This is a genomic window from Streptomyces sp. NPDC001714 (assembly GCF_042892755.1).
Taxonomy (GTDB): domain Bacteria; phylum Actinomycetota; class Actinomycetes; order Streptomycetales; family Streptomycetaceae; genus Streptomyces.
In genome coordinates, this window is the sequence record NZ_JBIAUL010000009.1 from 235,720 (window position 1) to 293,390 (window position 57,671).

Here is a 57,671-nt window from a genome sequence, read left to right on the forward strand (position 1 = left end):
CTCCCAGGTCCTCGCCCACAGCGACCGCCTCGCCGAGGCCTCCGAGACCCTCGCCCGCGAGATCCACGTCACCGGCGACGCCCGGGTACGGCTCCGGATGCTCTCCGAACAGTTCATGTGGGACGCCTTCCGCGCCGACGAACCCGACCACCCCTCCCGCTCCCGCCGCCTGACCCGGCTCGCCGACCGCCTGCACGGCCGCGACCTCACCGAGCGGTACGTCATCGGCCTGCGCACCTGGGACGCCATCCAGCGCGGCGAACCCGCCGAGGTCGCCCTCCACCACGCCGAACGCGCCCTCGCCGGCGGCCTCGGCTGGGCCGAACCCGACCGCGGCTTCGAGGTCCCGGTCCTGGTCTCCCTCGCGTTCATGTACGCCGACCGGCCGGACCGCACGGAGGAACTCTTCGCCGACGGGATCGCCGACTACGAACGCCAGGGCTGGCGCGGCGCCCACCTCTCCTTCGCCTACACCCTCCTCGGCTACGTCCGCTACCGGCGCGGCCGCCTCGCCGAGGCCGAGGACCTCGCCCGCTCGGGCCTGCGCCTCGCCGAGCGCGTCGGCCCCGGCACCCCGGCCCACTGGTACGCCCTCGGCATCCTGATCCAGACCCTGCTGGCCCGCGGCCGCACCGAGGAGGCCACCCGGCTCGCCGAGGACCACGCCTTCCGGGAGCCCTTCCCGGCGGCCGTGGTCTTCCCCGACGCCCAGACGGTCTACGGCGAACTGCTCCTCGCCCGCGGCCTCACGAAGGACGCGGCGGCCGAGCTCTCCGCGGCCGGCCGCCGCCTCGAACCACGCGGCATCCGCAACCCCTCGTGGTGCCCCTGGCAGCTCCATCTGGCCCGCGCCGAAGCCCACGACGCCCCGGAACGCGCCCTCGCCACGGCCCTGGACGCGGTGACCCGCGCCCGCCGCTTCGGCGCCCCGTCCGCGATCGGCCAGGCCCTGCGCACGGCGGCGGAGGTCTCGTCGGGCGAGGCCCGCCTGGGATACCTGCGCGAGTCGGTGGCGTACCTCGACCGCTCCCCGGCCGCCTACGAGCTCGCCTGCGCCCTGGTGACCCTCGGCACGGAACTCCACGACACCGGCCACCTCCGAAGGGGCCTCGAAACGGCCCAGCAGTGCGGAGCGGACGGCTTGGCAGCCGCCGCCCAAGCCGAACTGACGGCGACGGAAAGGGCGACTTTGTAGCAGGCGTCGGCAACGGCATCCCCGGGGCGTGGCAGGCGTCGGCAACGGCATCCCCGGGGCGTGGCGGGCGTCGGCAACGGCATACCCGGGACGGCGGCGGCTTCGCAGCGGCCGCCGCACCCCGCACCCCGCACTTGTCCCCGCCCCACCACCCCGGCCCCGTACCATGGACCGCATGTCGTTCCTCCGTCGCCGCAGCGCCACTCCCGCCGGCCCCGACTTCGACGTTCTGGCCATGGACCCGGGTGACTGGCCCGGCAACCTCGGTGCCGGGCTGCTGCCCGCCCCCGACGGCACCTGCCAGGGCGTCTTCCTGCGCTACGACCTCTTCGGCGGCCGCGGCCCAGCGATGATCATCGGCAACCTCCCCGAGGGCTCCCCGGCCCGCGAGGTGGAGGACGGCGAGATCCCCTTCGAGGTCGGCCAGCTCCTCCTCGCACTGGAGAACGACGAGGACGTCACCGTCGTCGGCACCGAGGACATGCCGGTGCTCCAGGGCGACAACCTGCTGATCGTGCGGCGGCTCAAGCTCTCCGAGAGCCGGATCTCCTGCGTCCAGTTCGACCGCAGCGACGGCGTCCTCGTGACCATCGCCGCCTGGGACCGCCCGATCACCGACGACCTGTACGCCCTGCTGAAGCCGCTCCCGGCGGAGCTTTTCCAGCAGGGCTGAGGCCGGCTACTTCCCGTGGCCGTGGTGCCGTCCGGCCTTCGCCGCCGGCACCACGTCCACGTCGGCCGCGCGGACGAACTCGATCCGGTGGCCGTACTGGATCTCGTAGTACAGGTCCTTGCCGACCACGACCCTGTGCGAGTCGGTGGTGAAGGTGACGGCGTAGTAGTACTCGCCCGGCACCTCGTCACCGGCCACGTACTTCTGGCCCGCCGGGATCGTGTACGGCAGCGGGGAGATCGACTGGGCCGGTACCCCGGAGGGGTACGCGGACGCCTCCGGGTAGGCACGGCCGTACACCGGGATGCTGGTCAGGCCCGCCTTCGGCGTGATCACCACCCCGGTTGCGCTCACCGCCGTCGGGGCGCTCGCCGGGTTCTTGAACCAGGCCTTCTGCCCGAGGTACCAGATCGCCGTCCAGTCCCCCCAGGTGTCCGCCACCGTGTACTGCTGGCCGGTGGAGGCGCGTGAGGAGAGGTCGTTCACGTCGGTCGTCGGCGTCGTGCCCATGCCGACGTCCTTGATCAGGGCCGAGTTCTCGTCGTGGTCGGAGTACAGCCGTACCTCGCCGGACCCGTGCGCGGCGCAGGGCTGGCCCTTGGTGACGCAGCCGGTGTACGTCGGCTGGTTCGTGGCGTAGTCCGGCAGGATCGTGACCACCCCGCCCGTCACCACCCGGTGCTTCTTGCCCGCCCTGGGCTTGAAGGGGTGGTCCAGCAGTTCGAAGTAGTGCCGCCAGTCCCAGTAGGGGCCGGGGTCGGTGTGCATCCCGGGGATCGAGGACGTGGTCGGGCCGGGCACGGTGTCGTGGCCCAGGATGTGCTGCCGGTCCAGCGGGACGCCGTACTGCTCGGAGAGGTACTTCACCAGCCGGGCCGAGGAGCGGTACATCGCCTCCGTGTACCAGGCGTCCGGCGAGGCGAGGAAGCCCTCGTGCTCGATGCCGATCGACTTCGCGTTGATGTACCAGTTGCCCGCGTGCCAGGCCACGTCCTTCGCCTTGACGTGCTGGGCGATCAGACCGTCGGTGGAGCGGATGGTGTAGTTCCAGGACACATAGGTCGGGTCCTGGACCAGCTTGATGGTGGTGTCCCAGGAGCCCTCGGTGTCATGGACGACGATGTACCTGATGCTCTGCGAGGCCGGCCGGTCGCCGAGGTCGTGGTTGCCGTAGTCGTTGTCCCCGAACTGCGCGTAGGGCGCCGGGATCCACTCGCACGACACCGTTGTCGGGCACTCCGTGTCGTCGTCCGCCGCCGTCGCGCGCAGGCCGGTCAGCTCCAGCTGCGCGGTGTCGGCCCGCAGCCCCGGCTGGGCGGCGAGGGCGACGAACTGTCCGGCGTCGGTGGTGCGCTCCTCGCCCGTGTGCAGGACGTCGAACACGTCGTTCGCGTACGCCGCCGCGGTCGCCGTGTCGTCGGCGCCGGAGAAGCGGGCGATCGCGCCGTACCAGTGCGCCGGATCGGCGCCGAGCGGCTGGTGCAGGTCCCGCTGGGCCGCCGCGAGCAGGGCGGCGCCGCCGGCCACGTTGGCCGCCGCGTCGGTGCGCAGTCGCTCGGCCGGGATCCCGGTCAGCGCGGCGGCCTTGGTCAGGGTCTTGAGGCGGGCCGGGAGCGCGGAGTTCCGCGGGACCTGCACGCTGGGACGGAGGGCCGGGCGGGCGCTGTCGCCGCGGGGGTCCTCGGTGCCGTCGGCGAAGTGCTCGGCGGCCGTCGCCAGCGCGGTGTGCGCGTCGGTGAGGTGCATCGGGCCGTAGCCGCCGGTCACGCTGGGCGCGCCGTCGTGCGTGTCCCAGCGGGACTGGAGGTAGGAGACCGCGAGCAGCACGCTCTGCGGCACGTGGTACTCGGTGGCGGCGGACGCGAACGCCCGCTGGAGCAGTCCGGCGGACGACTCGCTCGTGTCCGGGGGCGGTGCCGCGCCCAGCAGTGGCAGCAGCAGGGCCGTGGCGGCGACGGCCCCGGCCGTCCGGCGCGTGCGTCTGCCACTGCGCGGGGGTGCGGATTCGATGACGGATCCTCGCAATGCAGCCTCCTGGGGCGATGGGGCGCGACGGGGCGTGCGGGGCTGAGCGTGGCTCAGTGGTACCGGCTTGCCGACGATCCGTCAATCATGCCCAGAGAGGCCCGAATTCCCATGTCATGCGATGATCGTGGGAGTTTCGCGGTGGTGGCCCGCAGGCCTGCGGGGCGTCAGTGGCTTACACCAATGGGTGTCCCCGGCGCACCCCGGACATGCGAGGATCCGCGGTGCGCAGCTGCCCTGAGCGCACCGCGGATCCTCGTCCCCGTCAGCGAGTGCCGACCGCCGCACGCACGGCCCGGCGGGCCAGCTGGCAGTCGTCGTGCAGCCGCCGGAGCAGCAGCCGCTGTTCCTCGCCGGTCGGCGCGGCGCCCGGGTGGGCCGTACCCGGTGCCGCCGGGGTCGCGTCGTGCATCGAACGCTGCACGGCGGTCTCGTAGGTCCGGATCTCCCGGGTGAGGACCAGCATCAGGTTCACCAGGAAGGCGTCCCGGGACGCCGGCCCCGCCGACTGGGCGATCTGGCTGATCTGACGGCGTGCCACCGGGGCGTCACCGAGGACCGACCAGAGCGTGGCCAGGTCGTACCCCGGCAGATACCAGCCCGCGTGCTCCCAGTCCACCAGCACTGGACCGGCCGGGGACAACAGGATGTTCGAGAGCAGGGCGTCGCCGTGGCAGAACTGGCCCATCCCCTGGCGGCCCGCCGCGACCGCGATGCCGTGCAGCAGCTTCTGCAGGTCACCCATGTCCCGGTCGGTGAGCAGGCCCAGCTCGTGGTACCGGGCGATCCGGGCCGGGTAGTCGACCGGGGCGTCGAAGGTGCCCGCCGGGGGACGCCACGCGTTCAGCCGGCAGATCGCGCCCAGCGCGGCCCGGATGTCCGCCCGGGGCGGAGCCTCCACAGGGTGACGCTGGACCGCCGCCACCCGGCCGGGCATCCGCTCGATCACCAGTGTGCAGTTGTCCGGATCCGCCGCGATCAGCCTCGGCACCCGGATCGGCGGCCGGTGCCGGACGAACGAGCGGTATGCGGCTATTTCGTGGCGGGTCCGCTCCGCCCAGGCGGGGGAGTGGTCCAGTAGACACTTCGCCACGGCCGTGCTGCGCCCCGTCGTCCCGACGAGGATCACGGACCGCCCGGTGCGGCGCAGCACCTGCACCGGAGCGAACTCCGGACAGATCCGGTGCACCGACGCGATCGCGGTGCGCAGCTGCGCCCCCTGGGGGCCGGAGAGGTCGAGTCTCCCGCTGAGGGGCTGGGTGCCGAGACCCGCGGCGCGCCGCTGCCGGCCCACGACCGGTACGGCGGCCCCGGGACGCGCGGGGTCGAGATAGGGTCCGCTCCCCGCCGGGCGGGGGCGCAGCGACCGGGGCGGAGCGGACACGGAGGACGATGCTGCGTACATGGGCGATACAGATCCCTTCGTGTACCTGCGGTGCCTGCCTGAGAAGTCCTGTGAGGGGTTCTCGCGTCCAGCCCGTCCCGGCCGCCCGGGCACACCCTGGGGAGTGTGCCCGTCGAGCGGCGACCGGGTCGGGGTGGCGCGTTCCTACCTGACACCCGTTGCCCAGTGGCACACCATCTGGCGCACCCTGGCGAACCGTGGCGAATAGTCGCCCGGCAACCGGCACCGGGCTACTGTCAACTCAGCCGAGAACCTGGGGGCTTGACGTGACCGGAGAACCCAACACCCGCCTCTCGGACCTGTTCGGCCTGGCCGGCTGGTCCAAGGGCGAACTCGCGAGGCTGGTCAACCGGCAGGCGGCGGCCATGGGCCACCCCCAGCTGGCGACCGACACCTCCCGGGTGCGGCGGTGGATCGACACGGGAGAGATCCCGCGCGATCCGGTGCCGCGGGTGCTGGCGGCTCTGTTCACCGAGCGTCTCGGCCGTGTCGTGACCATCGAGGACCTCGGTCTGGTACGGCACGGGCGTACGGGAAAACGGCCGGACGACGGGAAAGTGGAACATCCCGACGGCATGCCGTGGGCGCCCGAACGAACCGCCGCGGTCCTCACCGAATTCACGGGAATGGACCTCATGCTCAACCGACGCGGCTTGGTGGGTGCGGGTGCCGCGCTCACCGCGGGATCCGTACTCAGCAGCGCCATGTACGAGTGGCTGCACACCGACCCCACACTCAAGGCCGACGCCCCCGTCCTCGACGATCCTCTGCACGCCGACCCCGCTGGGTTCGACCGCTACGAGGCCGCCCCCATCGGGTCCGAGGAGATCGAGGAACTGGAGCGCTCCGTCGAGGTGTTCCGTGCCTGGGACGCGGCCCGCGGCGGCGGGCTGCAGCGCAAGGCCGTGGTGGGGCAGCTCAACGAGGTGGGCGGCATGCTCGCCTACCGCCACCCCGAGCATCTCCAGCGGCGCCTGTGGGGCGTCGCCGCCAACCTCGCCGTCCTCGCGGGCTGGATGTCGCACGACGTCGGCCTGGAGCCCACGGCCCAGAAGTACTTCGTCATCGCCGCCCACGCGGCCCGTGAGGGCGGCGACCGGCCGCGTGCCGGGGAGGCGCTCTCCAGAGCGGCTCGCCAGATGGTGCACCTCGGCCGGCCCGACGACGCACTCGACCTGATGAAGCTCGCCAAGTCCGGCTCGGGCGACGAGGTGCTGCCGCGCACCCGGGCGATGCTCTACACCATCGAGGCCTGGGCACAGGCGTCCATGGGCAAGGGCCAGGCGATGCGCCGCACCCTCGGCCAGGCGGAGGACCTCTTCGTCTCCGACCGGGGCGACGTGCCGCCGCCGAGCTGGATGCAGATGTTCAGGGAAGAGGACCTGTACGGCATGCAGGCCCTCGCCTACCGCACGCTGGCCGAGCACGACCCGGCCGCGGCCGTGCACGCCCAGCACTACGCGGAGAAGGCCCTGGCCCTGCGGATCGACGGCCGCCAGCGGTCGAAGATCTTCGACTTCCTGTCCATGGCCTCCGCCTGCTTCATCGCGGACGACCCCGAACAGGCGGACCGCTACGCGCGACTGGCCCTGATGTCCATGGGGTCGAACTCCTCCCACCGCACCTGGGACCGGCTGCGCCAGATGTACCGGCTCACCGCCGAGTACGCCGGCTACCCGAGGATCCAGGAACTGCGGGAGGAGATCAAGCTGGCCCTGCCCAAGGCCAGGAGCAAGGGGAACCACAACAGCGCACAGGCATAAGGGGCCGGTGCGCTCGACACCAGCCGCCTGATCTCCATCCACTCATCCGTCGAGGCCACACCCGCCTCGGCTACTCACCCACCCTGGCGACGAGCACGCAGGCCTCGTCCGCGCGCCCGCTCTCGCCGAACTCCTCGACCACGGCCCTGACACAGTCCTGGGCGGTGCGCGCCGCCCCGAACCGGGGAGCAAGGCCGAGGAGCGCGCCCAGAGAGTCGGCTCCGCTGTGCCCCGGTACCACTCCGTCGGTGTGCAGCAGAAGCAGATCGCCTGGCTCCAGGGTCACTTCGGCCTGCCCGTAACCGGCTCCCGAGGTGACACCGAGCAGCACGCCGTCCGGCGCGCTGAGCGCACACCCCGTCCCGCCGCGGAACAGCAGCGGGGCGGGGTGTCCTGCCTGTGCCCAGGTCAGGTTGCGGGTGGCGGGCCGGTAGCGGCAGCAGACGGCGCTGCCCAGCGCGGGTTGCACGGTGGCGTCGAGTAACTGGTTGAGCAGGGACATGAGCTGCCCCGGCTGGGTGCCGGCCATCGCCATCCCGCGTACGGCGCCCAGCAGCATCGTCATGCCCGAGGCGACGGCGACGCCGTGCCCGGTGAGGTCGCCGACGCTCAGCAGGGTGTCGCCGTCGGACAGCTCCAGCGCGTCGTACCAGTCACCGCCCAGCAGGGATCCGGCCCCGGACGGCAGGTGGTGGGCGGCGACGTCGAGCGTGCCCGGCCCCCGGCGCGGCAGCCGCAGGGCCCCGCGCCCGGGCGGCAGCACGGCCTCCTGGAGTTCCACGGCGAGCCGGTGCTCGGTCTCGGCGCGACGGCGGTGCCGCTGCATCGTGTCCCGGGTCTCGCGCACCGTCCGCTGGCTGCGCCGCAGCTCGCTGACGTCCCGCAGCACGGCCCACATCGAGGCGGTGCTGCCGTCGCCGTCGAGCACGGGCTCGCCCATCATGTGGACGGTCCGCACGTTCCCGTCGGGCCGCAGGACGCGGAACTCTCCGTCGATCGGCTTGGCGTCGACCAGGCAGTCGGTGACCATCGCGGTCAGCCGGGGCCGGTCCTCGTCCAGCACCACGGCGGGCAGTTCGTCGAGGGTGAGCGCGGGCGCGGCCGGGTCGCGGCCGAGGATCTGGAAGAGCTCACCGGACCAACTCGCCTCGTCCGTCAGGAGGTTCCACTCCGCGCTGCCGACCCGGCTGAGCAGCGAGCCCGGGGCGGCCGCCGAGCGCGGGGCGGGCGCCGCCTCGACATCGGCCGGCAGGGGTGCCGGTCCGTCCCGCAGCTGCGCCAAGTGCTCGTCCAGATCGTTGAGTTGATGGAGTGCCAGGTCGTACAGGGCTCGCTGCCAGCGCTCCTCGGGGTCCGAACCCGCGCTCCGGGTGTCCCGGCGTACCGCGTCCACGTCGCCCTTGAGTCGCCGCGTCTGCGATATCAACGCCTCGACCGAGCCGCGCCCGGGCGGCTGGGCTGCGGGGCGGTCCGCGGAGACATGGGACGGCATGACGCACTCCGATGCGGGGACTGAACGGCCAGGGCGGACGGTGGGACCGGTTACGACTGTTGCACAGCCTGCGACGCCCTGTAAGGGATTTGGCAACACACGATACGGTGGTGCTTCTGGCATATGCCAGAGTCTCCATGGGCTGGTCGACCCCCATGAAGGGTGTAGGTGACCGGTGGCGCAAGTCGTAGTGGGGCTACGTGATTTGACGGGTTTGGCGAGGTCCTCGCGTCGCGCTCGGGCGGTTGTTCGACGCCCCTGTGTTCGCAGTGTCGCGGTCTCGGCCAACCGCGGCAACTCTGTCCGGATTTCGCGTCATGCAAGGGGCCTTCCCGGAGTCCTACAGGCATGGACATCACTTTCGAGCAACCCGCCCGCGCCCGGCTGATCACCGCCGAGGACGAGGAGGTCCCGGTGCCCGCCACGCTCCGGTACACCTCCGGTGATCCCCTGGCCGTCTTCGTCGACTTCCCGGCCGAGGTCACCCTCGGCGGCGAGGAGGTCACGTGGACCTTTGCCCGCTCGCTCCTCGACCAGGGGATCAGTGCCCCGGCCGGGCGCGGGGACGTCCACATCTGGCCCTGCGGTCCGGGCCGTACGGCCGTGGAGTTCCACTCGCCGCACGGTCTCGCCCTGCTCCAGTTCGACACCCAGGCGCTCTTCCGGTTCCTGCAGCGCACCCACGAGGTGGTGGCCCCGGGGCAGGAGGACGTCGAGGCGGTCGTGGAGCGGGGTCTGAGCACCCTGTTCGGGGGCGTGTGAGGCGCACGGGGCGCTACCGACCCGTACTTTGACTTTTGTTCACTCCCGCCTCACCGATCCGGCCCGGTGCCTGCCGACCGCCCCGTGCACCCTGGCGCGCGGTGTGCCGCACGGGCGCACCGGTGACGAGGACGGGGCGAATGACACCGATCAGCCGAAGAGGCTTCGTGGGACTGGGCGCTTCCGTGGCGGCGGGCATGACGGTGGGTGCCGCCGGCCCGCGGACCGCGGCCGCGGCCCGGAGCACGGCGACCGGCACGATCTCGGACGTCAGGCACGTGGTGATCCTCATGCAGGAGAACCGCAGCTTCGACCACTACTTCGGGCGCCTCAAGGGCGTCCGCGGCTTCGCGGACCGCAGCGGCATCACGCTCAGCGGCGGATATCCGGTCTTCAACCAGCCCAACGGCACGGGCCGCCAGTACCCGTGGAAGCTCAGCGCCACCCCCGACGCGGGCGGCAAGGACGGCGAGACCCTCGCCCAGTGCAACGGCGATCTCCCGCACTCCTGGTCCTCCCAGCACTCCGCCTGGAACAAGGGCCGCCTCGACAACTGGGTCGCGGGCGTCGGCAACGTGCGGTCCCTCGGCTACCTGGACCGCGCCGACATCCCCTTCCACTACGCGCTCGCCGACAACTACACGATCTGCGACGCCTACTTCTGTTCCACCCTCAGCGCCACCGGGCCCAACCGCACCTACCTGTGGAGCGGCAAGGTCGACTCCACCAGCTACGACGGCGGCGACGAGTCCGGCCTGACCTGGCAGAACTACGCCGAGGCCCTGCAGAGCGCCGGAGTGACCTGGAAGGTCTACCAGAACGCCCAGGACAACTACGGGGACAACGGCTGCGCGTACTTCAAGAACTTCGCGAACGCCAGAGCGGGCAACCCGCTCCACGACCGGGGCATGTCCTCCGTCCCCGCGGTGACCGGCTCCACCCCCGACGACATCGCCGCCGCCATCAAGGCCGACGTCGTCGCCGGCACCCTCCCACAGGTCTCCTGGGTGGTCGCCGACCAGGCCTTCTCCGAGCACCCCTACGCCCCGCCCGGCGACGGCGCGCACTTCGTCAGCCTGGTCTACCAGGCCCTCGCCGCCGACGCGGACGTCTTCGACTCCACCGTCCTGTTCCTCAACTACGACGAGAACGACGGCTACTTCGACCACGTCCCGCCCCCGGCCCCACCCGCCGGCACGGCCGGTGAGTTCCTGAACGGCGTGCCGTACGGCTTCGGCTTCCGGGTCCCGATGATCGTCATCTCGCCCTGGACCCGCGGCGGCTGGGTCTCCTCCGAGGTCTTCGAGCACACCTCGGTGCTGCGCTTCCTGGAGACCTGGACGGCGGCGCTCGGCAAGCCCGCGCACTGCCCCAACATCAGCGCCTGGCGGCGCGCCGTGAGCGGCGACCTGACCGGCGTCTTCGACTTCGCCAACCCGGTCCACGGCGCCGTGGACCTGCCCGCGACCAGTGTCATCGGCTACTCCACCTGCGGCCCGCTGCCCAACCCGGTGCCCACCACCAACGCCCTGCCCGCCCAGGAGACGGGCACCCGCCCGGCCCGCGCGCTGCCCTACCAGCCGAACGGCTACCTGGACCACCTGGAGTTCGGGACCAGCGGCACGATCCGCGCCTGGTTCACCGTGGCCAACCAGGGCACCCCGGCGACCCGGTCGGCGCACTTCTCCATCCACCCGAACGCCTACCGGGACACCACGCCCTGGCAGTACACGGTGGACGCCGGCTCCTCGGCCTCCGACTACTTCAACATCGGCACCGGGTACGGCGCCGGCAAGTACGACATCACCATGGCCGGCCCCAACCGCTTCCTGCGCCGCTTCCAGGGCGACGCCACCAAGGCCGGCAAGTCGGCCGAGGTGAGCACCCGTTACGCCGTGGAGTCCGGCAGCGGCAGGCTCGCCGTCTGGTTCAAGATGGCCAACACGGGCTCGTCGCCCGTGACGTTCACCATCACCGCGAACAACTACCGCACCGACGGTCCCTGGACGTACACGGTCGCGGCCGGTGCCTCGGCCGAGGACTACTTCAACGCCGTGGCGTACCAGAGCGGCTGGTACGACTTCACGATCACGGTGGACTCCGACGCGACCTGGTCGCGCCGGTTCACCGGCCATCTGGAGACGGGCGCCGCCTCCGTCAGCGGCTGAGGTCCGCGTACAGGTCCGGGCGCGGGGCGAGCTCGACGGCCGTACGGCCGCCGGTCTCCAGCGCCCGGACCCCGGCCTCGGCGACCACGGAGGCGGCGTAGCCGTCCCAGGCGCCCGGTCCGGTGACGCGGCCCTGCCGGGTGGCGTCCACCCAGGCCTGCACCTCGCGGTCGTAGGCGTCGGCGAACCGCACCAGGTAGTCCTGGGCGACCTCCTCGCGGGCGCCGCCGGCCGAGGTGACCAGCATGGTGTGGTCCTCGCCGATCCGGGCGCTGCCCTTCTCGCAGACGGCCTCGCAGCGCACCTGGTAGCCGAAGCCGCAGTTGACGAAGACCTCGACGTCGACGAGGGCGCCCCCGTCGGTCTCGAAGAGGACCAGCTGCGGGTCGAGCAGTCCCTCGGGGGCGCCCGCGGAGGGCCGCGGCCGCAGCACGGTGACCGCCGTCAGCTCCTGGCCGAGCAGCCAGCGGGCCGCGTCGATCTCGTGCGACACCGAGCTGTTGATCAGCATGGCGCTGGTGAAGCCGGGCGGCGAGGACACGTTGCGGTGGGTGCAGTGCAGCATCAGCGGCCGGCCCAGACTTTCGCCGTCCAGCAGCGACTTCAGGCGCCCGTACTCGGCGTCGTAACGGCGCATGAACCCGATCTGCGCCAGCCTGCGCCCGAGCCTCGCCTCGGCCTCCACCACCCGCAGCGCACCGGTGGAGTCCGGCACCATGGGCTTCTCGCACAGCACCGGGAGCCCGTGCTCGAAGGACGCGAGCAGGGGCTCCTCGTGCGCCGGGCCCGGAGAGGCGATCAGCACGGCGTCGACACCCGGCGCGGCGAGGGCGGCCAGCGGGTCCGCGTGCACGGTGACGCAGTCCAGACCGGCCACCGCCGCCTTGGCGCGGTCGAGGTCGGGGTCGGCCACCGCGGCCACCCGCGCGCCGCTGATCACCCGGTCCAGCCGTCGTATGTGGTCGGCTCCCATGTGTCCGGCACCCAGCACCGCGACGCCCAGCAACTCAGCCACGCCCACACACTCCCTCTCGGCCGACGATCACGGTCCAGAGCCTACGTCGGCCGGGTGAGGGGCTGGTCAGTAGCGCAGCACGCCGGCGATGCCGTTCTCGTCGTCCAGGGTGCCGTCCGGGACGAAGCGGACGTCGGCGCCGGTCTCCAGGCACTGCTCCACGATCTCGTCCACGATGTCGTCGCGGGCGTCGAGGTCACCGCTCGCGGCCGGGACCAGGTGGTCGCCGTCGTCGCGGACCGTGGTGCGGTAGTTCTCCTCGACGGCGAGCAGCCGGACACGGCCCTCGCGGGCGTTCTGCCAGACCTCGTCGACACCGGCCGCGAACGCCTTGTGACCGCGCGCGGACTCGAGATCCCGGATCACCGACGCGGTGCTCCGGCGGTTCTCCGCCTGGAGGAGCGGAGCGATCGCCTGCCACACGGCCTCCGGGCCGGCGTGCGAGAGACCGCCGTGCTGCACGGGGATGCTGTGCCTGGCGACGTTGCCGAGCTCCTCCCACAGGGAGAGGGCGGCCTGCTCGCCGGTGACGTACAGCGGCCGTGGCTCCTCCCGCAGCAGCGCGGCCATCGCGGTGTTGGCGTCCCGCAGGAAGTGCTTGGTGTCCTCGTCACGGAAGGTGCTGGGCGTGTCGCCGATCTGCTCCTGGCGCTCGGCGTCGAAGTTCGGCTGGGGCCGGTTCAGCGGGAAACCGCCGGACCGGCTCTCGGTGACCCGGTCGATGCCGCCGTCCCACAGCGTGACGCGGTCGGCCGAGAGCGACAGCACCCAGAACGGCCGCTCGGCGGCGTGTGCCGAGACCAGGTTGCGGGTCAGGAAGGTGTCCGAGAGCACCACACGCTCGGGCACACTGCGGGCCAGCGACCACACTTGGTGCTCACCCGGTGCGGCGAAGATCACCAGGCCGTCCTCGGTGTACGCCAGGTCGACCTCGGCGAGAGCCTGTTCCAGCTGCCTGACCACGTCGGAACGCCGGTCCCGGGTGACCGCGGGATCCGCCTCCAGCTGCTTCTTCGCCTCGGCCACGACGTTGCGCAGCCGGACGGGGTCCTGGGCGTTGTCGGGCTCACGGCGATGCGTCGGCGTCAGCACCGACACGGCCGGATAGGGGCGCGGGCGGCGCAGCTCGGCAAGGGTCGAAGGACTGAGTGCGTGCTCCATATCAGCACCATAGGACCGATTCGCCATTGCGGCATTTGGGGTAATTCTCCGGCGTCTTCGGATCGCGGGTGCGCCGTAACCGTGTTGAGGCCCCGCGGCCGGTGACGGCGGCCCGGACGGCCGGTTACCGTACCCGGCAGTAACCGGATCACGCCCCAGGAGGCCCCCATGCCGCAGCTCGAAGTCGACGGAGCGGCCCTGACGTACGACGACGAGGGCCCCCGTGACGGCGGCATCGCGCCCCTGGTGTTCATCCACGGCTGGACCGCGAACCGGCACCGCTGGGACCACCAGGTGGCGCACTTCGCAGGGGCGCGCCGGGTGATCCGGCTCGACCTGCGCGGCCACGGCGAGAGCACCGGGGCCGGTGTGAAGACGGTGGCCGAACTGGCCCAGGACGTGGTCGCGCTCCTCGACCACCTGGAGGTGGACCGTTTCGTCCCCGTCGGCCACTCCATGGGCGGCATGATCTCCCAGACCCTCGCGCTGGCCCACCCCGAGCGGGTCGAGCGGATGGTCCTGGTCAACTCCATCGGCCGGATGACGTACAGCCGCGGCCGCGGGCTGCTGATGGCGGCCTCGACCCTGGTGCCGTTCAAGATGTTCGTCGCCGCCAACATCCAGCGCGCCTTCGCCCCCGGCTATCCGCGCGAGCAGATCCGGGAGTACGTCCGCGCGTCCGCCGGCACCCCGCGCGAGGTCGTCATGACGCTGTACGGCGCCATGCGGGCCTTCGACGTGCTCGACCGGGCCGGTGAGATCACCGCGCCCACCCTGATGGTGCACGGCTACCACGACATCCAGCTGCCGGTGGGGCAGATGCTGCGGATGGCCAAGGCCTACCCGGACGCGGAGGTCCGGATCATCGACGCGGGCCACGAGCTGCCGGTGGAGCGGCCTGCCGAGCTGACGGCGGTGCTGGACCGGTTCCTGACCCCGGCCGCGTAGCGCGAACCCGCGACAGCACCAGGTGACCGGCGCCCGGCGAAAGCCGCGGCGCCGACCCGTTTGGGGAACTTTTTGCGGTTGGCCTGTTCGGGGCGGAGGGAGCCCGGTGTGAGGCGGGTTCGCGGGCCTCGCGCGGGCAAAACGCGTCCGAAAGGTGGGGTGGGGTACTCCGTTCGTGTTACGGCCAGGTTGACCGGTCGAGGTGCCGGGCGCACGCTCGTCATATAGGTGCTGAATACAAGTGGTTCGCTCGGGCAATTGCCTGCGCCGCGGAACCGCAGGTGGCGCGCATGACCCGGCTGACCGGCAGCAGGAGGTAACGCATGTGTGGCATCACCGGCTGGGTCTCCTTCGACCGTGACCTCACCACCGAGAAGCGCGCATTGGATGCAATGACGGAGACCATGGCCTGCCGCGGCCCCGACGACCGGGGCACCTGGAGCGAAGGCCCCGCCGCCCTGGGCCACCGTCGGCTCGCGATCATCGACCTGCCCGGCGGCCGCCAGCCGATGACCGTCCGCACCGCGGACGGCACCGTCGCGATGGTCTACTCCGGCGAGGCCTACAACTTCACCGAACTGCGCCGCGAACTCACCTCCCGCGGCCACGAGTTCACCACCGACTCGGACACCGAGGTCGTGCTCCGCGGCTATGTGGAATGGGGCGACTCCGTCGCCGAGCGGCTCAACGGCATGTACGCCTTCGCCGTCTGGGACGGCCGCCACGACAAGCTCGTGATGATCCGCGACCGCATGGGCATCAAGCCCTTCTACATGTACCCGACCCCGGACGGCGTCCTGTTCGGCTCCGAACCCAAGGCGATCCTGGCCAACCCGCTGGTCCGCCCCCGGGTGGGCCTGGACGGCCTGCGCGAGCTGTTCACCATGGTGAAGACCCCGGGGCAGGCCGTCTGGGAAGGCATGCGCGAGGTCGAACCCGGCACCGTCGTCACCGTCGACCGCCACGGCCTGCGCACCCGCGTCTACTGGCGCCTGGAGACCCGCCCGCACCCCGACGACCGGGACACCACCGTCGCCACCGTCCGCGAGCTCCTCGACGACATCGTGCGCCGCCAGCTGGTCGCCGACGTGCCCCGCTGCACCCTGCTCTCCGGCGGCCTCGACTCCTCCGCCATGACCGCCCTCGCGGCCCGGCAGCTCGCCGTGCAGGGCGAGAAGGTCCGCAGCTTCGCCGTCGACTTCGTCGGCCGTACCGACAACTTCGTCGCCGACGAGCTGCGCTCCACCCCCGACACGCCGTTCGTGCACGACGTGGCCCGCCTGGCCCGCACCGACCACCAGGACATCGTCCTCGACGTCGCAAGCCTCGCCGACCCCGCGGTCCGCGAGCGGGTGATCCGGGCCCGCGACCTGCCGGCCGGGTTCGGCGACATGGACACCTCGCTCCTGCTGCTGTTCCGGGCCGTCCGCGACCAGTCCACCGTCGCGCTGTCCGGCGAGTCCGCCGACGAGGTGTTCGGCGGCTACCTGCAGTTCTTCGACGAGGGGGCCCGCACCGCCGACACCTTCCCCTGGCTCTTCCAGTTCGCCCGGCACTTCGGCGACGACGCCGGCGTCCTGCGCACGGACCTCGCCAAGTCCCTCGACCTGGAGAACTACATCGCCGACGCCTACCACTCCGCCGTCACCGGCATCGAGCGCCTGGGCGGCGAGAGCGACTTCGAGTACCGCATGCGCCGCATGAGTTACCTGCACCTCACCCGTTTCGTGCGCGCCCTGCTGGACCGCAAGGACCGGATGAGCATGGCCGTGGGCCTGGAGGTCCGGGTGCCGTTCTGCGACCACCGGCTCGTCGAGTACGTCTACAACGCGCCCTGGGCCCTCAAGTCCTTCGACGGGCGCGAGAAGACCCTCCTCCGCGAGGCCACCCGGGACGTCCTCCCGCAGTCCGTGTACGACCGGGTCAAGAGCCCCTACCCGTCCACCCAGGACCCGGAGTACGGCCACGCCCTCCAGGACCAGGTCAAGGACCTGGTGGCCCGGCCCGACCACCGGGTCTTCGACCTCGTCGACCGCGAGAAGGCCGACCGGGCGGCCCACCGGGCCGAGCTGAGCACCCAGGCCGACCGGCGCGGCCTGGAACGCACCCTCGACCTGGCCCGGTGGATCGACCTCTACGACCCGGAACTCACCCTCTCCTGAGCCCTGAGCCCTGAGCCCTGAGCCCTGAGCCCTGAGCCCCGTCCCTCGGGGCTCAGTCCGACGAGCCGGTGACGGTGCCGCCGTCACCGCCCGCCGGGCAGGAACTGCCGTCGGGCGGCAGCGTGCCGTACAGCAGGAAGTCGTCGACCTTGCCGTGCACGCACGTGGACGACGTGTACCCGGTGTGGCCGTCGCCCCTGTTGTCCAGCACCACGGCCGACGGACCGAGCCGCTTCGCCGTCTCGACCGTCCAGCTGTACGGCGTCGCCGGGTCACCGCGGGTGCCCACCAGGAGCATGGGCGCGGAGGGCACGTCCTTCACCTCGTGGCGGATGAAGTCGGTGCCGCGCGGCCGGCCGTAGCACAGCAGCACCTGCGTCAGCCGGAACCGGCCGAACACCGGGGACGCCTGCTGGTACTCCTTGTTCAGCCGGGCGATGTCCTGGGTGAGCCGTCGGGCGCTCGGCCGGTCCGGGTCGTCCGCGCAGTTGATCGCCATCAGCGCGGCCGACAGGTTGTCCACGGGGATGTCCGCGCTGTTCACGAGCCCGCCGCTGTGCTTCTGCCCGTGCGGCAGTGCGTAGCCGCCGGACGCGACGTTCTGCACCCCCCGGGTGTCCCCGTCGTCGATCAGCGAGATCAGCGCCCGCTCCAGCTGCGGCCACAGTTCCTTGCCGTACAGCCCCTGCCCGAGGGCGTCCACCAGGTCCTGACCGGTGAACGGACCGCCGAAGTCGGAGGGCACCGGGTCCTCGTCGAGGGAGCGCACCAGCTTCACGACCGCCTCGCCGGCCTTGCGCCGGTCCTGCCCGAACGGGCACCCCTGGTCGGTCACGCACCAGTCCAGGAAGTCGTCCAGCGCCGTCTGCTGCCCCCGGGCACCGGCCACCCCCTGCTCGGCCAGCGACTCGGTCAGCGTGTCCACGCCGTCCAGTGCCATCCGGCCCACCTTGTGCGGGAACTGCGCCGCGTACACCGCGCCGAGCCTGGTGCCGTAGGAGAAGCCCAGGTAGTTCAGCTTCTCGTCGCCGAGCGCCTGGCGGATGACGTCCAGGTCCCGGGAGGCGTTCACGGTGCCTATGTGGGACAGCACGGGCCCGGAGTTCCTGGTGCACCGGAGCGTGAGCTCCTGCAGCGCCTTCATCAGGGCCTGTGGACGCGCGACGTCGGGGGGCTCGTCGGTGGTCGCCCCGTCCGAGGCGGCCCCGATGCCGGCGCCGCAGCTGACGGGGGAGGAGCGGCCGACCCCGCGCGGGTCGAAGCCGACCACGTCGTAGCCGTTGGTCAGGCCCATGAATTCCTTGCCGTCGTGCCCGAGCTGGCTGACGCCCGAGCCGCCCGGGCCGCCGAAGTTCAGCAGCACCGAGCCCCGCGACTTCCCGGTCGCCCGGTAGCGGGACAGCGCCAGATCGAGGGTGCCCCTGGCCGGCCGCGCGTAGTCGAGGGGGACGGTGACCTTGGCGCACTGCATGTCCTTGGGCAGCTCCCCGTCCTCGCACGCCGTCCACCGGACCTTCTGCCCGTAGAACGGGGTCAGGTCCGGCTGCTTGCCCGCCGCCGTCGCCGCGTCCGTGGTCGCGGGCAGTCCGCCGCCCAGCAGGGCGAGTGCGACGGCACCGGCGCCGGCGCAGCGCCGCAGGGCGGGCCGGGTACGGGGCACGGCAGGCATCGAGGGCCTCCAGGGACGCTCCGTGGCGGACCGGGTACAGGGCTTTCGCTCACCATAAGCGGGCTCCGCGGGGCCCGCCTCCCGGCGAGCGGAGCGGGCCGAGCGGCCGTACTCTCCGCGAGATCGTCCCCGTCCAGTGCCCTTGCACACTTTTGCCGCCGGTTCGATATCGGTGTCGCTCGATGGGGTGAAATGTGGATAAGCCATAACTCACATGGTTCGTCTGCGTTTTAACCGTTGCGGGCGAGCGCCCGTAATCATGTCTGGAAGGCAGGGAACCTATGAAACGGGTTACCCGAAACGGTGTGATCGCCGTCGCTGCGGCCTCAGGGGCGATGGCCGTGGCGGTTCCGGCCTGGGCCGACGCGGGCGCGGACAGTACCGCGGCCGGTTCGCCCGGAGTGGTCTCCGGCAACGGTGTCCAGTTGCCGGTCGACCTCCCGGTGAACGTGTGCGGGAACACCGTGAACGTGGTGGGGCTCTTGAACCCGGCGGCCGGCAACGCCTGCGTGAACGAGGGCGGCGACGCCGGCAGCGGCGCTGCCGGCGCCTCGGCCGCGTCCGGTGGAGCGTCCGCGAAGGGCGCCGAGCAGGACTCGCCCGGGGTGGTCTCCGGCAACGGCGTCCAGTTGCCGGTCGATCTCCCGGTCAACGTCAGCGGCAACAGCGTGGACGTGGTCGGCGTCCTGAATCCGGCCATCGGCAACACCTCGGTGAACACCGCCGGCGACCACCCGAGCCCGCCGAAGGCCGCCACCCCGCAGCCGCCCACCGTCAAGACGCCGGCCCCGCCGAAGACCCACCACGTGCCCAAGGCGCACCCCGCCGCGCCGCCGGCCGGGGCGACCCTCGCCCACACCGGGTCGGACCTCACCGGAGCCACCGTCGCGGGCAGCGCGGCGCTGCTGCTCACCGGGACCGCCCTGCACCGGCGCTTCCGCCCGGGCCGGACACGCTGACCGGCCGGCGTGATACCAGGGCGGGCTGACGAGCCGCGCATCGGCAGGCCCCACCGGCCCCGACCGGTGGGGCCTTCGTCGGGTACGCGCCCCGCGCCTGCCGAGCGTGGCGCGCTCGTGGCGCACGTCAACGGCTTGATCCCGTCGTGGCGCGCCGCCCGGTGATCGGGAAGGATGCTGCGGGCGCGCGGCGCCGGTCGCCACGCGGTCGGCCCCCGTCACGGAATGGAGCGCATCGATGACCTCTCCGGCCCCCCAGGACCTCGTCGTCACCCGGGCCACCCCCGCAGACTGGCCGGTGATCGTCGGCTGGGCGGCGGACGAGGGCTGGAACCCCGGGCTTGCCGACACCGCCGCGTTCTTCGCCCAGGACCCCGAGGGGTTCTTCGTCGGCCGCGTCGACGGCGAACCGGTGTCGGCCATCTCCGTCGTCAACTACGGCGCCGACTACGCCTTCCTGGGCTGGTACCTGGTCCGCCCCGACCTGCGCGGCCAGGGCCACGGCCTCACCACGTGGAAGACCGCACTCGCCCACGCCGGCGACCGGACCGTAGGACTGGACGGCGTGGTGGCCCAGCAGGACAACTACCGTCAGTCCGGCTTCGAACTCGCCTACCGCACCGCCCGGTTCGTGGGCGAGGCGCCCGCCGCCGAGACCCCGGCCGGCGTCCGGCCCGCCCGTGCCGACGACCTGGCCGCCATCACGGCGTACGACAGCGCCTGCTGCCCGGCCGACCGGCCGCGCTTCGTCGCCGCGTGGCTGACCGCACCCGGGCACCGGGCGCTCGTCCGCCACGACGGCGACCGCCTCGCCGGTTACGGCGTGATCCGGCCCGGCCGCGACACCCTGCGCATCGGCCCCCTCTTCGCCGACACCGTCGAGGACGCCCGCGCCCTGTTCACCGCCCTCACCGCCGAGGCGGCGGGCGAACAGGTCGCCATCGACGTACCCGAGACCAGCGCGGCGGGCGTCGCCCTCGCCGAGGCGGCCGGCTTCGCTCCCTCGTTCGAGACCGCCCGCATGTACACCGGCCGGGTCCGCGACCACGCCCGCGAGCGGGTCTTCGGGGTCACCACGCTCGAACTGGGCTGACCTTCGGCGCCGGACAGGCCGCGGCCACGGGAATTGGTGTTGCCGCCGTCGCGCCCGGATGGTGGAGTGCTCGGATGGATCATCGAACCGTGCTCGCTCTGTACGACCGTGACATGCGCGAGGGCGCCCGTCCCGACGAACCCGGCGCCCGGATCGAGCGGGCCGGCGCGGTGGTGCGCCAGGTGGCGGACGCCGAGGGGTGGAACGGCGTCCTCTGGTCGGACCTGGACGAGTCGACCGCGGATCGTGCGATCGCCGAGCAGATCGAGTTCTTCGCCGCCGAGGGACGGGAGTTCGAGTGGAAGGTCTACGGCCACGACCTGCCGGCGGACCTCGGTGACCGGCTGACCGCGGCCGGGTTCAGGCCGGAGCCGCAGGAGACGCTGTTGGTCGGCGAGGTCGCCCGGCTGAGCCTCGACACCGGGCTGCCGGACGGCGTACGCGTGGTGCCCGCCACGGACCGGGCGGGCATCGAACTCGTCGTGGCCGTACACGAGAAGGCCTTCGGCACGGACGGTTCGCGGCTGCGTCACCGGCTGCTGACGCGGCTTGCCGAGCAGCCGGACAGCGTGGTCGCGATGGTGGCGCTCGCCGGGGACGAGCCGATCAGCGCCGCCCGGGTGGAGCTGGTGCCCGGGGCGAGGTTCGCCGGTCTGTGGGGCGGCGGCACGGTGGCGGAGTGGCGCGGGCGCGGGGTGTACCGTGCCCTCGTCGCCCACCGGGCCCGTGTCGCCGCCGCCCACGGTTGCCGGTACCTGCAGGTGGACGCGTTGCCCACGAGCCGGCCGATCCTCGAACGGCTGGGCTTCCACGCCCTGAGCACGACCACGCCCTACCTCTCTCCGCAGTAGGCGGCAGGAGGCGGCCGGCGTTCGGTATCGGTCGGCGGTCCAGTCGGCCGACCGCCGCGCGGGCGCGCCCGCGCGGCGGGGCCGTACCACTCGATGCGGCCCCGCCGGCCCGAGGCACGTCAGGTCACCGGCGTGCCTTGGAGCGGTCCAGTGCCGCGATCCCCAGCGCCGCCAGGGCGATCTGGATGAACCACTCGATCCAGTCGGGGCCCTTGGTGTCGGCCACGCCGAAGCCCGCCGCGAGCGCCGAGCCCAGCAGGGCCGCGACGATGCCGACGACGATGGTCCACAGGACACCGATGTGCTGGCGGCCGGGGACGACCAGGCGCCCCAGCACACCGATGATGAGTCCGATGACGATGGCGCTGATGATGCCCGAGATCTCCATTTCCGCCCCTCTTCGTCGGTACCCCGCTGCTGTCCAATCTGCCCGCTGAATCCGGTGGCAGTCCCGTCCGGTTGTTACAGCGGTTTTCTGTTCACCGGCCCGACATGCCATGTACCTTTCAATGAGTCGACGCGTGTAGAAATCTCAAGCACGTTCTACGCGCGCAGAGTTGGCGCCCGCACCGCCTCTACCCCACCCCCTCACGGAGGTTCGCCGGATGCTTGGATCCAGCAGATCCCGCCACAGACTCACCACCGCCCTGGCCGGGTTCGCACTGCTCGTCACGGGAGCCGCCCTCCAGGTCGGCACAGCGGCCGCCCCCGCTCACGCGGCCACCACCTACCGCGTCCTGTTCGACGACGGCCACGCCGAGGAGGCCGGCAACGCGGACTGGATCATCTCCACCAGCAAGCCCGACCCGCTCGCCCAGGACTCCTCCCCGTCCTCGGAGACCGACTGGACCGGCGCGCTCTCGTCGTGGGGCGTGGCCCTCCAGAAGACCGGCAGCTACAGCATGAAGACCGCGACCAGCGCGCTCACCTACGGCGGTTCGTCGACGACCGACCTGTCGAACTTCGACGCGCTGGTGCTGCCCGAGCCGAACACGTTGTTCACGACCGCCGAGAAGACGGCGATCATGAACTTCGTGAAGAACGGCGGCGGTCTCTTCATGATCTCCGACCACACCGGGGCCGACCGCAACAGCGACGGCTACGACGCGGTCGAGATCCTCAACGACCTGATGACGAACAACAGCGTCGACTCGACCGACCCGTTCGGGTTCTCGATCGACTCGCTCGACATCAGCTCCGGCTACCCGGCCGCGATCAGCGACAGCAGCGACCCGGTGCTGCACGGCTCCTTCGGCACGGTGACCAAGAGCCTGATCGCCGACGGCACCACCGCGACGCTCAAGCCGTCGGACAACTCCGCCGTCAAGGGTCTGGTGTACCGCAGCGGTTACTCCGGCAACACCGGCGCCTTCTTCGCCACCAGCACCTTCGGCAGCGGCCGGGTCGCCTTCTGGGGCGACAGCTCGCCCATCGACGACGGCACCGGCCAGTCCGGCAACACGCTGTACGACGGCTGGAACGACAGCGGCGCCACCAACGCGGCCCTCGCCCTGAACGCCACCGCCTGGCTGACCGGCGCGTCCAGCGGCAGCAGCGGTGGCGGCGGAGGGGGCGGCGGCACCTGCACCTCCGCCCAGCTCCTCGGCAACCCCGGCTTCGAGTCCGGCAACACCACCTGGACCGCCAGCAGCGGGGTCATCACCAACTCCAGCAGCGAGGCGGCCCGCACCGGCTCCTACAAGGCCTGGCTCGACGGCTACGGGTCCGCCCACACCGACACGCTGTCCCAGTCGGTGACCATTCCGTCCGGCTGCTCCGCGACGCTCAGTTTCTACCTGCACGTGGACACCGCGGAGACCACCACCAGCACCGCCTACGACAAGCTGACGGTCACCGCCGGATCCACCACCCTGGCCACGTACTCGAACCTCAACGCGGCCTCCGGATACGTCCTCAAGAGCTTCGACGTCTCCTCCCTGGCCGGCACCACGGCCACCATCAAGTTCACCGGTGTCGAGGGTTCGACCCTCCAGACGTCCTTCGTCGTCGACGACACCGCGCTCAACGTGAGCTGAGCGGGACGGACGGTTCCGGCGGGCCCGCCGGAACCGTCCGCTCCACCGCGTTCCAGCCGGAGACCCGCACCTGGGGCGTGGAGCCGTGCAGGTCGGCGGTCCGGTAGGTGGCCGTCAGGGTCGCCGACTCTCCCGGCCACAGGCTGACCTCGTTGTCCGACCACTGGACCGGCAGCACCGGCTTGCCGTCCGTGCCGACCAGATGGACGTCCGTCAGCAGGGCCGGGGTCTTCCCGGTGCCCGCGTTGCGGACGGTGACCGTGGTGGTCGACGTGCCGTCGGCGTCCGTCGTCGACGCCGTCGCCGTGACCGCGACCTGGGCCATCGAGGACAGCCCCGTCAGGTCCGCGTAGCCGGTCGTCGGCGTGTGCCACCAGTCGGTCTTCGCCCAGTCGAGAGTGTCGGGCCTGGTGGAGAGCCAGTAGACGTTGCGGCTCACCTCCTTGCCGTCCGCGTCGGTGAGCACCAGCCGTGCCAGGTAGGTGGACGACAGCCCGGACACCGACGCCGGCAGCGTGAGTGCGGTGCTGTGCGCGCCGTCGCCCTGGACCGAGACACCGGTGACGGTCTTGTCGTACTTCTGGGTGCCGTCGGGGTTGAAGAGGGTGACCCGCGCGGTGAGTCCGGAGGACGGCGTGTGCCGGTTGTTCACCACGACCACCGAGCGGTCGTCGTACGCGTACTGGACGTGCAGCGGCTCGTTGGCCTTCTTCGCGCCGAAGTAGGCGCCGCCCTGGTCGAGGTAACGGTCCATCAGCTGCCAGTGCAGGGACGTCCAGCCGCTGTTGAACATCCAGTAGATCACCCCGGTCGACGGCTTCGAGGAGTCCGTGGCGTTGCGCTCGTACGCCTCGTACTGGGCGCGGACGTTCTCGTACTGGGCGAGCTGGGCCTTGCGGACGTAGTCGGTGAGGCTCTTCGGGGCGCCGTAGCGGCCGGTGAGGGCGGCGTCGTAGATCTTCAGGGTGCCGAAGGTCGCGGACGGCGAGCGGTGGTACTGCTTGGCGTCCGGGTTCTTCCAGAGGGTGTCGAGTTCGGCCGGGGTCATCATCCGGCGCAGGGTGTCGAGGGTGGGGATGTCCGGTCCTGCGCTGGTCTCCGAGTTGAAGCCGGTGGCGCCGCCCTCGCGCTTGGCGTACCAGTAGCCCGGCGGGACCCAGTCGTAGGGGCCGGTCATCTTCATGCCCGAACTGCCCAGCTGGGGAGCCGACTTGTCCGAGGCGGCGGGAACCACCGGAACGGCCCAGTCGGCGGCGTCCAGGGCGTCCAGATACCCCTTCTCGATCTTCGCGTCGGGCGCGGCGTCGCTGCCGATCAGGAAGGAGATCACGCTCGGGTGGTCACGCAGCCGGGCGGCCTCGGCGGCCATCGAGGCCTGGGCGACCGGGTAGTCGGCGGCGGTCCACTTCTCGCCGCTCTCGCCGGGGTTGGTCTGTCCCTCCCACTTGTCGCAGCACTCCCAGCCGGGCAGGGTGAGGACGCCGAGGCGGTCGGCGAGGTCGAAGAACTCGTCGGGCTCGATGTGGCCTTCCAGCCGGATGGCGTTGAGGCCCAGGTCCACGGCGTACTTGAGGCGGTCCTCGGCGTAGGCGCGGTCCCAGCGCAGGAACTCGTCCGGTGACCAGCCGCCGCCCTTGATCAGCAGCCGGCGGCCGTTGATCGAGTACTGGCGGGCTCCGTCGGAGTTCAGCGGGGCCCGGACGTCCCGGATGCCGAAGGTCTCGTGGGCGGTGTCCGAAGCCGTGCCGGCGACCGACGCGGTGAGGTCGAGGTCGTACAGCGGCCGGCCGCCCATCCCCGCGGGCCACCACACCTTCGGCGAGGTCAGGTGCAGCCCCGGGGTGTCGGCCGGGGTGAAGGTGACGGTCCTGGTCTGGTGGGCCGCGAGCTCGACCGACCTGGTGACGGCCACCCCGGCGACGGTGCCGGAGACCTCGGCGGTGACCGGCGTGTCCGAGTCGTTGCGGGCCTGTGCCCTCACCGTCAGGTCCGCGGTCGCGAGGGACGGCACCGCGAGCTTCGTCACCACGTGCGCGTCCCGCAGCGCGACCGGGCCGCCGCGCCGGACGAGGACGTCACGGACGATGCCCATGTTCTGGTCGGGCGGGGGCTGGAGCCAGTCGAGCCAGCCCATGGTGAGGTTCTTGTTGGGGTTGTTGGGCTGGATCCGGAAGGCGACCGTGTTCGTGCCGGCCGTCACCAGGGAGGTGACGTCGAGCTCGTGACGGGTGTAGGCGCCGGCCACGTCGGCGGCGGTGGCGACCTGACGGCCGTTCACGTACACGTCGGCCGCGGAGATCACCCCGCTGAAGTCCAGGTAGGTGCGGTGCGAGGGGTCCGCGACCGTGAAATCGCTGCGGTACCACCAGGGGACCTGGAACGGCGATTTGGGGATCTTCTGGAGGTTGGTGGAGACGAACGGGTCGTCGTAGACGCCGTCGGCCAGCAGCGCGGCGAGGACCGTCGAGCGGGGCCCCGCCGGGTACCAGCCCTGCGTCGGGTAGCCGGGGGAGGAGACCGCCGCCGCGGAGTCGCCCACCTCGGCCGTCGACCGGATCGCGTACCCCGACAGCGGGGTCTCGGACCCGGCGGCGGACGGCACACGGGTGATCCGGGCGGGCCCGTGGGCCGGGTCGCGGGCCCCGGCCCAGGCGCTGGTGTTGAGTGAGCAGAGCAGTCCCAGGGCCACGGCGGCCGTGGCGAGGCGGTGTCCGGGGGCACGGCGAGGGAACACGATGGTCTCCAGGCTCGTAAAGTTAGGAAACTTTACTAACCCGGCTCAAGCTAGGGTCCCGTGGCGGCCGTGTCAATCACCGTGGGGCCCGGGCGAGTTGGCGCCGCCGCTGTCAGGGCGTGCCCGACCTGCGCTCGAACACCAGGTCACGGGCGGTCCCCAGGGCCGTGGCCACCGCGCCGAGCAATACCGCGTCCTCGCCGAGCCGGCTGGGCGCCAGCTTCGGGCGCAGCGGGGTGAGGGTGCGCAGATGCTCCCGCACGGGGCGCAGCAGCAGGTCGACGCTGTGGCCGACGCCGCCGCCGAGCACGACCAGGTCCGGGTCGAGCACGGCCGCGGCCGCCGCCACCGTGTGCGCGATCCGCTCGCCCTCGAGGCGTACCGCCTCCACCGCGGCCGGGTCGCCCTGGCGTGCCGCGTCGAACACGGACTTCGCGGTGAGCTGCCCGGTCATCCCCAGCCGCCGCGCCGTCTCGGCCACGGCCACCCCCGACACCGCGTCCTCCAGCCGCTCCGGCCCCCGCTGCCGCCCCGGCCAGGGCAGGAAGCCGATCTCCCCGGCCAGCCCGTGCGCCCCGTTGAACAGCCGCCCGTCGCTGACCACGCCCATCCCGAGGCCGGTGCCGATCATGATGTACGCGAACAGCCGACTGCCCGCCCCGACGCCGTACGTGTACTCGCCGAGGGCGGCCAGATTGGCGTCGTTGTGCACCTCCAGCGGGACGCCCAGCTCCTCGCGCATCCGGTCGAACAGGCCCGCGCGCCCCCAGCCCGGCAGGTGCATCGCGTACCGCACCCGGCGCTGCCGCTCGTCGTACACGCCCGGCGTGCCCACCACCCCGTGCACCACCTCGGCCGGGTCCACCCCGGAGTTGGCGACGACCTGCCGGGCGGTCGCGACCAGCAGGTCGGCCATCGCGCCCGAACCCCGGGCCCGGTTGCGCACGTCGGAGCGGGCGACCAGGGTGCCGTCGAGATCGGCGACCGCCACCCGCAGCCAGCTCCGGCCCACGTCGATGCCGAGCGCGAAGCCGGCCGCCGGGTCGGGCGCGTACAGGACGGCCGTGCGGCCGCGCTCCGGCACGTGGGTGCCGACCTCGTGGACCAGGCCCGCCGACTCCAGCGCGGCCAGCGCGCTGGACACCGTCGGCTTCGACAGGCCCGTCTCGCGGGCCAGTTGGGCGCGGGAGGCGGAACCGAGCAGGCGCAGCCGGTCCAGCAGCAGCCGCTCGTTGGCGCTGCGCAGGCGCCGCCGGCTCCAGGGCTGCTCCTGCTCCTCTACGACGTCGCTGGCGGCCATCGCACCATTCTCACCGATTCCCGACACATACTTGACGCATCTAGTAAGGCTCCTTAACTTTATCGGCCATCCCGCCGAGTAGGCCCTCGCCCGTCGTACGCGCCTCGCCCACCTCCCCGTGTCTCGCCCAGGAGCCCCCATGTCTGCAGGTCCCGGTAGTCCCGTCGTCTCGGGCAGTGCGCCACCGGCCGGCGGTTTCGTCCGCCGTGTCGGTCTGTTCCAGGCCACCGCCATCAACATGAGCCAGATGTGCGGCATCGGTCCGTTCGTGACCATCCCGCTCATGGTCGCCGCGTTCGGCGGCCCGCAGGCCGTCATCGGCTTCGTCGCGGGCGCGGTGCTCGCGCTCTGCGACGGCCTCGTCTGGGCCGAACTCGGCGCCGCGATGCCCGGCTCCGGCGGCAGCTACGTCTATCTGCGCCAGGCCTTCCAGTACCGCACCGGACGCCTGATGCCGTTCCTGTTCGTGTGGACGGCGATGCTCTTCATCCCGCTGATCATGTCCACGGGCGTGGTCGGCTTCGTCCAGTACCTGGGCTACCTCGCCCCGGGCCTCGGCCAGACCTCCGGCGACCTGATCGGGCTCGGGGTCATCGTCCTGGTGGTGCTCCTGCTCTGGCGCGGTATCGAGCACATCGCGAAGATCACCGCGGTCATGTGGACGGTGATGATCGCCTCGGTGCTGCTGGTGATCGTCGCCGCGGCCACCGACTTCAGCCCGCACCTGGCGTTCACCTACCCGGCCCACGCCTTCGACCTGACGAGCGACCACTTCTGGCTCGGCTTCGCCGCGGGCCTGACCATCGGCATCTACGACTACCTGGGCTACAACACGACCGCCTACATGGGCGCCGAGATCAAGGAACCCGGCCGTGTCCTGCCGCGCTCCATCCTCTTCTCGATCGTCGGCATCATGGCGATCTACCTGCTGCTCCAGATCGGCACGCTCGGCGTCATCGACTGGCACCGCATGACGAACCCGGACGACATCGCGTCGACTTCCGTGGCCTCGGCGGTTCTTGAGAAGACCTGGGGCAAGGGCGCCGCCGACACGGTGACCGTGCTGATCCTGGTCACGGCCTTCGCCTCGGTCTTCACCGGTCTGCTCGGCGGCTCCCGGGTGCCCTACGACGCCGCCCGGGACCGGGTCTTCTTCCGTCCCTACGAGAAGCTGCACCCGAAGCACCGCTTCCCGATGCTGGGGCTCGCGACCATGGGCGTGATCACCGCGGTCGGGTTCCTGATCGGCCGGCACACCGATCTGGCGACCCTGATCCAGCTGCTCACCACCGTGATGGTGATCGTCCAGGCGCTGGCCCAGATCGTGGCGCTCACGGTGCTGCGCCGCCGGCAGCCGGCCCTGAAGCGGCCGTACCGCATGTGGCTCTACCCGCTGCCGAGCATCGTCGCCTTCGCCGGCTGGTGCGTGATCTACGGCTACGCCGACCGGAACTCCCCGGGCCGCCACCCCATCGAGTGGTCCCTGGCCTGGCTCGCCCTCGGCTGCGTGGCGTTCCTGGTCTGGGCGCGGCTGGAGAAGGTGTGGCCGTTCGGGGCCAAGGAGGTCAGCGAGGAGTATCTGACCCCGGAGGAGCCGGCCGTGGTGTAGTGTCCCCAGCACACGTCAGCCTCATCCGGCGGTCAACTCCCGCCGGGTGAGGCTTTTTTCATGACCGAACTCACCGAAGCGGACGTCGTCGTCCGCCCCGCCGTCCCCGCGGACCGCCCCGTCGTCGAACGTCTGTGGCTCATGTTCCGCCACGACCTGTCCGAGTTCCGCGGGCTCCTGCCGAGGCCCGACGGCTCGTTCCGCAGCGAGCGCGTCGAGGACGCGTTCTCCGCACCCGGCTGGGCGCCCTATCTCTTCGTGCGCGGCGAACACCCGGTCGGCTTCGCGTTCGTCCGGGCGCTGGACGCTCCCGCGCGGGTGCTCAACAGCTTCTTCGTGGTGCGCGGTGCGCGGCGGACGGGCATCGGGCTGGGTGCCGTCCGCGAGGTCCTCGCCCGTCATCCGGGCCGCTGGGAGATCGCCTTCCAGTACGAGAACCCGGGCGCCGTCGCCTTCTGGCGGCGGGTCGCGGCCGAGGCCGCGGGCGACGCCTGGACGGAGGAGCCCCGGCCGGTGCCGGGCATGCCGGAGCTGCCGCCGGACGTGTGGATCTCGTTCGACACGGCTGCCTGAACCGCGTCGAACGAGAGACCGACGTTGACGTGCAAGCAATTACCTGCATAACGTTGAGTGTGCGATCAGAGGACGACAGTGGCATGGACCGGGCCTTCAAGGCGCTCGCCGACGACACCCGCAGGCGGTTGCTCGACCGGCTGCACGAGCAGAACGGCCAGACACTGGGCGAGCTGTGCGAGCGCATCGCGATGACCCGGCAGTCGGTGACCCAGCACCTGGCCGTCCTGGAGGCCGCGAACCTGATCAGCACCGTGCGGCGGGGGCGGGAGAAGCTGCACTACCTCAACCCGGTGCCGCTCCACGAGATCCAGGAGCGGTGGATCGACAAGTTCGAGCGCCCGCGCCTGCGCGCGCTCGGCGACCTGAAGCGACGAGCCGAGGAAGCCATGAGCGACCAGCCCAGCTATGTCTACGTCACCTACATCGCCAGCACCCCCGAGAAGGTCTGGGACGCCCTCACGGACGCCGGCCTGACCGCCGTCTACTGGGGACACTCCAACGTCTCCGACTGGCGGCCCGGCTCCCGCTGGGAGCACGTCCGCACCGACGGCTCCGGCATCGCCGACGTGGTCGGCACCGTCGTCGAGAGCGACCGCCCGACCCGCCTGGTCACCACCTGGGCGGCGCCCGCGGACGAGGGTGACCGGGGCCGGCACTCCCGGGTCACCTTCGACATCCGCCCGCACGCCGACATCGTCAAGCTCACCGTCACCCACGAGGACCTCAACGACGAGGGCGAACTGCGGGCCATCTCGTCCGGCTGGCCTGCCGTGCTGTCCAACCTGAAGTCCCTCATCGAGACCGGCAGCCCCCTCCCGCAGGAGCCCTGGCTGGTTCCCGGCCGCTGAGCGCGCGCGGCGGGGCCGGTCCGCCGTCATCGGACCGGCCCCGCGTCCTCCCTTCCAGGGGATGCCTGGTGTGCCTAGGTCATAGGCGTCCGCTTGGCCGCCGAAGCGGCGCACACCAGCCCGAGGCAGAGGGCCAGCGCGCCGATGATGACGTTGTTGATGATGACGCCCGTGTCCGGGCTGGTGCCGACCACCCAGGGGGCGATGATCATCCAGATGCCCAGCGCGCACATGGCCCAGCTGAGGCCGTACATGCGCTCCGGTGCCCTGGTGAAGCCCAGTGCCAGCAGACCTATCGCTATGCCCATGATCAGGTTGTGGGGCACGAGCGCGGGCTGGCTCGCCGTGTAGTGGAGGATCCACGGGGACGCCGCGCAGTACAGACCGAGCAGGAACACCGGTCCGTCCACCAGCGCCACATCACGACCGCCGAGCATGCGGGCGTAGCGCTCCCGCATCTCGGAGACATCGGGGTGGCTGGTTATGTCACTTCTGCCGTGCGAGACGTTGGCCATGACTCGTCTCCTTTGACTTGCAGGCCTGACCGCGTCTGGTGCGTGCGGTATACGCCGCTACAGTGCATTCTGCTCTTATTTCTTCTTTATGTGTACCTCCCGGACACTCTCGGGCTCTCCGGCCTTCCCGGGCGCGCTCAGGCGCGCTCCCGGGCCTGCCGGAACCGGGCGAGGCCGTCCGCCAGGTCGACGATCGGCTCCGGATAGCCGAGCGCCGCCCGGTCCGGGCCGCCCAGCTTCCACGGCTCGTGCACCTTCGCCCCCGGCAGTCCCGCCAACTCCGGCACCCAGCGCCGTACGTACGCGCCGTCGGGGTCGTAACGCCTGGCCTGGGCCACCGGATTGAGGACCCGGTTGGGGCGGGTGTCGGTGCCGGTGCCCGCCACCCACTGCCAGTTGAGCTGGTTGTTCGCCACGTCCCCGTCGACCAGCAGCTCCAGGAAGTGCCGGGCGCCCACCCGCCAGTCGACGTACAGCGTCTTGGCCAGGAAGCTCGCCGTCAGCAGCCGGCCCCGGTTGTGCATCCAGCCCTCGTGGCGCAGCTGGCGCATCGCCGCGTCGACGACCGGGTAGCCGGTGCGCCCCGCACGCCACGCCTCGGCGTCCTCGTCTGCGGCGCGCCCGGTGCGCCAACGGTCGTGTCTCGTCCGGTAGTCGGCCGTGGCCGCCGCCGGCCGCGCGGCCAGCACCTGCCGGTGGAAGTCCCGCCAGGCGAGCTGCCGTACGAACGCCTCGGCGCCCGGGCCGCCCGCCTTGCGCGCCCGGTGGACCAGCTCGACGGGGGAGAGCGTCCCGAAGTGGAGGTGCGGCGAGAGCCGGGAGGTCGCGTCGCCCGCCAGGTCGTCGTGGCGGTCCTCGTACGACCCGATGCCCGCGCGCAGCCAGGCCGTCAGCCGCCTGCGGCCCTCCGCCTCGCCACCGGCGGCCAGGCCCTCCGACACGCCGGACAGCCGGTCGCGGCGCGGCAGCGGCTCCGAGCCGACCCCGTCCGGGACCCGGACCCGGCGCGGCGCGGCCACGGCCGTCCGCAGCGGCTGCCGTGACCACTGCCGGAAGTACGGCGTGAACACCGCGTAGTGGTCCGAGCCGGCCGGGGTGACCGCGCCGGCCGGGACCGCCGCGGTCACCGCGTCGTGGACCTGCAGCCGCCGGCCGTCCGCCTCCAGGGCCCCGCGCAGCCGCTCCTCCCGGTGCTGCGCATGCCCGCTGACGTCGGCCGCGAGATGCACCGTGCCGGCGTCCGCCTCGGCCGCCACCTTGCACACCTCCTCGACGAGCTCACCCGAACGCACCACAAGCCGGCCGCCGTGCTCACGCAGCCCCGCGTCCAGATCCCGCAGGCAGTCGGCGAGGAACGCCAGCCGGTTGGGCACGGCGAAACCGGCCCGGTCCACCGCGCTGTCCCGCACGAACAGCGGCACGACCTCGTCCGAGCCGTCCAGGGCCGCCCGCAGCGGCGGATGGTCGTGCAGGCGCAGGTCGGCGGTGAACAGGACGACCGAGACGTTCATGGGGCTGCTCCGGGGCGGTGCGGCGGCATGCTGCGAAGACCCCACGCTCCCACTTCCCCGGGGCCGGAAGACGGACCGGCGGCCGGCGTCCCTCCGGCGTTTCCGGCATGTCCGCGTCGATCGGGGGCAGCCGCGGGGAAAGGCGAAAACCGACTCGGGAGGTGCAGGACCGCTATGGGCGCGAAGGTGCTGGAGCGTTTTCCCGCCGGGGCTCCCCGGGGCTCGTGGCCGGCCGAGGAGTACGCGGCGCGGTGCCGGGCCGAGGGCGGACGGGCGACCGTGGTGATGGACCTCAGCACGGACGCCTTCCTCGTCGTCGTACCCGGCCCGGACGACGACCGGCCCCCCGCCGCGGCGCGCGCGTCAGCCGGGCAGTGACTGCTCGGCCCAGATGGTCTTGCCCCGCGCGCCGTACCGCGTCCCCCAGTTCTGTGTGAGCTGGGTGATGAGGTAGAGACCGCGTCCGCCCTCGTCCGTGTCCCGGGCGCGCCGCACATGGGGCGAGGTGCTGCTGCCGTCCGAGACCTCGCAGATCAGGCTCCGGTCCCGGATCAGCCGCAGCGTGATCGGCGCACCGCCGTACCGCAGGGCGTTCGTCACCAGCTCGCTCACGATCAGCTCGGTGGTGAACGACTCCTCGCCCAGCCCCCACCGCGCCAGCTGCCGCGCCGTCAGCTCCCGCGCCCGGCCGACCATCCTCCCCTGAGCCTCGATCTCCCAGGTGACATGGGCGTCCGGGGCCAGACCGCTCATCCGGGCCACCAGGACGGCCACGTCGTCCTGGTGGCCCGGCGGCAGCAGATCACTGACCAGCGTGTCGCACACCTCCTGCGGGGCGGCCGACGCGGGGGTGCGGGAGAGCGTGGCGCGCATCCGGCGCAGCCCGGTCTCGAAGTCCTGGGCACGGGACTCCAGCAGCCCGTCCGTATAGAGGACCAGGAGGTCCCCGTCGGCCAGGGCGATCTCGCGCTCCTCGAACACGACACCGCCCAGGCCGAGCGGCGGCCCGCCGGGCAGGTCCACGAAGTCGACCGCGCCGTCCGCCGAGACCACCGCCGGAGGCGGATGCCCGGCACGCGCCAGCTGGCACAGCCGTGACACCGGGTCGTACACCGCGTACAGACAGGTCGCCCCGGTCACCAGGGACACCTCGTCGCCGCGCTCGTCGAGGAACCGGTTCATCTGGTCGTCCAGGTGGGCGAGGAGCTCCACGGGCGACAGGTCGAGATCCGCGAGGGTGCGGACGGCTCCGCGCAGCCGGCCCATGGTGACCGCCGACTGCAGACCGTGCCCGACCACGTCGCCCACCACGAGCGCCACCCGTGCCCCGGACAGCTGGATCACGTCGAACCAGTCCCCGCCCAGCCCGGTGTGCTCGCTGGCCGGCAGATAGCGGGAGGCGGTCCGCACCGACGACGGCGACGGCAGCCGCTGGGGGAGCAGACTGCGCCGGAGGGTCCGCGCCGTCGTCCGCTCCCGGTGGTAGCGGCTGGCGTTGTCGACGCACACCGCGGTGCGGGTCACGATCTGCTCGGCGAGCAGCACGTCCTCGGGCTCGAACCGGCGGGGGCTGCGCGAGCGCATGAAGACGGCGGTGCCGAGGGCGACACCCCGCGCGAGCATGGGGACCAGCAGCCAGGAGTGCACGTCCGGGCCGGCGCCCGGTGCCCGGCGGGGATCCGCGGTGACGGGGCGCAGTTGCTCGTCCGCGAGGAGGACGGACTCGCCCTTCGCCAGGGCGTCGAGAAACGGCGAGCCGGGCGCCGTCGCCACCGTGTCGAGCTCGCCCACCCGCACCGCCCGGGCCCCGCCGGTGCCCGTGAACTCGGCCGTCGCGGCGTCGGACGCGGCCCGGCGCAGCAGCGGGTGGCGCGGCCGTGCCTCGTCGGCCGGCTCCGTGTCGTCGCTGTCGGAGAAGACGGAGTCCAGCAGGTCGACATGGCAGACGTCGGCGAACCACGGCACCGCGACCTCGGCCAGTTCCCGGGCCGTCTGCCACAGGTCCAGGGTCGTCCCGATCCGGGTGCCGGCCTCGTTGGCCAGAACCAGCCGCTCGCGCGAACGGACCCGCTGGGTCACGTCGGAGACCACATGGGCCAGCGCGATCACCGTCCCGGACGGGTCCCTGAGCGGCAGGATGGACTCCGACCACACGTAGTCGTCGGGCGAACCCGGTACGGGATGGCCGACGACCTCGGTGTCGATCAGCGCCTCGCCGGTCTCCAGCACCCGCCGCTGCCGCTCCTCCAGCGCGTCGATGTCCAGCAGGCCGGGCGGAGCCATCTCACGCATCGTGTGCCCGGAGTACTCGGTCCCCCGGAACACTCCGGCGCGCCGCTGCGCGAGGTTCTGGGCGATGAACCGCTGCCGCGTGTCGAAGAGGTCGATGTGGAAGGGGACGTCGGTGAACAGCCCCTGCAACAGGGCGCGACCGAATTCGTACGTGCGGTACGCCTGCGCGTCGGACGCCTGCACGAGCCACCGCTGCTCGCCGTCCGCGGCGGTGAGGGAGCGTGCCCAGACCTGGACCTCGACCGGTTCCCCGCCGCGCCGCCGCAGCACCAGCGGCCCCAGCCGGACACCCTCCTCCCACTGCCGGACGAGACGCCGGGCGTCGGCGGGGTCGTGGAGCAGTTCGTCCGCACGCCGTCCGAGGACCTCCCGCGCCGGGTGACCGAGCAGCGCCTCGGCGCCCGGACCCCAGGCCGCCACCCGGCCCCGCGCGTCCAGCAGCGCCTCCGCCTCGCCCCCGGGCTCCGGGAGCTCGCCGCGGCCGTCGAAGGTGATGTCGCGCATCCTCACCTCGGGCACATCCGTGCCGGACTCGGGATGTGGGGGTTTGTGGTGTTAGTGGAATAAATGATACCTGCGCGGGCGATGCCGGCCCCTCTGTGTACGTGGCGAAGGCCCCACGCGGGCCCGGTGCGGGCCCGCTGACGGATCCTTGACCCCCGCGGGGCCCTCCGCGATGCTGTGTTGCGAAACACGAGATGCGTGCCGTATTGGGCAACATCTCGCCGCCTCTGTCAGTCGAGGAGTGGCCATGTCTCAGCAGGTCCGTGCCGTCGTCGCGCGGAGCAAGGGCGCCCCTGTCAGCCTGGAGACCATCGTCGTGCCCGACCCCGGTCCGGGTGAGGCGCTGGTCAGGATCGAGGCCTGCGGGGTCTGCCACACCGATCTGCACTACCGCGAGGGCGGCATCAGCGACGAGTTCCCGTTCCTGCTGGGGCACGAGGCGGCGGGGGTCGTCGAGGCGGTCGGCGACGACGTCACCGACGTGGCACCGGGTGACTTCGTGATCCTCAACTGGCGTGCCGTGTGCGGCCAGTGCCGGGCCTGTCTGCGCGGGCGGCCGTGGTACTGCTTCGCCACGCACAACGCCAAGCAGAAGATGACCCTCACCGACGGCACGGAACTCTCGCCCGCCCTCGGGATCGGCGCCTTCGCCGAGAAGACGCTGGTCGCGGCCGGACAGTGCACCAAGGTCGACCGGCGCGCGTCGGCGGCGGCCGTCGGCCTGCTGGGTTGCGGCGTGATGGCGGGCCTCGGCGCCGCCCTCAACACCGGCGACGTCGGCCGCGGCGACAGTGTCGCCGTGATCGGTTGCGGAGGCGTCGGCGCGGCGGCCGTCCTCGGCTCGAAGCTGGCCGGCGCGGCGCGGATCATCGCCGTCGACATCGACGACCGCAAGCTGGACACCGCACGCGGGCTCGGCGCCACCCACACGGTCAACTCCAAGGAGACCGACGCCGTCGACGCGGTGCGGGAGCTGACCGGCGGCTTCGGCGCCGACGTCGTCATCGAGGCGGTAGGCCGCCCGGAGACCTACCGGCAGGCCTTCTACGCCCGTGACCTCGCCGGCACCGTCGTCCTGGTCGGCGTACCCACCCCGCAGATGAAGCTGGAGCTGCCGCTGCTGGACGTCTTCGGCCGCGGCGGGGCGCTCAAGTCGTCCTGGTACGGGGACTGTCTGCCCTCCCGCGACTTCCCGATGCTCGTCGACCTGTACCTGCAGGGCCGCCTCGACCTGGACGCGTTCGTCACCGAGACCATCGCCCTGGACGAGGTCGAGAAGGCCTTCGAGCGCATGCACCACGGTGACGTGCTGCGCTCGGTGGTGCTCCTGTGACGGGCGACCGCGGTTTCTGACCGCCCCGCCGACGAAGCGGCCCTGCCCCGGTGACGGCACCGGGGCAGGGCCGTGGCCGCACTTCACGCAGGCCTGTTCGCCCTGCTCACGCCTGCTTTCGAGGGTGGTTCGGCGTGCCCGGGGGAGCGCTGTCGGCGCCCGTGCAAACCGGCGCGTGAACTTCTTGACAACGCTTCGCGGCGGCCCCCAGACTGGCGTTGCGCTAACCGCAATCCGTTTCGCTATACGCACCGAGGTGTCATGATGATTCCCGCGTGCCGTCTCGCGGATCTGCCGCGAGGCGAGGCCCACCGGCTCGACATCGACCCGCCCGTCTCGGTGTTCCACACCGATGACGGCGAGCTCTTCGCCATCGACGACACCTGCACCCACCAGGACGCCTCGCTCGCCGACGGCTGGCTGGAGGGCTGTGAGGTGGAATGCCCCCTGCACGCCTCCAAGTTCGACCTGCGCACCGGCGCCGTGGACGCACCCCCGGCCAAGCTTCCGGTCCGCACCCACGAGGTCGTCGTGGAGGACGGAACGGTCTACGTCCGGCTCTCCGCCGACGCGCCCAACCTGCCGCCGTGCGTCTCCGCCCGCCTGGCCGGGGGCGCGGCGTGAGGACCGTCGCCGTGGTGGGCGCCTCGCTGGCCGGACTGTCGGCCGCGCGCTCCCTGCGGCAGCGGGGGTACGACGGCCGGCTGGTCGTCGTCGGCGACGAGCCCCACCGCCCGTACGACAGGCCGCCGTTGTCCAAGGAGTTCCTGGCCGGCGCCCTCGGCGAGCCGGATCTCGCGCTGGAGCGCGACGACGAGGACCTCGGGGCGGAGTGGCTGCTCGGCTCCCGGGCCGTCGGTCTCGACCGCACCCGGCAGGCGATCCGTCTCGCCGACGGCCGGGAGGTCCGCGCCGACGGCGTGGTCATCGCGACCGGTGCCGCCGCCCGTACCCTGCCCGGCACGGAGGGCCTCGCGGGCGTCCACACCCTGCGCACCCTCGACGACGCCCGCGCGCTGCGGGAGGACCTCGCACGGGGCGGCCGCCTGGTGGTGATCGGCGGCGGGTTCGTCGGCGCCGAGGTCGCTTCCACGGCCTGTGCCCTCGGCCTCGACGTCACCGTGATCGAGGCGGCGCCGACCCCGCTGGCCGGACCGCTCGGCGAGGCCATGGGCGCCGTCGTCTCCGCGCTCCACGCCGACCACGGGGTACGGCTGCTGTGCGGAGTGGGGGTCAAGGGTCTGAGCGGCGAGCGGCAGGTGGAGGGCGTGCTCCTCGAGGACGGCCGCAGCGTGCCGGCCGACATCGTCGTCGTCGGCGTCGGGGCGCGCCCCTGCGTCGAGTGGCTGGCAGGCTCCGGCGTCGTCCTCGACAACGGGGTGAAGTGCGGCGCCGACGGCCGCACCAGCGTGGCCGGGGTGGTCGCCGTCGGCGACTGCGCCAACTGGTACGACCCGCACACCGGCACCCATCGCCGGATCGAGCACTGGACGGGCGCGCTGGAACGCCCGGACAGCGCCGTCGCCACGCTGCTCGCGCACGGGGCGCGGGAGCCGGGCGCGCCCCGGCCGCCGTACTTCTGGTCCGACCAGTACGGCGTGAAGATCCAGTTCGTCGGCCACGCCGCCGGGGCCGACAGCGTGACGGTCGAGGAGGGCTCGACCGACGACCGCAGCTTCCTCGCCGTGTACCGGCGGGAGGGCCGGCAGGTCGCCGTGCTCGGGATGAACCAGCCGCGGCTGTTCACCCGTGCGCGCAAGCAGTTCGGCTCCGCCGCGTCCTGACCCGGCGTCCGCGCCACCCCACCGATCCACGACGTCCTCCGAGGAGTGCACCGTGACCTCGACCAGCCTGCCGGACAGCCTGATCGCCACCCTCCCCGGCTCCGCCTACACCGATCCCGGGATCTTCGCCCAGGAGCAGGAGCGCATCTTCGAGACGATGTGGTTCTGCGTCGCCCGCGCGGCCGATCTGCCGAAGCCCGGCGCTTTCCGCACCGTCGACGTGGGCCGCGAGAGCATCCTCGTCACCCGGGCCCGGGACCGGTCGATCCGCGCCTACTTCAACGTCTGCCGGCACCGCGGCGCCAAGCTCTGCACCGAGGAGACCGGCGAGGTCGCCCGTGCCTTCCAGTGCCCGTACCACGCCTGGACCTACGGCCTCGACGGCAAGCTGGTCGCCGCGCCCAACCTCACCAAGATGCCCGACGTCGGCCGCACCGAGTACGGCCTGGTGGGCGTGGCCGTCCGGGAGTGGCTCGGCTATGTGTGGGTGTGCCTCGCGGAGAACCCGCCGTCCTTCGAGGAGGACGTGATCGGGGCGGCGGTCGAGCGGCTGGGCGACGTCGAGTCGATCGAACGCTACGGCGTCGAGGACCTCGCCGTCGGCAGGCGGATCGTCTACGACGTCCGGGCGAACTGGAAGCTCATCGTCGAGAACTTCATGGAGTGCTACCACTGCGCCACCATCCACCCCGAACTCACCGAGGTGCTGCCCGAGTTCGCCGACGGCTACGCGGCCCAGTACTACGTCGGCCACGGCGCCGAGTTCGGCGCGGAGGTCCAGGGCTTCACCGTCGACGGCTCCGAGGGACTCGACCGCATTCCGGGGGTCTCGGCGGACCAGGACCGGCGGTACTACGCGATCACCGTGAAACCGCAGGTGTTCATCAACCTGGTGCCGGACCATGTGATCTTCCACCGGATGTACCCGGTGGCCGTCGACCGCACCATCGTCGAGTGCGACTGGCTCTACCTCCCGCACGTCGTCGAGACCGGCAAGGACGTCAGCCGGTCCGTGGAGCTCTTCGACCGGGTCAACCGCCAGGACTTCGAGGCCTGCGAGCGCACGCAGCCCGGCATGAGCTCACGGCTGTACGCCAAGGGCGGGGTGCTGGTGCCCAGCGAGCACCACATCGGCGCCTTCCACGACTGGGTCCACGATCGGCTCGGCACCCGGCAGCCGGAGTGACGCCCGCGGCCCGCGCGGGCGGGGCGGACGCGGGCCGTACGGCGGCCGTTCCGGGGGTGCTCAGCCCAGGTACCCCATGCGGTGGCTGATCTCCTCCGCGCCCTTCACCAGCACCGGGGCCAGCTCGTGCATGCGCTCCTCGGTGAACCGGTAGGACGGACCGGAGGCGCTGATCGAGGCGATGACCACACCGTCCCGGTCCCGGATCGGCGCGGCCATGGCGTGCAGCCCGATCTCCAGCTCCTCCAGCGTCCAGGCGTACCCGCGCTCCCGGGCCTCGGCGAGGTTCGTCTCCAGCTTCGCCTTCGAGGAGATGGTGTGCGGGGTCAGCTTCTTCAGACCCCCCTCCGAGATCAGCGCGGCACGCTCCTTGGCGGGCACGTGGGCCAGCATGATCTTGCCGCTGGAGGTGGCGTGCAGCGGGGTCAGCTGGCCGACCCAGTTGTGCGCGCTGACGGCGGCCGCGCCGCGGACCTGGTAGAGGTTGATCGCGTAGTGCTCCTGCATCACCGCGATGTTGACCGTCTCGCCGATCTCCTCGGCCAGCCGCTCGCACACCACCCGGCCCTGCTGGGTGACGTCGATGCGTCCCGTCACGGCGCCGGCCAGGCGTACGATGCCGAAGCCGAGCGAGTACTTGCCCCGCTCGCCCGACTGCTCCACGAGACCGCGCGCTTCCAGGGCGCCGAGCAGCCGGAACGCGGTCGACTTGTGAACATCGATCTCGGCGGCCACCTCGCTCACTCCCGCCTCGCCGCGCTGGGCCAGGATCTCCAGGACGCTGATGGCGCGGTCGACGGACTGCACGCCGCCGGAAGATGAGCCGTTCGTTTCGGTATCCGGACTGAAGTTGCTCATAGCGAAACTATACGCGCAGTAAACAACACGCTCCAAGTAACGCGATGTGAACAAAGATCTTACAAGTTGCGTTGTTCGCAACCTGGTGCGTATAGCGATACCCGTACTAGCATGCCGCGCAATCGACGGCGCGAGCGAGACGAGGCACCATGGCTCCCTTGCAGTACGACTTCGTCATCGTCGGCGGCGGCTCGGCCGGCAGCGCACTGGCGAACCGGCTCTCGGCCGACCCCGGTCACCGGGTGCTGGTGCTCGAGGCGGGCCGCCCCGACTACCCGTGGGACGTCTTCATCCACATGCCGGCGGCGCTGACCTACCCCATCGGCAGCCGCTTCTACGACTGGAAGTACGAGTCCGAGCCCGAGCCGGAGATGGGCGGCCGCCGCATCTACCACGCCCGCGGCAAGGTGCTCGGCGGCTCCAGCAGCATCAACGGCATGATCTTCCAGCGCGGCAACCCCATGGACTACGAGCGCTGGGCCGCCGACGCCGGCATGGAGACCTGGGACTACGCCCACTGCCTGCCGTACTTCCGCCGGATGGAGAACTGTCTCGCCGCCGACCCGGACGACGAGTTCCGCGGCCACGACGGCCCTCTGGTCCTGGAGCGCGGTCCGGCCACCAATCCGCTCTTCTCCGCCTTCCTCAAGGCGACCGAGGAGGCCGGCTACGCGCCCACCGACGACGTCAACGGCTACCGGCAGGAGGGCTTCGCCAAGTTCGACCGCAACGTGCACCGCGGCCGCCGCCTGTCCGCGTCGAAGGCGTACCTCAAGCCCGCCAGGAAGCGCCCCAACCTGACCGTGAGGACCCGCGCCCTGGTCACCCGCGTCCTCTTCGAGGGCAAGAAGGCGGTCGGCGTCGAGTTCCAGCGCGGCAAGGGCGCCCTTCAGCAGGTCCGCGCCAAGGAAGTGATCCTCTGCGGCGGCGCGATCAATTCCCCGCAACTGCTCCAGCTCTCCGGCGTCGGCAACGCCAAGGAGCTCAGCGCCCTCGGCATCGACGTCGTCCACGACCTGCCGGGCGTCGGCGAGAACCTCCAGGACCACCTGGAGGTGTACATCCAGTACGCCTGCAAGCAGCCCGTCTCCGTCCAGCCGTACCTGGCCAAGTGGCGGGCCCCCTTCATCGGCCTGCAGTGGCTGTTCCGCAAGGGCCCGGCCGCGACGAACCACTTCGAGGCCGGCGGCTTCTGCCGCAGCAACGACGACGTGGACTACCCCAACCTGATGTTCCACTTCCTGCCCATCGCGGTCCGCTACGACGGCTCGGTGCCCGCCGGCGGCCACGGCTACCAGGTCCACGTCGGGCCCATGTACTCCGACGCCCTCGGCTCGGTGAAGATCCGGAGCAAGGACCCGCGTGAACACCCGGCCCTGCGCTTCAACTACCTCTCCACCGAGCAGGACCGCCGCGAGTGGGTCGAGGCGATCAGGGTCGCCCGCGAGCTCCTCAACCAGCCCGCCCTCGCCCCCTACAACGACGGGGAGATCTCACCCGGCCCGTCCGTGGCGACGGACGAGGAGATCCTCGCCTGGGTCGCCAAGGACGGCGAGACCGCCCTGCACCCGTCCTGCACCTGCAAGATGGGCACCGACGAGATGTCCGTCGTCGACCCGACGAGCATGCGGGTGCACGGCGTGGAGGGACTGCGCGTGGTGGACGCCTCGGTGATGCCGTACGTCACCAACGGCAACATCTACGCCCCGGTGATGATGATCGCCGAGAAGGCGGCCGATCTCATCCTCGGCAAGGAACCGCTGCCCCCGTCGAAGGCCGTGTACTACCGGCACCGCGACGCCCAGAAGCAGGCCGGGTAGGCCATGGGCGCCGAGGCGCTGCGGGCGCTGCTGGCCCGTGTCCGCTACGAGGTGCTGCCGGCCAGGGCGACCGAGGAGAAGGTGCTCGCCCATGTGCCCCGCGACGTCGTGGTCACGGTCACGGCGTCGCCGGTCAAGGGCCTGGAACCGACCCTCGACCTCACCGAGCGGCTCGCGGCGCACGGCTACCGTGCCGTCCCGCACGTCCCCGCCCGGCTGCTGCGCGACGACACCCATCTGAAGGACGTCACGGAGCGGCTGTGCGCGGCGGGCGTCGACGACCTCTTCGTCCCGGCGGGCGACGCCGATCCGCCCGCCGGGACGTACGAGGGAGCGCTGCCGGTGCTGCGCCGGCTGACCGAGATGGGCAGACCCTTCAGGGAGACGGGGATCACCGGCTATCCGGAGAGCCATCCCCTCATCCACGACGACCTCACCATCCAGGCGATGTGGGACAAGCGGGCGCACGCCACCTACATCGTCAGCAACCTCTGCTTCGACGCGCGCGTGCTCGGCGACTGGCTCACCCGGATCCGGCGCCGTGACGTCACCCTGCCCGTGTACGTCGGCGTCGCCGGGCCCGTCCAGCGGGCCAAGCTGCTGTCCATGGCGACGAAGATCGGGGTGGGGGAGTCGACCCGCTTCCTCACCAGGCACGCCTCCTGGTTCCTGCGCTTCGCGGCACCCGGCGGCTACGACCCGCAGCGGCTGCTCACCCAGGCCGCGGCGGCACTCACCGCACCGTCGGCGGGCGTGGCGGGCCTCCATCTGTTCACCTTCAACCAGGTTGCCGAGACGGAGCGGTGGCGCCGTGCGCTGCTGGACCGCCTCGGCGGCTGACCCACTCCCGAGGCGTGCCGTTTTCGCGGCCGAATCGGGATACGCGAGCCCTTGACGGGTGTCAGTACATTCGGTCAGGGTGTTCCACCAAAAGCAATCCAATGCACAATGCGCAACGAATTCGGGCTCGAAGGGCGCGGCCGTGGCAGATCTGTATGTGGATGGAAAATGGCGCGCGGCGGTGGCCGGCGGCCACCGTGAGATCCGCTGTCCGGCGGACGGCACCCTCGTCGCGACGGTCTCCGAGGCGACCCGCCCCGACGCGGAGGCCGCGATCGCCGCCGCCCGGCGCGCCTTCGACGAGGGGCCCTGGCCGCACACCCCCGAGCGCGAGCGCGGCGCCCTGCTGCTGCGCACCGCCGACATCATCGAGCGCGACGCCAAGGAGTTCGCCCGCGCCGAGTCCCTGGACACCGGCAAGCGCCTGGTGGAGAGCGAGTACGACATCGCCGACGTCGTCTCCTGCCTCCGCTACTACGGCGGCATCGCCGGCACCAGCGCAGGACGGGTGATCGACACCGGCCGCGACGACGCGCTCAGCCGCGTCGGCTACGAACCCGTCGGCGTCTGCGGACTGATCACCCCCTGGAACTACCCGCTGCTGCAGGCCAGTTGGAAGGTCGCGCCCGCCCTGGTCGCGGGCAACACGTTCGTCCTGAAGCCCAGCGAGCTGACCCCCTCCACCTCGATCCTGCTGCTGAAGGCGCTGGAGGAGGCGGGACTCCCGCCCGGTGTCGGCAACCTGGTGCTCGGCGCGGGGCCCGAGGCCGGCGCCGCGCTCGCCGAGGACCCCGCCGTCGACATGGTGTCCTTCACCGGCGGGCTGGAGACCGGCAAGCGGATCATGGCCACCGCCGCCGCCACGGTGAAGAAGGTCGCCCTCGAACTCGGTGGCAAGAACCCCAACGTGGTCTTCGCCGACGCCGACTTCGACACGGCCGTCGACTTCGCGCTCACCGCCGTCTTCCTGCACTCCGGGCAGGTCTGCTCGGCCGGCGCCCGGCTGATCGTCGAGGACTCGATCCACGACGCCTTCGTCGACGAGATCGTCCGCCGGGCTCGGCTCATCCGCCTGGGCGGCCCTTTCGACCCCGAGGCCGAGACCGGAGCACTGATCTCCGCGCAGCACCGCGAGAAGGTCGAGGCGTACGTCGCCGCCGGGCTCGCCGAGGGCGCCGTACTGCGCTGCGGCGGCAGCCGCCCCGACGACCCGGCGCTCGCGAACGGCTTCTACTACCCGCCCACCGTCCTCGACGAGTGCGGCCAGGACATGCGCGTGGTGCACGAGGAGTCCTTCGGACCCGTGCTCACCGTCGAACGCTTCCGGGACGAGGACGACGCCGTCCGCATCGCCAACGACACGGAGTACGGCCTCGCCGGAGCCGTCTGGACACAGGACGCGGGCAAGGCCCAGCGGGTCGCCCGCAGGCTGCGCCACGGCACCGTCTGGATCAACGACTACCACCCCTATGTGCCGCAGGCGGAATGGGGTGGCTTCGGGCACTCGGGCGTGGGCCGCGAGCTGGGACCGACCGGCCTGGACGAGTACCGAGAGCCCAAGCACGTCTGGCAGAACATCCAACCCCGGCCGCAGCACTGGTTCCGCGGCTGACGCCGAAGAAAGGTCCCCACCATGCCCCCAGCCCAGACCGAGGCGTCGCAGCGGCGCGACACGTCCGAGGAACCCCGGGACCGCACCCCGGTCATCTCCGTGCGCCGGCTGTGGAAGGTGTTCGGGCCCAAGGCCGACGAGGTCCCGGGCTCCGAGGAGTTGTGCGGGCTCACCCGCCGCGAGCTGATGGACCGCACCGGCTGCACCGCCGCCGTGCGGGACGTCAACTTCGAGGTGTCGCCCGGCGAGGTCTTCGTCGTCATGGGCCTGTCCGGGTCCGGCAAGTCCACCCTGGTGCGATGTCTGACCCGGCTGATCGAACCCACCGCCGGCGAGATCGTCTTCGAGGGCGAGGACATCCGGGACGCCGACGCCCGGCGGCTGCGGGAGCTGCGGCGCAGCAAGTTCTCCATGGTCTTCCAGCACTTCGGCCTGCTGCCGCACCGCAAGGTCGTCGACAACGTGGCCTTCGGCCTGGAGATCCGGGGCATGAGCCGGGCCGACCGCGTGAAGCGCGCGATGGAGACCGTCGAACTGGTGGGCCTCGCCGGCTACGAGAACTCCTACCCCGACCAGCTCTCCGGCGGTATGCAGCAGCGGGTCGGTCTGGCCAGGGCGCTGGCCGGCGACCCCGACGTCCTCTTCTTCGACGAGCCGTTCTCCGCACTCGACCCGCTGATCCGCCGCGACATGCAGAGCGAGGTCATCCGCCTGCACCACGAGGTCGGCAAAACCATGGTGTTCATCACCCACGACCTCTCCGAGGCCCTGAAGCTCGGCGACCGCATCCTGATCATGCGGGACGGCAAGATGGTCCAGTGCGGCACCGGCGACGAGCTGGTGGGCGCCCCGGCCGACGACTACGTACGGGACTTCGTCAAGGACGTGCCGCGCGGCGACGTCCTCACCCTGCGCTGGATCATGCGGCCCGCAGAACCCGAAGACGCCCTCGACGGACCGGAATTGGGCCCGGACGTCGTCGTCCGCGAGGCGACGCGGGTGGTCCTCGCCGCCGAGAAGCCGGTCAAGGTCGTCGAGAACGGCAAGCTGCTCGGCATCGTCGGCGACGAGGAGATCCTCGCCGTCGTCGCCGGGCAGGACGGCGGCGCCTGATGGCCGCCGTCGCCGACGCGACCGCGCCGGTCGCGACGCTACGCAGGAAGGTCAGCCGCCCGATGGTGGTGGCGGCGATCCTGGTCGTCTGGCTGGTGCTCTTCGCCGCGTTCCGGGGCCGGCAGACGCTGACCCTGGCCGCCGCCGACCTCACCGGTCTGCACCGCTGGCTGAACGACGTCAACGACAGCATCGGCGCCAACCGCAACTCCAACCCGCTCTTCCTGTACTTCTTCAACGAGATCCGGCTGGTCATCGACAACCTGGTCACCTTCGTCCAGTCGCTGATCTCCCAGCCCGCCGACGGCCGCCCGGTCCCGCAGATCGGCTGGCTCGGCGTCGTCGGCCTCGCCGGTTACGTCTCCTGGGCCGTGGGCAACTGGCGGGTCGCCCTGCTGACCGTCGCAGGCTTCACCTTCTTCGGGCTCCAGGGCCTGTGGCAGGAGAGCATGGACACCCTGGCGCTGACCCTGTCGGCGGTCATGGTGGCCCTTCTCATCGGTATCCCGCTCGGCGTGTGGGCGGGGCTCTCCGACCGGTTCAACCGAATCACGACGCCGTTCCTGGACTTCATGCAGACGATGCCGACCTTCGTCTACCTGGCCCCGCTGACCCTGATCTTCCTGATCGGCGGCGCCTCCGCCGTGATCACCACCGTGATCTACGCGGCCCCGCCCGCCATCCGCATCACCGCGCACGCCATCCGTTCCGTCCCCGAGACCACCGTCGAGGCGGCCGACTCGCTCGGCACCACCCGCACGCAGCAACTGGTCAAGGTGCTGCTCCCGATGTCGAAGCGCACGGTCGTCATGGGCGTCAACCAGACCATCATGGCCGCCCTGGCCATGGTGACCATCGCCGCCCTGATCAACGCGCCCGGCCTCGGCGAGACCGTCGTCCAGGCGCTGCAGTCGCTCGACGTCGGCACCGCCTTCAACGCCGGCCTCGCCATCGTCGTGATGGCGATCGTCCTCGACCGGGTCACCACGGCGGCCGCCGCCCGCACCGGGACCCGCCGCTCGGGCGGGTGGTTCGTGAAGTGGCGCCGTCCGCTGCTCGGGGCGGGCGGGGTGGCGGCCGTCGTCCTGGTCTACCTCTCCCACACCTACGTCTGGGCGGCCGAGTTCCCCGGTGACGGCACCGTCGGCAGCCACATCGCGAGCGCGGCCGACACCGCGACCACCTGGCTGCAGGACCATCTCTCGGGCCTCACCAACGCCCTGCGGGACGCCCTCACCAACGGCCTGCTCAACCCCTTCCAGACCCTGCTCACCGACTCCCCGTGGTGGCTGGTCGGCGCCGTCCTGGTCGGGCTCGGCGCGGTCCTCGGCGGCTGGCGGGCCGGGGTGACCGTGGCCGTGTGCGTCGGTCTGCTGGTCGGCACCGGACTCTGGTCGGACAGCATGACCACCCTCGCCTCCACCGCAGTGGCCACCGTCCTGGTGATGCTGGTCGGCGTCGTCTTCGGCGTGTGGATGGGCCGCAGCATGCTGGTGGACCGGCTGATCCGGCCCACCCTGGACGCGGCGCAGGTCATGCCGCCGTTCGTCTATCTCGTACCGTTCCTGGCGCTCTTCGGCGCCACCCGCTTCACGGCGATCGTCGCGGCCGTCGTCTACGCGGCACCCGTCGCCGTCAAGATCATCGCGGACGGGGTGCGGAACGTGTCCGCGCCCACCGTGGAAGCGGCCACCTCGGCCGGGTGCAACACCTGGCAGATCATCACCAAGGTCCAGCTGCCGATGGCACGCAGCGCCCTGACCCTCGCGACCAACCAGGGCCTGATCTACGTGCTGTCGATGGTTGTGGTGGGCGGCCTGGTAGGGGCCGGCGCCCTCGGCTACGACGTCGTGGCCGGTTTTTCGCAGAGCGAGCTGTACGGCAAGGGGCTGGCGGCGGGGCTCGCCATCGTACTGCTCGGAGTCATGTTCGACCGGATCACTCAGGCTGCGGCACGACGCACCAGGGCATAAGGAGCTCGACACCATGGCACAACACTGGCGAGCCGGCGCGGCCGGCCTGGCTGTCCTCGGCCTCACCCTCACCGCCTGCGGCGGGGCGAAGGTCGGCGACACCTCCTCGGGCTCGGGCAGCTCGGGCGGCAGCTCCGGAAAGTGCGGCACGTTCAACCTCGCGGTCAACCCCTGGGTGGGCTACGAGGCCGACGCGGCGGTCGTCGCGTACGTCGCCGAGAAGAAGCTCGGCTGTACGGTCGTCAAGAAGAATCTCAAGGAGCAGGTCGCCTGGCAGGGCTTCGGAACCGGCGAGATCGACGCCGTCCTCGAGAACTGGGGCCACGAGGACCTGAAGAAGAAGTACATCACCCAGCAGAAGACGGCGGTGGAAGCCGGTCAGACCGGGAACAAGGGCGTCATCGGCTGGTTCGTGCCGCCGTGGATGGTGCAGAAGTACCCGGACATCACCGACTGGAAGAACCTCAACAAGTACGCCTCGCTCTTCAAGACCTCCGAGTCGGGCGGTAAGGGCCAGCTGCTGGACGGCGACCCGTCGTACGTCACCAACGACGAGGCGCTGGTGAAGAACCTCAAGCTGAACTTCAAGGTCGTGCAGGGAGGCAGCGAGACCTCGCTGATCCAGTCCTTCCGGCAGGCGGAGAAGAACAAGACGGCGTTCATCGGCTACTTCTACTCGCCGCAGTGGTTCTTCTCCGAGGTCAAGCTCGTCAGGGTCAATCTGCCCAAGTACACGACGGGCTGTGACGCCGACCCGGCGAAGGTCGCCTGCGACTACCCCGACTACAACCTGGACAAGATCGTCAGCGCGAAGTTCGCCAAGTCCGGCAGCCCCGCCTACAACCTGGTGAAGAATTTCAACTGGACGAACGACGACCAGAACGAAGTGGCCAAGTCGATCGCCGTGGACAAACTGTCCGACGACGCCGCCGCGAAGAAGTGGGTCGACGCCAACCCCGACAAGGTCGCTGCCTGGCTGAAGTAGCGAGGGCCGCCGAAAAGGGTAGTTCCGGGACGCCCGGCGGGCGGTGCGCAGCTGTGCGCGCCGCCCGCCGGGCGTTGCCGTTCTCCGGCCGCCGCCGGGGCCTTCTCCGCGGTGTCCCGCGGGGTGTTCCGCTGGGTCACCACCCCCTTGACACCCCTCCTCGGAGGCGGGCACATTGAGTTGCGCAGCCTGAATCACGTTGCGTACGAAGCAACTGCACCGGTCTCAAGTTCGGAGGTTGGGCGATGGCGGGACCCCGAGTGGTCATCATCGGAGCGGGAGTCGTGGGAGCGGCCCTCGCGGACGAGATCTCCGCACGCGGCTGGACCGAGGTGACCGTGGTCGACCAGGGCCCCCTCCCGGCCACCGGGGGCTCCTCTTCACACGCCCCCGGCCTGGTCTTCCAGACGAACCCCTCGAAGACGATGACGGAGCTGGCCCGCTACACCGTCGAGAAGTTCTGCTCCCTCGACGTCGACGGCAAGCCCTGCTTCCTCCAGGTCGGCGGCCTCGAAGTGGCCACCACCCCCGAGCGCCTCGCCGAGCTCCACCGCCGGCACGGCTGGATCACGTCCTGGGGCATCGAGGCGCGCATCCTCACCCCCGAGGAGTGCGTCGAACAGCACCCGCTGGTCAACCCCGACCGGGTCCTCGGCGGCCTCCTCGTCCCCACCGACGGCCTCGCCAAGGCCGTCCTCGCCGTCGAGGCCCAGATCCGCCGGGCCACCGAGCGCGGCGTCCGCTTCCTCGCCCGCCACGAGGTCCTCGACATCCGGCAGAGCGAAGGCGCCGTCACCGCGGTGGTGACCGACCAGGGCGAGATCCCCGCCGACATCGTCGTCTGCTGCGCGGGCATCTGGGGCCCGAAGATCGCCCGCATGGTCGGCATGAACCTCCCGCTCACCCCGCTCGCCCACCAGCTCGCCTGGACCGGCCCCGTCCCCGCCCTCGCCGGCCAGACCGAGGAGGCGGTCCGCCCGATCCTGCGCCACCAGGACGCCGACCTCTACTACCGAGACCGCTTCGACGCCCTCGGCATCGGCTACTACGGCCACCGCCCGATGCCGGTCTCCGCCGACGACATCCTCTCCGTGGACGAGGCCGACCAGATGCCGTCGGTCCTGAAGTTCACCGAGGACGACTTCGCCGACGCCTGGACCGAGACCCAGTCGCTCCTCCCCGCGACCCGCGAGGCCAAGGTCGAGGAGGGCATCAACGGCCTGTTCTCCTTCACCACCGACGGCTACCCGCTGCTCGGCGAGTCCCCGGACGTCAAGGGCTTCTGGGTCGCCGAGGCCGTCTGGGTCACCCACTCCGCGGGCGTCGGCCGCGCGGTCGCCGAATGGCTGGTCGACGGCCACTGCTCCTCGTTCGACCTCCACGAGTGCGACGTCAACCGCTTCGAGCCGCACCAGCTCTCCCCGGAGTACGTGCTGGCCCGCGACTGCCAGAACTTCGTCGAGGTCTACGACATCCTCCACCCCCTCCAGCCGTCCGGGAAACCGCGTCCGATCCGCACCAGCCCCTTCCACGCCCGGCAGCGGGAACACGGCGCGTTCTTCCTGGAGGCGAACGGCTGGGAGCGCCCCCAGTGGTACGAGGTGAACGCGGGCCTGCTCGAAGGCCGTTCGATCCCCACCCCCAACGACTGGGCCGCCCGCTACTGGTCGCCGATCGTCGGCGCCGAGGCCCAGGCCACCCGCGAGACCGTCGCGATGTACGACATGACCGCCCTCAAGCGCCTGGAGGTCAGCGGCCCCGGCTCCGCGGACTTCCTTGAGGGCCTGGTCACCGGCAAGGTCGCCAAGTCCGTCGGCTCGGTGACGTACACGCTGCTGCTCGACCACGACGGCGGCATCCGCAGCGACATCACCGTCGCCCGCCTCGCCCGCGACCTCTTCCAGGTCGGCGCCAACGGCAACCTCGACCTCGACTGGTTCACCCGTCACCTCCCGGCCGACGGCAGGGTCCAGGTGCGTGACATCACCCCCGGCACCTGCTGCATCGGCCTGTGGGGCCCCCTCGCCCGCGAGGTCCTCCAGCCGCTCACCGACGCGGACTTCTCGAACGAGGGCCTCAAGTACTTCCGCGCCAAGCGCGCCTACATCGGTTCGGTGCCGGTCACGGCGATGCGGCTGTCGTACGTCGGCGAACTCGGCTGGGAGCTGTACACGACCGCCGACCAGGGCGCGAAGCTCTGGGACACCCTCTGGCAGGCGGCCGAGCCGCTCGGCGGGATCATCGCCGGCCGCGGTGCCTTCAACAGCCTCCGCCTGGAGAAGGGCTACCGCTCCTTCGGCACCGACATGACCTACGAGCACGACCCCTACGAGGCCGGCGTCGGCTTCGCCGTCAGGCTCGACAAGGGCGACTTCGTCGGGAAGGCCGCGCTGGAGCGGCGCAAGGCGGCTGTGCGGCGCCGGCTGAGCTGCCTCACGATCGACGACCCGCGGGCCGTCGTGATGGGCAAGGAGCCGGTCTACGACGGTGAGCGTGCTGTGGGTTACGTGACCAGCGCGGCCTACGGCTACACGATCGGCAAGGGGATCGCTTACACGTGGCTGCCGGCGGAGCTCGCGGTGCCGGGGACGAGTGTGCAGATCGGGTACTTCGACCAGCGTGTGGAGGCGGTCGTGGCCGAGGAGCCGCTGTTCGATCCGGCGATGAGTCGTCTCCGTGGGTGAGGGATTCGTGTGGTGTCGTGGGTCGGCTGCGGGCTCGTCGTGGCTGGTCGCGCAGTTCCCCGCGCCCCTTCGGGGCGCTGAGGTCGTCGAAAGGATCGCGGAACCAGCATGAACGCGCTGAACACACCCCTGGCCGAGCTGGACCCCGAGGTCCATGCCGCGCTCAGTGCCGAACTGAACCGGCAGCAGTCCACCCTGGAGATGATCGCCTCCGAGAACTTCGCGCCCGTCGCCGTGATGGAGGCGCAGGGCTCGGTCGCGACGAACAAGTACGCGGAGGGCTATCCCGGCCGCCGCTACTACGGCGGCTGCGAACACGTCGACGTCACCGAGCGGTTGGCGATCGAACGGGTCAAGTCCCTCTTCGGGGCCGGGTTCGCCAACGTGCAGCCGCACTCGGGCGCCCAGGCCAACACCGCCGTCTTCTTCGCCCTGCTCAAGCCCGGCGACACGATCCTCGGCCTCGACCTCGCGCACGGCGGCCACCTCACCCACGGTATGCGCCTCAACTACAGCGGCAAGATGCTCGACGTCGTGCCTTACCACGTCTCCGAGACCGACAACCTCGTGGACCTGGACGAGGTGGAGCGGCTGGCCAAGGAACACCGCCCGAAGATGATCATCGCCGGCTGGTCGGCGTACCCGAGACAGCTGGACTTCGCGGTCTTCCGCCGGATCGCCGACGAGGTGGGCGCCCTGCTCATGGTCGACATGGCGCACTTCGCGGGCCTGGTGGCGGCGGGGCTGCACCCTAGCCCCGTCCCGCACGCCCACGTGGTCACCACCACGACGCACAAGACCCTCGGCGGCCCGCGCGGCGGAGTCGTCCTCACCAACGACGCCGACCTCGCCAAGAAGATCAACTCGGCGGTGTTCCCCGGGATGCAGGGCGGCCCGCTGGAGCACGTCATCGCGGCGAAGGCCGTCTCGTTCAAGGTCGCGGCAACCCCGGAGTTCGCCGAGCGGCAGGCCCGCACCCTGGCAGGTGCCCGTCTCCTCGCCGAGCGGCTGACCCGGCCCGACGCGGCCGCGGCCGGAGTGCGGGTGCTGACCGGCGGCACGGACGTCCACCTGGTCCTGGTCGATCTGCGGGAGTCCCCGCTGGACGGCCGCCAGGCGGAGGACCTGCTCCACGAGATCGGCATCACCGTCAACCGCAACGCCGTCCCCTTCGACCCGCGCCCGCCGATGGTCACCTCCGGCCTGCGCATCGGCACCCCCGCACTGGCCACCAGGGGCTTCACGGCGGAGGACTTCGCCGAGGTGGCCGACGTCATCGCGCTCGCCCTCCAGCCCGAGCCGGACCTCGCCGCCCTGCGCGCCCGCACCGAGGCGCTAGCCGCCAAGCACCCGCTCTACCCGCACCTCTCGCACGACGGAGACGTCCGATGAGCCCCCGCACCCCAGGCGCCGACCTCCCCGACCACCCGGACTTCCTCTGGCGCACCCCCGAGCCCGGGCGGTCGTACGACGTCGTCATCGTCGGCGGCGGCGGACACGGCCTCGCCACGGCCCACTACCTCGCCAGGAACCACGGCATCACCAACGTGGCCGTCCTGGAGAAGGGCTGGCTCGCGGGCGGCAACATGGCCCGCAACACCACGATCATCCGCTCCAACTACCTGTGGGACGAGAGCGCCGGCATCTACGAACACGCGCTGAAACTCTGGGAGGGACTGGAGGAGGAACTCGACTACCCGATCCTCTTCTCCCAGCGCGGCGTCCTGAACCTCGCCCACAGCCTCCAGGACGTCCGCGACAGCGTCCGCCGGGTCGAGGCCAACCGCCTCAACGGCGTCGACGCCGAGTGGCTCGACGCGGACGGCGTCAAAGAGGTCTGCCCGATCGTCAACACCTCACCCGACGTGCGCTACCCGGTGCTCGGCGGCACCTACCAGCCCCGCGCCGGCATCGCCAAGCACGACTACGTCGCCTGGGGCTTCGCCCGTTCCGCGGACGCGGCCGGCATCGACATCATCCAGAACTGCGAGGTCACCGGGCTGGACGTGGTGGGCGGCCGGGTCGTCGGCGTGCAGACGACCCTCGGCCCGATCGCGGCAGGCAAGGTGGCCCTCTGCTCGGCCGGCCACACCTCGGTCCTGGCCGCCATGGCGGGCATCGAACTCCCCCTCCAGAGCCACCCGCTCCAGGCCCTGGTCTCCGAACTCCTGGAGCCCGTCCACCCGACCGTCGTCATGTCCAACGCGGTACACGTGTACGTCAGCCAGGCGCACAAGGGCGAGCTGGTGATGGGCGCGGGCATCGACGCGTACAACTCGTACACCCAGCGCGGCGCGTTCCACATCATCGAGGAGCAGATGGCGGCGGCCCTCGAACTCTTCCCGGTCTTCGCGCGCGCCCACGTGCTGCGCACCTGGGGCGGCATCGTCGACGTCAGCCCCGACGCGTCGCCCATCGTCGGCCTCACCCCGGTGGAGAACCTCTACCTCAACTGCGGCTGGGGAACCGGCGGTTTCAAGGCCACCCCGGGCGTCGGCTGGGTCTACGCCCACACCATCGCCCACGACAGCCCTCACCACCTCAACGCCCCCTTCTCGCTCGACCGTTTCACCACCGGCGCGCTCGTCGACGAGCACGGCGCGGCCGCGGTGGCCCACTAGGGAGCCCAACCATGCTGCTCATTCCCTGCCCGTGGTGCGGGCCCCGCGACGAGACCGAGTTCCACTACGGCGGCCAGGCCCACGTCCCCTACCCCGAGGACCCGGCCTCCCTCACCGACGAGCAGTGGGCCCGCCACCTCTTCTTCCGCACCAACCCGAAGGGCCCGTTCGCGGAGCGCTGGAGCCACACGGCAGGCTGCCGGCGGTGGTTCAACGCGGTCCGCGACACGTCGACGAACGAGATCCTGACGGTGTACCGGGCGGGTGAGCCGCGTCCGGCGGGGCCTTCACTGCCGACGTCTTCCCTCTCAGCCCGTCCGGCGGTGCCCTCTCGGCCTACGCCTTCTGTCTCAGCCCGTCCGGCGTTCGAGGACGAGGCCGTTCAGGCCGAAGGGGGGCCGGGGGGCGCAGCCCCCAGCGGGGTGGAAGGGGCAGCGCCCCTTCAGGACGGGACGGGCAGGGGCGGGCGGGGCGACCACCCCTTCCGCACCCCCACCGGCGGCCGCATCGACCGCACCAGCCCCCTCACCTTCACCTTCGACGGCACCGAGTACCAGGGCTACCGAGGCGACACCCTCGCCTCCGCCCTCCTCGCCAACGGCGTCGTCCGGGCCGCCACCAGCATCAAGCTCGGCCGCCCCCGCGGCATCTTCTCCGCAGGCGTCGAAGAACCCAACGCGGTCGTCCAGATCGAGGCCCCGTTCCCCGAGCCGATGCTCCCCGCCACCACCGTCGAACTCCACGACGGCCTGGTCGCGACCAGCCTCCCCGGTCAGGGCCGCCTCGCCACCACCCCCGACCCGGCCCGCTACGACGCCGTACACGCCCACTGCGACCTCCTGGTGGTCGGCGCGGGCCCGGCCGGCCTCGCGGCAGCCGCGGCGGCGGCCACCAGCGGCGCCCGCGTCATCATCGCCGACGACCAGCCCGAGCCCGGCGGCAGCCTCCTCGGCACCGGCGAGCACCTCGACTGGGTCGCGGCCACCCGAGCCCGCCTCGAAGCCGCCCCCGAGGTACGCGTCCTGCCCCGCACCACCGTCTTCGGCCACTACGACGACAACCACCTCCTCGCCGTGGAGCGCCGCACCACCCACCTCGGCGCCGACGCCCCACCGAACGTCTCCCGCGAACGCGTCTGGCGGATCCGCGCCCGGCACGTCGTCCTCGCCACCGGCGCCCACGAACGCTCGCTCGCCTTCGGCGACAACGACCGCCCCGGCGTGATGCTGGCGACCTCGGCCCGTACCTACCTGAACCGGTACGCCGTGCTCCCCGGCCGGCAGGCCGTCGTCCTCACCACCAACGACAGCGCCTACGCGGCCGCCCTCGACCTGGCGGCGGCCGGAGTCGGCATCGCCGCGATCGTCGACACCCGGCCCGAACCGGGCCAGTGGGCCGAGCGGGCCCGGTCCGCCGGGATCGAGGTGCTGCCCGGGCACGCGGTCACCGGCACGGCGGGCGGCGAGCGTCTCACCGCCGTGACCGTCGCCCCGTACGAAGGCACCGGCGCACAGCGGGAGTTCACGGCCGACCTGCTCCTCGTCTCCGGCGGCTGGAACCCGGTCGCGCACCTGTTCAGCCAGGCGGGCGGCAAGCTCCGCCACGACGAGGTGCTCGGCACGTTCGTACCCGACGGCTGCCGTCAGGCGGTGGCGGTCGCGGGCGCCGCGAACGGGGTGTTCGACCTCGCCACGGCCCTCGTCCAGGGCACGGCGGCCGGCACGCGCGCGGTGGAGGCCGAGGGCTACACCGCCGAGCCCCCCGCCCTCCCCGCCGTGGCCCCACAGCCGTACACCCCGCCCATGCCGGTCTTCACCGTCCCCGGCGAGGGACCCCGCTTCGTCGACCTCCAGCGCGACGTCACCGTGGCGGACCTGACCCGCGCCACCGGCGCCGGCCTGCGCTCGGTGGAGCACACCAAGCGCTACACCACGGCCGGCACCGCCAACGACCAGGGGAAGACCGGTGGCCTCCTGGCGAGCGGAGTCGTCGCCGAACTCCTCGGCGTGGACATCTCGGCGCTCGGCCTGCCCACCTTCCGGCCGCCGTACACCCCCGTCTCCTTCGCCGCTCTCGCCGGCCGCGACCGGGGCGCGCTGCACGACCCGGTCCGCACCACCGCCCTGCACGGATGGCACGTCGAGCACGGCGCGCTCTTCGAGAACGTCGGGCAGTGGAAGCGGCCCTGGTACTACCCGCGGGACGGCGAGGACATGGAGACCGCCGTGCTCCGCGAGTGCCGCGCCGCCCGCGAGGGCGTGGCCTTCATGGACGCCTCCACGCTCGGAAAGATCGACGTCCAGGGCCCGGACGCCGGGCGCTTCCTGGACCTGCTCTACACGAACATGATGGGCACCCTGAAGGTCGGCATGATCCGCTACGGCGTGATGTGCCGCCCGGACGGCATGGTGTTCGACGACGGCACGGTCATCCGGCTCGCCCCCGACCGGTTCCTGGTCACCACCACGACCGGCAACGCGGCGGCCGTCCTGGACTGGATGGAGGAGTGGCTGCAGACCGAGTGGCCCGACCTGCGCGTGCGCTGCACCTCGGTCACCGAGCACTGGGCGACCGTCGCCCTGGTCGGCCCCGTATCCCGTGCGGTCCTCGGCTCGCTCGCGCCCGAACTGGCCGTGTCCAACGACGACTTCCCGTTCATGGCCTGGCGGGATACCACCGTCGCCGGCATCGACGCCCGCGTGTGCCGGATCAGCTTCTCCGGCGAACTCGCCTACGAGATCAACGTGTCGCCGTGGCACGCGGTCGCGCTCTGGGAGGCGCTGTACGAGGCGGGCGCCCCCTACGGCATCACCCCGTACGGCACCGAGACCATGCACGTGCTGCGGGCCGAGAAGGGCTACCCGATCGTCGGCCAGGACACCGACGGCACCGTCACCCCCCAGGATCTCGGCATGGGCTGGGCGGTCTCGAAGAAGAAGCCCGACTTCATCGGCAAGCGCTCCCACGCCCGTGCCGACACTGCGCGCCCCGACCGCAAGCACCTGGTCGCCCTCCTCACCGACGACCCGGGCGCCTTCCTCCCGGAGGGCACGCACCTGGTCGCCGACAGCGAACTGCCCGCTCCGCCCGTGCCGATGCTCGGTCACGTCACCTCCAGCTACCGCAGCGCCGCGCTCGGCCGGACCTTCGCGCTCGCCCTGGTCAAGGGCGGCCGGGACCGCATCGGAGAACGCCTCTACGCCCCCGTCGGCGGACAGCTCCTGCCGGTGACCGTCGCCAGCCCCGTCCTCTACGACCCCGAGGGAGCCCGCCGCGATGGCTGACACCGCCCCGACCACATCACGGCGCAGCCCCCTGGCCGACGCCGCACCCCGCCTGGCCGCCCTGACCCGCTCCTCCAAGGGCGCGCTCCGGCTGGCCGAACTCCCCTTCCTGGCCCAGGTGAACGTCCGCCTCGACGCCAAGGGCCCGGCGGCGGACGCCGTGGGACTGGCCCTGGGAGTGCAGCTGCCTCCGGAACCCGACACCGTGGTGCACGCGGGGGAGGTGACCGCGGTGTGGCTCGGCCCCGACGAGTGGCTGGTGGTGGGCCGGCCGGGCACCGAGCGGGACCTGGAGAGCCGGATCCGCACGGC

The 57,671-nt window shown here is 71.7% G+C and carries 43 protein-coding genes (2 of these 43 only partly in view); 30 read left to right on the top strand and 13 right to left on the bottom strand.

The features are described 5' to 3' along the window. Both ACFY0P_RS24725 and ACFY0P_RS24730 read left to right on the top strand, forming a co-directional pair. A protein-coding gene (locus ACFY0P_RS24725) for an ATP-binding protein (RefSeq protein ID WP_388916878.1) crosses the window boundary here: on the top strand, window positions 1-1,195 show its 3' end. 1,469 nt of this gene lie to the left of the window's left edge; the window shows 1,195 of its 2,664 coding nt (coding positions 1,470-2,664); its start codon lies beyond the left edge, outside the window; its stop codon occupies window positions 1,193-1,195. 175 nt (window positions 1,196-1,370) lie between these two features. Then, window positions 1,371-1,868 (top strand): hypothetical protein, encoded by a 498-nt coding sequence (locus ACFY0P_RS24730; RefSeq protein WP_388916881.1) that lies wholly within the window; start codon window positions 1,371-1,373, stop codon window positions 1,866-1,868. Window positions 1,869-1,874: 6 nt separating this feature from the next. On the opposite strand, the gene ACFY0P_RS24735 is transcribed toward ACFY0P_RS24730, so the two are convergent. Both ACFY0P_RS24735 and ACFY0P_RS24740 read right to left on the bottom strand, forming a co-directional pair. Next, window positions 1,875-3,893: an N-acetylmuramoyl-L-alanine amidase gene (locus ACFY0P_RS24735; protein WP_388916884.1), complete on the bottom strand. Its 2,019-nt coding sequence runs from the start codon at window positions 3,891-3,893 to the stop codon at window positions 1,875-1,877. Window positions 3,894-4,158: 265 nt separating this feature from the next. After that, the gene (locus ACFY0P_RS24740; protein ID WP_388916887.1) at window positions 4,159-5,298 is read right to left on the bottom strand and encodes an aminoglycoside phosphotransferase family protein; all 1,140 of its coding nucleotides are present in this window, start codon (window positions 5,296-5,298) and stop codon (window positions 4,159-4,161) included. A gap of 266 nt (window positions 5,299-5,564) precedes the next feature. Here ACFY0P_RS24740 and ACFY0P_RS24745 point away from each other — a divergent pair, with 266 nt between their 5' ends. Further along, window positions 5,565-7,061: a hypothetical protein gene (locus ACFY0P_RS24745; protein ID WP_388916890.1), complete on the top strand. Its 1,497-nt coding sequence runs from the start codon at window positions 5,565-5,567 to the stop codon at window positions 7,059-7,061. A gap of 70 nt (window positions 7,062-7,131) precedes the next feature. On the opposite strand, the gene ACFY0P_RS24750 is transcribed toward ACFY0P_RS24745, so the two are convergent. After that, on the bottom strand, window positions 7,132-8,553 hold the full coding sequence (locus ACFY0P_RS24750; protein ID WP_388916893.1) for a PP2C family protein-serine/threonine phosphatase: 1,422 nt from the start codon (window positions 8,551-8,553) through the stop codon (window positions 7,132-7,134). 348 nt (window positions 8,554-8,901) lie between these two features. On the opposite strand from ACFY0P_RS24750, the gene ACFY0P_RS24755 reads away from it, so the two are divergent. After that, the gene (locus ACFY0P_RS24755; protein WP_293997258.1) at window positions 8,902-9,315 is read left to right on the top strand and encodes an SsgA family sporulation/cell division regulator; all 414 of its coding nucleotides are present in this window, start codon (window positions 8,902-8,904) and stop codon (window positions 9,313-9,315) included. 140 nt (window positions 9,316-9,455) lie between these two features. Then, window positions 9,456-11,483 carry a phosphocholine-specific phospholipase C gene (locus tag ACFY0P_RS24760; protein WP_388916896.1) on the top strand — a complete coding sequence of 676 codons (2,028 nt, stop codon included), beginning with the start codon at window positions 9,456-9,458 and terminating at the stop codon, window positions 11,481-11,483. On the opposite strand, the gene ACFY0P_RS24765 is transcribed toward ACFY0P_RS24760, so the two are convergent. Then, a complete protein-coding gene (locus ACFY0P_RS24765; protein WP_388916899.1) occupies window positions 11,473-12,498 on the bottom strand; it encodes a Gfo/Idh/MocA family protein in 1,026 nt (341 codons plus the stop codon). The two genes, ACFY0P_RS24760 and ACFY0P_RS24765, sit on opposite strands and share 11 nt — an antisense overlap. A 66-nt stretch (window positions 12,499-12,564) precedes the next feature. Further along, window positions 12,565-13,659, bottom strand: a complete 1,095-nt coding sequence (locus ACFY0P_RS24770) for a chemotaxis protein (RefSeq protein WP_388916902.1) — start codon at window positions 13,657-13,659, stop codon at window positions 12,565-12,567. 168 nt (window positions 13,660-13,827) lie between these two features. Between ACFY0P_RS24770 and ACFY0P_RS24775 the strand changes: the two genes are divergently transcribed. Both ACFY0P_RS24775 and asnB read left to right on the top strand, forming a co-directional pair. Continuing rightward, window positions 13,828-14,607: an alpha/beta fold hydrolase gene (locus ACFY0P_RS24775; protein WP_388916905.1), complete on the top strand. Its 780-nt coding sequence runs from the start codon at window positions 13,828-13,830 to the stop codon at window positions 14,605-14,607. 323 nt (window positions 14,608-14,930) lie between these two features. Beyond that, the gene (asnB, locus tag ACFY0P_RS24780; RefSeq protein ID WP_388916908.1) at window positions 14,931-16,769 is read left to right on the top strand and encodes an asparagine synthase (glutamine-hydrolyzing); all 1,839 of its coding nucleotides are present in this window, start codon (window positions 14,931-14,933) and stop codon (window positions 16,767-16,769) included. A 52-nt stretch (window positions 16,770-16,821) separates the two neighbouring features. On the opposite strand, the gene ACFY0P_RS24785 is transcribed toward asnB, so the two are convergent. Beyond that, window positions 16,822-18,438 (bottom strand): alpha/beta hydrolase, encoded by a 1,617-nt coding sequence (locus ACFY0P_RS24785; protein ID WP_388916911.1) that lies wholly within the window; start codon window positions 18,436-18,438, stop codon window positions 16,822-16,824. A gap of 281 nt (window positions 18,439-18,719) precedes the next feature. On the opposite strand from ACFY0P_RS24785, the gene ACFY0P_RS24790 reads away from it, so the two are divergent. The 3 genes from ACFY0P_RS24790 to ACFY0P_RS24800 all read left to right on the top strand — a co-directional run bounded on the left by ACFY0P_RS24790 (window position 18,720) and on the right by ACFY0P_RS24800 (window position 21,341). Further along, window positions 18,720-19,397: a chaplin gene (locus tag ACFY0P_RS24790; protein WP_388916914.1), complete on the top strand. Its 678-nt coding sequence runs from the start codon at window positions 18,720-18,722 to the stop codon at window positions 19,395-19,397. A gap of 238 nt (window positions 19,398-19,635) precedes the next feature. Continuing rightward, window positions 19,636-20,490: a GNAT family N-acetyltransferase gene (locus tag ACFY0P_RS24795; RefSeq protein ID WP_388916917.1), complete on the top strand. Its 855-nt coding sequence runs from the start codon at window positions 19,636-19,638 to the stop codon at window positions 20,488-20,490. A gap of 74 nt (window positions 20,491-20,564) precedes the next feature. Further along, on the top strand, window positions 20,565-21,341 hold the full coding sequence (locus tag ACFY0P_RS24800) for a GNAT family N-acetyltransferase (RefSeq protein ID WP_388916920.1): 777 nt from the start codon (window positions 20,565-20,567) through the stop codon (window positions 21,339-21,341). 124 nt (window positions 21,342-21,465) lie between these two features. Here the strand turns inward: ACFY0P_RS24800 and ACFY0P_RS24805 are convergent, their stop codons facing one another. Then, window positions 21,466-21,729 carry a GlsB/YeaQ/YmgE family stress response membrane protein gene (locus tag ACFY0P_RS24805; RefSeq protein ID WP_388916923.1) on the bottom strand — a complete coding sequence of 88 codons (264 nt, stop codon included), beginning with the start codon at window positions 21,727-21,729 and terminating at the stop codon, window positions 21,466-21,468. A gap of 217 nt (window positions 21,730-21,946) precedes the next feature. Here ACFY0P_RS24805 and ACFY0P_RS24810 point away from each other — a divergent pair, with 217 nt between their 5' ends. Further along, window positions 21,947-23,377: a hydrolase gene (locus ACFY0P_RS24810; RefSeq protein ID WP_388916926.1), complete on the top strand. Its 1,431-nt coding sequence runs from the start codon at window positions 21,947-21,949 to the stop codon at window positions 23,375-23,377. Here the strand turns inward: ACFY0P_RS24810 and ACFY0P_RS24815 are convergent. Together ACFY0P_RS24815 and ACFY0P_RS24820 are read right to left on the bottom strand one after the other, a co-directional pair. Continuing rightward, complete coding sequence (locus ACFY0P_RS24815; RefSeq protein ID WP_388916929.1) at window positions 23,364-26,111, bottom strand: exo-beta-D-glucosaminidase; 2,748 nt, start codon at window positions 26,109-26,111, stop codon at window positions 23,364-23,366. The genes ACFY0P_RS24810 and ACFY0P_RS24815 overlap by 14 nt on opposite strands. A gap of 112 nt (window positions 26,112-26,223) precedes the next feature. Beyond that, window positions 26,224-27,411, bottom strand: coding sequence for an ROK family protein (locus ACFY0P_RS24820; protein WP_388916931.1), 1,188 nt, complete (start codon window positions 27,409-27,411; stop codon window positions 26,224-26,226). A gap of 139 nt (window positions 27,412-27,550) precedes the next feature. Between ACFY0P_RS24820 and ACFY0P_RS24825 the strand changes: the two genes are divergently transcribed. The 3 genes from ACFY0P_RS24825 to ACFY0P_RS24835 all read left to right on the top strand — a co-directional run bounded on the left by ACFY0P_RS24825 (window position 27,551) and on the right by ACFY0P_RS24835 (window position 30,444). Next, complete coding sequence (locus tag ACFY0P_RS24825; RefSeq protein WP_388916934.1) at window positions 27,551-29,020, top strand: APC family permease; 1,470 nt, start codon at window positions 27,551-27,553, stop codon at window positions 29,018-29,020. A gap of 60 nt (window positions 29,021-29,080) precedes the next feature. Then, complete coding sequence (locus tag ACFY0P_RS24830) at window positions 29,081-29,593, top strand: GNAT family N-acetyltransferase (protein WP_388916937.1); 513 nt, start codon at window positions 29,081-29,083, stop codon at window positions 29,591-29,593. Between the two features lie 83 nt (window positions 29,594-29,676). After that, entirely contained in the window at window positions 29,677-30,444 is a 768-nt protein-coding gene (locus ACFY0P_RS24835; protein WP_388916940.1) for an ArsR/SmtB family transcription factor, read from the top strand. Between the two features lie 74 nt (window positions 30,445-30,518). Here ACFY0P_RS24835 and ACFY0P_RS24840 read toward each other — a convergent pair whose 3' ends face one another. Continuing rightward, window positions 30,519-30,959: an SPW repeat protein gene (locus ACFY0P_RS24840; protein ID WP_388916943.1), complete on the bottom strand. Its 441-nt coding sequence runs from the start codon at window positions 30,957-30,959 to the stop codon at window positions 30,519-30,521. Between the two features lie 137 nt (window positions 30,960-31,096). Further along, window positions 31,097-32,470 carry a cryptochrome/photolyase family protein gene (locus tag ACFY0P_RS24845; protein WP_388916946.1) on the bottom strand — a complete coding sequence of 458 codons (1,374 nt, stop codon included), beginning with the start codon at window positions 32,468-32,470 and terminating at the stop codon, window positions 31,097-31,099. Window positions 32,471-32,644: 174 nt separating this feature from the next. Here ACFY0P_RS24845 and ACFY0P_RS24850 point away from each other — a divergent pair, with 174 nt between their 5' ends. After that, complete coding sequence (locus ACFY0P_RS24850; protein ID WP_388916949.1) at window positions 32,645-32,848, top strand: hypothetical protein; 204 nt, start codon at window positions 32,645-32,647, stop codon at window positions 32,846-32,848. Here ACFY0P_RS24850 and ACFY0P_RS24855 read toward each other — a convergent pair. After that, window positions 32,834-35,266 (bottom strand): SpoIIE family protein phosphatase, encoded by a 2,433-nt coding sequence (locus ACFY0P_RS24855; protein WP_388916952.1) that lies wholly within the window; start codon window positions 35,264-35,266, stop codon window positions 32,834-32,836. The genes ACFY0P_RS24850 and ACFY0P_RS24855 overlap by 15 nt on opposite strands. A gap of 247 nt (window positions 35,267-35,513) precedes the next feature. Between ACFY0P_RS24855 and ACFY0P_RS24860 the strand changes: the two genes are divergently transcribed. The 4 genes from ACFY0P_RS24860 to ACFY0P_RS24875 all read left to right on the top strand — a co-directional run bounded on the left by ACFY0P_RS24860 (window position 35,514) and on the right by ACFY0P_RS24875 (window position 39,569). Then, window positions 35,514-36,599, top strand: a complete 1,086-nt coding sequence (locus ACFY0P_RS24860) for an S-(hydroxymethyl)mycothiol dehydrogenase (RefSeq protein ID WP_388916955.1) — start codon at window positions 35,514-35,516, stop codon at window positions 36,597-36,599. Between the two features lie 261 nt (window positions 36,600-36,860). Then, window positions 36,861-37,223, top strand: a complete 363-nt coding sequence (locus tag ACFY0P_RS24865; protein ID WP_388916958.1) for a bifunctional 3-phenylpropionate/cinnamic acid dioxygenase ferredoxin subunit — start codon at window positions 36,861-36,863, stop codon at window positions 37,221-37,223. Next, complete coding sequence (locus tag ACFY0P_RS24870) at window positions 37,220-38,383, top strand: NAD(P)/FAD-dependent oxidoreductase (protein WP_388916961.1); 1,164 nt, start codon at window positions 37,220-37,222, stop codon at window positions 38,381-38,383. Before ACFY0P_RS24865 ends, ACFY0P_RS24870 begins: the two co-directional genes overlap by 4 nt. Before the next feature lie 52 nt (window positions 38,384-38,435). Then, a complete protein-coding gene (locus tag ACFY0P_RS24875) occupies window positions 38,436-39,569 on the top strand; it encodes an aromatic ring-hydroxylating dioxygenase subunit alpha (protein WP_388916964.1) in 1,134 nt (377 codons plus the stop codon). A gap of 60 nt (window positions 39,570-39,629) precedes the next feature. On the opposite strand, the gene ACFY0P_RS24880 is transcribed toward ACFY0P_RS24875, so the two are convergent. Then, window positions 39,630-40,427, bottom strand: a complete 798-nt coding sequence (locus ACFY0P_RS24880) for an IclR family transcriptional regulator (RefSeq protein ID WP_388916967.1) — start codon at window positions 40,425-40,427, stop codon at window positions 39,630-39,632. A gap of 149 nt (window positions 40,428-40,576) precedes the next feature. Between ACFY0P_RS24880 and betA the strand changes: the two genes are divergently transcribed. The 11 genes from betA to ACFY0P_RS24935 all read left to right on the top strand — a co-directional run. Beyond that, window positions 40,577-42,247: a choline dehydrogenase gene (gene betA, locus ACFY0P_RS24885; protein ID WP_388916970.1), complete on the top strand. Its 1,671-nt coding sequence runs from the start codon at window positions 40,577-40,579 to the stop codon at window positions 42,245-42,247. A 3-nt stretch (window positions 42,248-42,250) separates the two neighbouring features. Next, entirely contained in the window at window positions 42,251-43,087 is an 837-nt protein-coding gene (locus ACFY0P_RS24890) for a 5,10-methylenetetrahydrofolate reductase (protein ID WP_388916973.1), read from the top strand. Window positions 43,088-43,229: 142 nt separating this feature from the next. Next, entirely contained in the window at window positions 43,230-44,699 is a 1,470-nt protein-coding gene (locus tag ACFY0P_RS24895) for an aldehyde dehydrogenase family protein (protein ID WP_388916976.1), read from the top strand. A gap of 21 nt (window positions 44,700-44,720) precedes the next feature. Beyond that, a complete protein-coding gene (locus ACFY0P_RS24900; RefSeq protein WP_388916979.1) occupies window positions 44,721-45,812 on the top strand; it encodes a glycine betaine/L-proline ABC transporter ATP-binding protein in 1,092 nt (363 codons plus the stop codon). After that, window positions 45,812-47,785 carry an ABC transporter permease gene (locus ACFY0P_RS24905; protein WP_388916982.1) on the top strand — a complete coding sequence of 658 codons (1,974 nt, stop codon included), beginning with the start codon at window positions 45,812-45,814 and terminating at the stop codon, window positions 47,783-47,785. Before ACFY0P_RS24900 ends, ACFY0P_RS24905 begins: the two co-directional genes overlap by 1 nt. Before the next feature lie 13 nt (window positions 47,786-47,798). Beyond that, window positions 47,799-48,770, top strand: coding sequence for an ABC transporter substrate-binding protein (locus ACFY0P_RS24910; RefSeq protein WP_388916985.1), 972 nt, complete (start codon window positions 47,799-47,801; stop codon window positions 48,768-48,770). Between the two features lie 245 nt (window positions 48,771-49,015). Next, window positions 49,016-51,454, top strand: a complete 2,439-nt coding sequence (locus tag ACFY0P_RS24915; RefSeq protein WP_388916988.1) for an FAD-dependent oxidoreductase — start codon at window positions 49,016-49,018, stop codon at window positions 51,452-51,454. Between the two features lie 108 nt (window positions 51,455-51,562). Next, entirely contained in the window at window positions 51,563-52,846 is a 1,284-nt protein-coding gene (glyA, locus tag ACFY0P_RS24920; RefSeq protein ID WP_388916991.1) for a serine hydroxymethyltransferase, read from the top strand. Continuing rightward, a complete protein-coding gene (locus tag ACFY0P_RS24925) occupies window positions 52,843-54,075 on the top strand; it encodes a sarcosine oxidase subunit beta family protein (RefSeq protein WP_388916994.1) in 1,233 nt (410 codons plus the stop codon). Before glyA ends, ACFY0P_RS24925 begins: the two co-directional genes overlap by 4 nt. Window positions 54,076-54,086: 11 nt before the next feature. Next, a complete protein-coding gene (locus tag ACFY0P_RS24930; RefSeq protein ID WP_388916997.1) occupies window positions 54,087-57,359 on the top strand; it encodes a sarcosine oxidase subunit delta family protein in 3,273 nt (1,090 codons plus the stop codon). Further along, window positions 57,352-57,671, top strand: partial view of a sarcosine oxidase subunit gamma gene (locus ACFY0P_RS24935; RefSeq protein ID WP_388917000.1) — the 5' portion only. The gene runs 289 nt beyond the window's last position; 320 of the gene's 609 nt are visible here — the first part of the coding sequence; it begins with the start codon at window positions 57,352-57,354; its stop codon lies beyond the right edge, outside the window. Before ACFY0P_RS24930 ends, ACFY0P_RS24935 begins: the two co-directional genes overlap by 8 nt.

What these genes read in the sequence shown, in the direction of transcription:
- ACFY0P_RS24730 (WP_388916881.1), top strand. Translation starts at nt 1,371, where the DNA reads ATGTCGTTCCTCCGTCGCCGCAGCGCCACTCCCGCCGGCCCCGACTTC.
- ACFY0P_RS24740 (WP_388916887.1), bottom strand. Translation starts at nt 5,298, where the DNA reads ATGTACGCAGCATCGTCCTCCGTGTCCGCTCCGCCCCGGTCGCTGCGC.
- ACFY0P_RS24750 (WP_388916893.1), bottom strand. Translation starts at nt 8,553, where the DNA reads ATGCCGTCCCATGTCTCCGCGGACCGCCCCGCAGCCCAGCCGCCCGGG.
- ACFY0P_RS24755 (WP_293997258.1), top strand. Translation starts at nt 8,902, where the DNA reads ATGGACATCACTTTCGAGCAACCCGCCCGCGCCCGGCTGATCACCGCC.
- ACFY0P_RS24760 (WP_388916896.1), top strand. Translation starts at nt 9,456, where the DNA reads ATGACACCGATCAGCCGAAGAGGCTTCGTGGGACTGGGCGCTTCCGTG.
- ACFY0P_RS24770 (WP_388916902.1), bottom strand. Translation starts at nt 13,659, where the DNA reads ATGGAGCACGCACTCAGTCCTTCGACCCTTGCCGAGCTGCGCCGCCCG.
- ACFY0P_RS24775 (WP_388916905.1), top strand. Translation starts at nt 13,828, where the DNA reads ATGCCGCAGCTCGAAGTCGACGGAGCGGCCCTGACGTACGACGACGAG.
- asnB (WP_388916908.1), top strand. Translation starts at nt 14,931, where the DNA reads ATGTGTGGCATCACCGGCTGGGTCTCCTTCGACCGTGACCTCACCACC.
- ACFY0P_RS24785 (WP_388916911.1), bottom strand. Translation starts at nt 18,438, where the DNA reads ATGCCTGCCGTGCCCCGTACCCGGCCCGCCCTGCGGCGCTGCGCCGGC.
- ACFY0P_RS24790 (WP_388916914.1), top strand. Translation starts at nt 18,720, where the DNA reads ATGAAACGGGTTACCCGAAACGGTGTGATCGCCGTCGCTGCGGCCTCA.
- ACFY0P_RS24795 (WP_388916917.1), top strand. Translation starts at nt 19,636, where the DNA reads ATGACCTCTCCGGCCCCCCAGGACCTCGTCGTCACCCGGGCCACCCCC.
- ACFY0P_RS24800 (WP_388916920.1), top strand. Translation starts at nt 20,565, where the DNA reads ATGGATCATCGAACCGTGCTCGCTCTGTACGACCGTGACATGCGCGAG.
- ACFY0P_RS24805 (WP_388916923.1), bottom strand. Translation starts at nt 21,729, where the DNA reads ATGGAGATCTCGGGCATCATCAGCGCCATCGTCATCGGACTCATCATC.
- ACFY0P_RS24810 (WP_388916926.1), top strand. Translation starts at nt 21,947, where the DNA reads ATGCTTGGATCCAGCAGATCCCGCCACAGACTCACCACCGCCCTGGCC.
- ACFY0P_RS24820 (WP_388916931.1), bottom strand. Translation starts at nt 27,411, where the DNA reads ATGGCCGCCAGCGACGTCGTAGAGGAGCAGGAGCAGCCCTGGAGCCGG.
- ACFY0P_RS24825 (WP_388916934.1), top strand. Translation starts at nt 27,551, where the DNA reads ATGTCTGCAGGTCCCGGTAGTCCCGTCGTCTCGGGCAGTGCGCCACCG.
- ACFY0P_RS24830 (WP_388916937.1), top strand. Translation starts at nt 29,081, where the DNA reads ATGACCGAACTCACCGAAGCGGACGTCGTCGTCCGCCCCGCCGTCCCC.
- ACFY0P_RS24835 (WP_388916940.1), top strand. Translation starts at nt 29,677, where the DNA reads ATGGACCGGGCCTTCAAGGCGCTCGCCGACGACACCCGCAGGCGGTTG.
- ACFY0P_RS24840 (WP_388916943.1), bottom strand. Translation starts at nt 30,959, where the DNA reads ATGGCCAACGTCTCGCACGGCAGAAGTGACATAACCAGCCACCCCGAT.
- ACFY0P_RS24845 (WP_388916946.1), bottom strand. Translation starts at nt 32,470, where the DNA reads ATGAACGTCTCGGTCGTCCTGTTCACCGCCGACCTGCGCCTGCACGAC.
- ACFY0P_RS24850 (WP_388916949.1), top strand. Translation starts at nt 32,645, where the DNA reads ATGGGCGCGAAGGTGCTGGAGCGTTTTCCCGCCGGGGCTCCCCGGGGC.
- ACFY0P_RS24855 (WP_388916952.1), bottom strand. Translation starts at nt 35,266, where the DNA reads ATGCGCGACATCACCTTCGACGGCCGCGGCGAGCTCCCGGAGCCCGGG.
- ACFY0P_RS24860 (WP_388916955.1), top strand. Translation starts at nt 35,514, where the DNA reads ATGTCTCAGCAGGTCCGTGCCGTCGTCGCGCGGAGCAAGGGCGCCCCT.
- ACFY0P_RS24865 (WP_388916958.1), top strand. Translation starts at nt 36,861, where the DNA reads ATGATGATTCCCGCGTGCCGTCTCGCGGATCTGCCGCGAGGCGAGGCC.
- ACFY0P_RS24880 (WP_388916967.1), bottom strand. Translation starts at nt 40,427, where the DNA reads ATGAGCAACTTCAGTCCGGATACCGAAACGAACGGCTCATCTTCCGGC.
- betA (WP_388916970.1), top strand. Translation starts at nt 40,577, where the DNA reads ATGGCTCCCTTGCAGTACGACTTCGTCATCGTCGGCGGCGGCTCGGCC.
- ACFY0P_RS24890 (WP_388916973.1), top strand. Translation starts at nt 42,251, where the DNA reads ATGGGCGCCGAGGCGCTGCGGGCGCTGCTGGCCCGTGTCCGCTACGAG.
- ACFY0P_RS24900 (WP_388916979.1), top strand. Translation starts at nt 44,721, where the DNA reads ATGCCCCCAGCCCAGACCGAGGCGTCGCAGCGGCGCGACACGTCCGAG.
- ACFY0P_RS24905 (WP_388916982.1), top strand. Translation starts at nt 45,812, where the DNA reads ATGGCCGCCGTCGCCGACGCGACCGCGCCGGTCGCGACGCTACGCAGG.
- ACFY0P_RS24910 (WP_388916985.1), top strand. Translation starts at nt 47,799, where the DNA reads ATGGCACAACACTGGCGAGCCGGCGCGGCCGGCCTGGCTGTCCTCGGC.
- ACFY0P_RS24915 (WP_388916988.1), top strand. Translation starts at nt 49,016, where the DNA reads ATGGCGGGACCCCGAGTGGTCATCATCGGAGCGGGAGTCGTGGGAGCG.
- glyA (WP_388916991.1), top strand. Translation starts at nt 51,563, where the DNA reads ATGAACGCGCTGAACACACCCCTGGCCGAGCTGGACCCCGAGGTCCAT.
- ACFY0P_RS24925 (WP_388916994.1), top strand. Translation starts at nt 52,843, where the DNA reads ATGAGCCCCCGCACCCCAGGCGCCGACCTCCCCGACCACCCGGACTTC.
- ACFY0P_RS24930 (WP_388916997.1), top strand. Translation starts at nt 54,087, where the DNA reads ATGCTGCTCATTCCCTGCCCGTGGTGCGGGCCCCGCGACGAGACCGAG.